Origin of the sequence: Varibaculum cambriense, from assembly GCF_022133705.1 — a bacterium.
GTDB lineage: Bacteria > Actinomycetota > Actinomycetes > Actinomycetales > Actinomycetaceae > Varibaculum > Varibaculum cambriense_A.
Genome location: NZ_JAKNHJ010000007.1, coordinates 1 through 57,671, shown reverse-complemented (window position 1 = coordinate 57,671; position 57,671 = coordinate 1). Strand labels below are relative to the sequence as shown.

General features: G+C 53.2%; 45 protein-coding genes and 4 tRNA genes (1 of these 49 running past the window's edge). 21 read left to right on the top strand and 28 right to left on the bottom strand.

Going from position 1 to position 57,671, the window contains the following annotated elements; all coding sequences use genetic code 11:
• From L0M99_RS04670 to L0M99_RS04660, 3 genes are all read left to right on the top strand, one after another.
• On the top strand, positions 1 to 864 hold the 3' portion of the coding sequence (locus L0M99_RS04670) for an FAD-binding and (Fe-S)-binding domain-containing protein (protein ID WP_024059880.1). The gene continues 2,226 nt to the left of window position 1, outside the view; 864 of the gene's 3,090 nt are visible here — the last part of the coding sequence; its start codon lies off the left edge, out of view; its stop codon occupies positions 862 to 864.
• Between the two features lie 98 nt (positions 865 to 962).
• Positions 963 to 2,204 (top strand): hypothetical protein, encoded by a 1,242-nt coding sequence (locus L0M99_RS04665; protein WP_024059879.1) that lies wholly within the window; start codon positions 963 to 965, stop codon positions 2,202 to 2,204.
• Between the two features lie 9 nt (positions 2,205 to 2,213).
• Positions 2,214 to 3,365 carry an alpha/beta hydrolase gene (locus tag L0M99_RS04660; RefSeq protein ID WP_024059878.1) on the top strand — a complete coding sequence of 384 codons (1,152 nt, stop codon included), beginning with the start codon at positions 2,214 to 2,216 and terminating at the stop codon, positions 3,363 to 3,365.
• Between the two features lie 196 nt (positions 3,366 to 3,561).
• Here L0M99_RS04660 and L0M99_RS04655 read toward each other — a convergent pair whose 3' ends face one another.
• Both L0M99_RS04655 and L0M99_RS04650 read right to left on the bottom strand, forming a co-directional pair.
• Positions 3,562 to 5,070 carry a cation:dicarboxylate symporter family transporter gene (locus L0M99_RS04655; RefSeq protein ID WP_024059877.1) on the bottom strand — a complete coding sequence of 503 codons (1,509 nt, stop codon included), beginning with the start codon at positions 5,068 to 5,070 and terminating at the stop codon, positions 3,562 to 3,564.
• Positions 5,071 to 5,474: 404 nt separating this feature from the next.
• Positions 5,475 to 6,971, bottom strand: a complete 1,497-nt coding sequence (locus tag L0M99_RS04650; RefSeq protein ID WP_238127921.1) for an ATP-binding protein — start codon at positions 6,969 to 6,971, stop codon at positions 5,475 to 5,477.
• 478 nt (positions 6,972 to 7,449) lie between these two features.
• Between L0M99_RS04650 and rplJ the strand changes: the two genes are divergently transcribed.
• The 5 genes from rplJ (at position 7,450) to L0M99_RS04625 (ending at position 13,961) form a co-directional block, all read left to right on the top strand.
• Complete coding sequence (gene rplJ, locus L0M99_RS04645) at positions 7,450 to 7,971, top strand: 50S ribosomal protein L10 (protein ID WP_024059875.1); 522 nt, start codon at positions 7,450 to 7,452, stop codon at positions 7,969 to 7,971.
• A gap of 64 nt (positions 7,972 to 8,035) precedes the next feature.
• On the top strand, positions 8,036 to 8,425 hold the full coding sequence (rplL, locus tag L0M99_RS04640; RefSeq protein WP_238127920.1) for a 50S ribosomal protein L7/L12: 390 nt from the start codon (positions 8,036 to 8,038) through the stop codon (positions 8,423 to 8,425).
• A gap of 100 nt (positions 8,426 to 8,525) precedes the next feature.
• Entirely contained in the window at positions 8,526 to 10,307 is a 1,782-nt protein-coding gene (locus L0M99_RS04635) for an ABC transporter ATP-binding protein (RefSeq protein WP_024059872.1), read from the top strand.
• Positions 10,304 to 12,199 carry an ABC transporter ATP-binding protein gene (locus L0M99_RS04630; protein ID WP_024059871.1) on the top strand — a complete coding sequence of 632 codons (1,896 nt, stop codon included), beginning with the start codon at positions 10,304 to 10,306 and terminating at the stop codon, positions 12,197 to 12,199. The genes L0M99_RS04635 and L0M99_RS04630 overlap by 4 nt, the downstream gene beginning before the upstream one ends.
• Before the next feature lie 577 nt (positions 12,200 to 12,776).
• Positions 12,777 to 13,961, top strand: coding sequence for an ATP-binding protein (locus tag L0M99_RS04625; protein ID WP_024059870.1), 1,185 nt, complete (start codon positions 12,777 to 12,779; stop codon positions 13,959 to 13,961).
• Between the two features lie 11 nt (positions 13,962 to 13,972).
• On the opposite strand, the gene L0M99_RS04620 is transcribed toward L0M99_RS04625, so the two are convergent.
• Genes L0M99_RS04620 through L0M99_RS04610 form a run of 3 tightly spaced genes read right to left on the bottom strand, consistent with a single transcriptional unit; the run spans position 13,973 to position 16,713 of the window.
• A complete protein-coding gene (locus L0M99_RS04620) occupies positions 13,973 to 14,818 on the bottom strand; it encodes an amino acid ABC transporter ATP-binding protein (RefSeq protein WP_024059869.1) in 846 nt (281 codons plus the stop codon).
• Positions 14,815 to 15,771 (bottom strand): amino acid ABC transporter permease, encoded by a 957-nt coding sequence (locus L0M99_RS04615; protein WP_024059868.1) that lies wholly within the window; start codon positions 15,769 to 15,771, stop codon positions 14,815 to 14,817. Before L0M99_RS04615 ends, L0M99_RS04620 begins: the two co-directional genes overlap by 4 nt.
• Positions 15,772 to 15,795: 24 nt before the next feature.
• Complete coding sequence (locus L0M99_RS04610) at positions 15,796 to 16,713, bottom strand: ABC transporter substrate-binding protein (RefSeq protein WP_238127919.1); 918 nt, start codon at positions 16,711 to 16,713, stop codon at positions 15,796 to 15,798.
• Between the two features lie 197 nt (positions 16,714 to 16,910).
• On the opposite strand from L0M99_RS04610, the gene L0M99_RS04605 reads away from it, so the two are divergent.
• The 5 genes from L0M99_RS04605 to rpmG all read left to right on the top strand — a co-directional run bounded on the left by L0M99_RS04605 (position 16,911) and on the right by rpmG (position 19,888).
• Complete coding sequence (locus tag L0M99_RS04605; RefSeq protein WP_238127918.1) at positions 16,911 to 19,205, top strand: hypothetical protein; 2,295 nt, start codon at positions 16,911 to 16,913, stop codon at positions 19,203 to 19,205.
• A 91-nt stretch (positions 19,206 to 19,296) separates the two neighbouring features.
• Positions 19,297 to 19,378: transfer RNA gene (locus tag L0M99_RS04600), tRNA-Tyr, on the top strand.
• A 94-nt stretch (positions 19,379 to 19,472) separates the two neighbouring features.
• Positions 19,473 to 19,545, top strand: a tRNA-Thr gene (locus L0M99_RS04595).
• A 29-nt stretch (positions 19,546 to 19,574) separates the two neighbouring features.
• Positions 19,575 to 19,648 (top strand) — tRNA-Met (locus tag L0M99_RS04590).
• A 69-nt stretch (positions 19,649 to 19,717) separates the two neighbouring features.
• Positions 19,718 to 19,888, top strand: coding sequence for a 50S ribosomal protein L33 (gene rpmG, locus L0M99_RS04585; RefSeq protein WP_024059865.1), 171 nt, complete (start codon positions 19,718 to 19,720; stop codon positions 19,886 to 19,888).
• 298 nt (positions 19,889 to 20,186) lie between these two features.
• On the opposite strand, the gene L0M99_RS04580 is transcribed toward rpmG, so the two are convergent.
• From L0M99_RS04580 to L0M99_RS04570, 3 genes are all read right to left on the bottom strand, one after another.
• Positions 20,187 to 20,987, bottom strand: a complete 801-nt coding sequence (locus L0M99_RS04580) for a sugar phosphate isomerase/epimerase family protein (RefSeq protein WP_238127917.1) — start codon at positions 20,985 to 20,987, stop codon at positions 20,187 to 20,189.
• 206 nt (positions 20,988 to 21,193) lie between these two features.
• Entirely contained in the window at positions 21,194 to 22,186 is a 993-nt protein-coding gene (gene iolG / locus L0M99_RS04575) for an inositol 2-dehydrogenase (protein ID WP_024059863.1), read from the bottom strand.
• 233 nt (positions 22,187 to 22,419) lie between these two features.
• Positions 22,420 to 22,689, bottom strand: a complete 270-nt coding sequence (locus L0M99_RS04570; RefSeq protein WP_238127916.1) for a cell division protein CrgA — start codon at positions 22,687 to 22,689, stop codon at positions 22,420 to 22,422.
• 152 nt (positions 22,690 to 22,841) lie between these two features.
• On the opposite strand from L0M99_RS04570, the gene L0M99_RS04565 reads away from it, so the two are divergent.
• Together L0M99_RS04565 and L0M99_RS04560 are read left to right on the top strand one after the other, a co-directional pair.
• Positions 22,842 to 23,594, top strand: a complete 753-nt coding sequence (locus tag L0M99_RS04565; protein ID WP_024059861.1) for a class E sortase — start codon at positions 22,842 to 22,844, stop codon at positions 23,592 to 23,594.
• Positions 23,582 to 23,776 carry a hypothetical protein gene (locus L0M99_RS04560; RefSeq protein ID WP_238127915.1) on the top strand — a complete coding sequence of 65 codons (195 nt, stop codon included), beginning with the start codon at positions 23,582 to 23,584 and terminating at the stop codon, positions 23,774 to 23,776. Before L0M99_RS04565 ends, L0M99_RS04560 begins: the two co-directional genes overlap by 13 nt.
• A gap of 65 nt (positions 23,777 to 23,841) precedes the next feature.
• On the opposite strand, the gene pknB is transcribed toward L0M99_RS04560, so the two are convergent.
• From pknB to L0M99_RS04525, 7 genes are all read right to left on the bottom strand, one after another.
• Positions 23,842 to 25,665, bottom strand: coding sequence for a Stk1 family PASTA domain-containing Ser/Thr kinase (gene pknB / locus L0M99_RS04555; RefSeq protein ID WP_238127914.1), 1,824 nt, complete (start codon positions 25,663 to 25,665; stop codon positions 23,842 to 23,844).
• Positions 25,641 to 27,578 (bottom strand): serine/threonine-protein kinase, encoded by a 1,938-nt coding sequence (locus tag L0M99_RS04550; protein ID WP_238127913.1) that lies wholly within the window; start codon positions 27,576 to 27,578, stop codon positions 25,641 to 25,643. The genes pknB and L0M99_RS04550 overlap by 25 nt, the downstream gene beginning before the upstream one ends.
• A complete protein-coding gene (locus tag L0M99_RS04545; protein WP_238127912.1) occupies positions 27,571 to 29,043 on the bottom strand; it encodes a penicillin-binding transpeptidase domain-containing protein in 1,473 nt (490 codons plus the stop codon). The genes L0M99_RS04550 and L0M99_RS04545 overlap by 8 nt, the downstream gene beginning before the upstream one ends.
• On the bottom strand, positions 29,027 to 30,601 hold the full coding sequence (locus L0M99_RS04540) for an FtsW/RodA/SpoVE family cell cycle protein (protein ID WP_238127911.1): 1,575 nt from the start codon (positions 30,599 to 30,601) through the stop codon (positions 29,027 to 29,029). The genes L0M99_RS04545 and L0M99_RS04540 overlap by 17 nt, the downstream gene beginning before the upstream one ends.
• Before the next feature lie 70 nt (positions 30,602 to 30,671).
• Positions 30,672 to 31,868, bottom strand: coding sequence for a PP2C family protein-serine/threonine phosphatase (locus L0M99_RS04535; protein ID WP_024059853.1), 1,197 nt, complete (start codon positions 31,866 to 31,868; stop codon positions 30,672 to 30,674).
• The gene (locus tag L0M99_RS04530; protein WP_024059852.1) at positions 31,865 to 32,356 is read right to left on the bottom strand and encodes an FHA domain-containing protein FhaB/FipA; all 492 of its coding nucleotides are present in this window, start codon (positions 32,354 to 32,356) and stop codon (positions 31,865 to 31,867) included. The genes L0M99_RS04535 and L0M99_RS04530 overlap by 4 nt, the downstream gene beginning before the upstream one ends.
• A 12-nt stretch (positions 32,357 to 32,368) precedes the next feature.
• Positions 32,369 to 33,064 carry an FhaA domain-containing protein gene (locus tag L0M99_RS04525; RefSeq protein ID WP_238127910.1) on the bottom strand — a complete coding sequence of 232 codons (696 nt, stop codon included), beginning with the start codon at positions 33,062 to 33,064 and terminating at the stop codon, positions 32,369 to 32,371.
• Between the two features lie 345 nt (positions 33,065 to 33,409).
• On the opposite strand from L0M99_RS04525, the gene L0M99_RS04520 reads away from it, so the two are divergent.
• Positions 33,410 to 33,495 (top strand) — tRNA-Leu (locus tag L0M99_RS04520).
• A gap of 1,064 nt (positions 33,496 to 34,559) precedes the next feature.
• Here L0M99_RS04520 and L0M99_RS04515 read toward each other — a convergent pair.
• The 12 genes from L0M99_RS04515 to L0M99_RS09990 all read right to left on the bottom strand — a co-directional run bounded on the left by L0M99_RS04515 (position 34,560) and on the right by L0M99_RS09990 (position 43,841).
• Complete coding sequence (locus tag L0M99_RS04515) at positions 34,560 to 34,811, bottom strand: hypothetical protein (RefSeq protein ID WP_024059850.1); 252 nt, start codon at positions 34,809 to 34,811, stop codon at positions 34,560 to 34,562.
• Positions 34,812 to 35,047: 236 nt separating this feature from the next.
• Complete coding sequence (locus L0M99_RS04510; protein WP_024059849.1) at positions 35,048 to 35,497, bottom strand: hypothetical protein; 450 nt, start codon at positions 35,495 to 35,497, stop codon at positions 35,048 to 35,050.
• Entirely contained in the window at positions 35,487 to 36,428 is a 942-nt protein-coding gene (locus L0M99_RS04505) for a bifunctional DNA primase/polymerase (protein WP_024059848.1), read from the bottom strand. Before L0M99_RS04505 ends, L0M99_RS04510 begins: the two co-directional genes overlap by 11 nt.
• A 3-nt stretch (positions 36,429 to 36,431) precedes the next feature.
• Positions 36,432 to 36,656 (bottom strand): helix-turn-helix domain-containing protein, encoded by a 225-nt coding sequence (locus L0M99_RS04500; RefSeq protein WP_024059847.1) that lies wholly within the window; start codon positions 36,654 to 36,656, stop codon positions 36,432 to 36,434.
• A gap of 235 nt (positions 36,657 to 36,891) precedes the next feature.
• Positions 36,892 to 37,440 (bottom strand): hypothetical protein, encoded by a 549-nt coding sequence (locus L0M99_RS04495; RefSeq protein ID WP_024059846.1) that lies wholly within the window; start codon positions 37,438 to 37,440, stop codon positions 36,892 to 36,894.
• Positions 37,437 to 38,687, bottom strand: a complete 1,251-nt coding sequence (locus L0M99_RS04490) for a tyrosine-type recombinase/integrase (RefSeq protein WP_024059845.1) — start codon at positions 38,685 to 38,687, stop codon at positions 37,437 to 37,439. Before L0M99_RS04490 ends, L0M99_RS04495 begins: the two co-directional genes overlap by 4 nt.
• A gap of 226 nt (positions 38,688 to 38,913) precedes the next feature.
• On the bottom strand, positions 38,914 to 39,408 hold the full coding sequence (locus L0M99_RS04485; RefSeq protein ID WP_238127909.1) for a PaaI family thioesterase: 495 nt from the start codon (positions 39,406 to 39,408) through the stop codon (positions 38,914 to 38,916).
• Positions 39,409 to 39,474: 66 nt separating this feature from the next.
• Positions 39,475 to 40,644 (bottom strand): ABC transporter permease, encoded by a 1,170-nt coding sequence (locus tag L0M99_RS04480; protein WP_238127908.1) that lies wholly within the window; start codon positions 40,642 to 40,644, stop codon positions 39,475 to 39,477.
• On the bottom strand, positions 40,631 to 41,374 hold the full coding sequence (locus L0M99_RS04475) for an ABC transporter ATP-binding protein (protein WP_238127907.1): 744 nt from the start codon (positions 41,372 to 41,374) through the stop codon (positions 40,631 to 40,633). The genes L0M99_RS04480 and L0M99_RS04475 overlap by 14 nt, the downstream gene beginning before the upstream one ends.
• Positions 41,375 to 42,568 (bottom strand): efflux RND transporter periplasmic adaptor subunit, encoded by a 1,194-nt coding sequence (locus L0M99_RS04470; protein WP_238127906.1) that lies wholly within the window; start codon positions 42,566 to 42,568, stop codon positions 41,375 to 41,377.
• Positions 42,569 to 42,600: 32 nt separating this feature from the next.
• Positions 42,601 to 43,512, bottom strand: a complete 912-nt coding sequence (locus L0M99_RS04465; protein WP_238127904.1) for a hypothetical protein — start codon at positions 43,510 to 43,512, stop codon at positions 42,601 to 42,603.
• Positions 43,513 to 43,532: 20 nt separating this feature from the next.
• Positions 43,533 to 43,841, bottom strand: a complete 309-nt coding sequence (locus L0M99_RS09990; RefSeq protein ID WP_425304306.1) for a peptidase inhibitor family I36 protein — start codon at positions 43,839 to 43,841, stop codon at positions 43,533 to 43,535.
• A gap of 257 nt (positions 43,842 to 44,098) precedes the next feature.
• On the opposite strand from L0M99_RS09990, the gene L0M99_RS04460 reads away from it, so the two are divergent.
• A complete protein-coding gene (locus L0M99_RS04460) occupies positions 44,099 to 45,547 on the top strand; it encodes a uracil-xanthine permease family protein (RefSeq protein ID WP_024059838.1) in 1,449 nt (482 codons plus the stop codon).
• Positions 45,548 to 45,550: 3 nt separating this feature from the next.
• Here the strand turns inward: L0M99_RS04460 and L0M99_RS04455 are convergent, their stop codons facing one another.
• The gene (locus tag L0M99_RS04455; RefSeq protein WP_238127903.1) at positions 45,551 to 46,213 is read right to left on the bottom strand and encodes a LytR C-terminal domain-containing protein; all 663 of its coding nucleotides are present in this window, start codon (positions 46,211 to 46,213) and stop codon (positions 45,551 to 45,553) included.
• Between the two features lie 106 nt (positions 46,214 to 46,319).
• Here L0M99_RS04455 and L0M99_RS04450 point away from each other — a divergent pair, with 106 nt between their 5' ends.
• The 4 genes from L0M99_RS04450 (at position 46,320) to L0M99_RS04435 (ending at position 57,615) form a co-directional block, all read left to right on the top strand.
• Positions 46,320 to 48,005 carry an ABC transporter ATP-binding protein/permease gene (locus tag L0M99_RS04450; protein ID WP_238127902.1) on the top strand — a complete coding sequence of 562 codons (1,686 nt, stop codon included), beginning with the start codon at positions 46,320 to 46,322 and terminating at the stop codon, positions 48,003 to 48,005.
• Positions 48,002 to 49,882: a thiol reductant ABC exporter subunit CydC gene (gene cydC / locus L0M99_RS04445; protein WP_238127901.1), complete on the top strand. Its 1,881-nt coding sequence runs from the start codon at positions 48,002 to 48,004 to the stop codon at positions 49,880 to 49,882. Before L0M99_RS04450 ends, cydC begins: the two co-directional genes overlap by 4 nt.
• A 317-nt stretch (positions 49,883 to 50,199) precedes the next feature.
• Positions 50,200 to 53,688 carry a DNA-directed RNA polymerase subunit beta gene (locus tag L0M99_RS04440; protein ID WP_238127900.1) on the top strand — a complete coding sequence of 1,163 codons (3,489 nt, stop codon included), beginning with the start codon at positions 50,200 to 50,202 and terminating at the stop codon, positions 53,686 to 53,688.
• Between the two features lie 27 nt (positions 53,689 to 53,715).
• The gene (locus L0M99_RS04435) at positions 53,716 to 57,615 is read left to right on the top strand and encodes a DNA-directed RNA polymerase subunit beta' (RefSeq protein ID WP_337954204.1); all 3,900 of its coding nucleotides are present in this window, start codon (positions 53,716 to 53,718) and stop codon (positions 57,613 to 57,615) included.
• Positions 57,616 to 57,671 lie beyond the last annotated feature (56 nt).

Sequence of the window (57,671 nt, the reverse complement as noted above, 5' to 3'; positions counted from 1 at the left end):
AGTCAATATCCGAACCAGCTACTTTGGCCGAAAGAATCAGCAGTCTCGCCCTGGCGGCAAAAGCAATCCCGCACGATCGAAGCTACAGTGCCTACCGAAGAAGCTAAAGCCGGAAAAAGAACTCGGCAGGTGGCGCTTTCGGCCTCTAAATCCGTGGTGATTTGGGCGGATTCTTTTTCCCGAGGACTAGATCAACGCGGAGTCAAATCCGCTATTCAGTTGCTGAGCAAGGCAGGATGGCAGGTGTTTTTGGCACCGCCAGATACTTGCTGTGGGCTGACTTGGATCACCACCGGGCAACTTAAAGGAGCCAGGCGACACCTCGAAAATTTATTGGCGCGACTGGCGCCGCCAGCTGCCAACGGTATCCCCATTGTGGGAATCGAGCCCTCATGTACGGCAGTGCTTCGCGATGACCTGTTAGAACTCCTCCCCGCAGATCCCCGCGCCCTAATGGTTAGGGAAGCAACCTTTACCCTCGCCGAATTCATTAATGCCAACTGTCCTGACCTGCGCTTACCTGATCTCACTGGGATGAAAGTAGTCGCCCAACCGCACTGTCACCACTATTCAGTGATGGGTTGGGAAGCTGATCGCGCCCTAATAGAGAAAACTGGCGCTAAGCTGGTGGAACTGCAAGGATGCTGCGGGATGGCCGGTAACTTCGGGATGGAAGCCTCGCACCGCCAGATGTCGTTGGCGGTAGCCGAGCACGCCCTCCTACCACAGCTAAAAGCCAACCCGGACGCGGTTTTCTTGGCGGATGGGTTTTCTTGCCGCACACAGGCCGAGACTTTGGCTGGCCGAGGAGGAGTGCATTTAGCGGAATTGCTGGCTAATCCGGATAGCTTCAGGGAAAAATAATCCTTAACAGCGCCATGGGCGCTAAAACCGGCGCCCTGGCGAATATCCGTGACACAATGGAGTAAACATCCTTAAGAAAAGCAGGGAGCGGTAAATCGATGGCACTTTTTGAACTGGAATCTGGTCGCCTAATACCGGCACAGTTTGGTACCCCGGTAGGGCATGGATTAGAGATGGATGTGCTCGAGTCCATTCGCTCGCAGGTGTTGGAGGTAATTGACCGCCCCCTTTTCCCAGTGGCTTGGGCGGGGGACAGTGGAGAATCGGGAACCGGCCCGCATTCGCTAACTGCTCTGGATGCTTCAGGGCAGGTAGTTTCGGTTGAAGTGCTTTCCCGTCTTGATCCGGTGAGCCTGGTGGCCGCAATTTCTCGTCTGGGGCAGGTTTCCGGGCAGGGATGGATGGATTTAGCCAGTCAATATCCGGGAGGAGTGCAAGCTTTTCAAACCGGTTGGGCAGAGTTCCGGGAAGCCATGCCGCCTACCACTCAACCGGGGCCGCGGTTATTCCTGGTAGTGGGGGAAATTGATGAGGGGTGTTACTCTGCGCTGGGGGTGCTGTTTGCTTCCGGAATTGAGATTCACCAAATTTCTGCCCGCCAGATGTCGAATGGCCGTCGTTTCTTAGAAGTGTCGCAGGTTACCTCCAGTTCTATTAATTATTCACGCCCGCAAATCGGAGGGCATCGAGCTCCGGCTCCCCAGATTTCTTGGCATGTAGATGAAGATTCTGCTCCACAGGAGGCACAAGTTTCTCCGGTACCGCCTGCACCTCCGGCGCCACCCGCTGCGAGCGAGGTTCCCGAGGAGGTACCGCCTGCTGACCCGGAAGCAGCAGCTATTGAAAATGAAGAGGCCGCTCAAACCGGGGAAAACATGGAACCTCAGGAGGATAATCCGGAGGAAGAAGCGGTTGCAGAGCCGGAAGCTCCGGCGGGAGAAGATGAGGATGTAGCTCCAGAATCTTTAGCCGAAACCGCAGAGGAGGCAGATGCTGCCGCCAGTCCTGCCGTACCGCAGCTGCTGCAAAAAGATGCTGAAGGATTGCGTTCTATTTCCTCGCTGGTTGGTCAAGATGCCGTCTTACTATGGTCGGATGATCGCGGACGGATATGCGAAGCTCTCTTGAAGGAAGAGGGCGTGATTGACCCGGGAGACGGGCAGCTCACCGATCAGGTGCAGGCAGTGTTTGAGCAGGTCGGGGGAAATAGCGACCTGGATGCCTGGGAGGCATTCCGGATTGGAAACCTGGACGGGCCCACTTTAGCGGAAGCCATTGCGGAAGTTAACGCAGAGATTGAACGCCATGCGTCTTCCCACGAGAAAAAACACGGTAACTAGGAGACGAAAATGGGGAAAAAGAATTCATCTGCCGCGTCTTTACCGACTCAGCCTCCGGCGGTACCCGCCCCGGTAGGTCGGTGGGTACCAGATATTTTAGGGCCGGGATTTGAGGCTCGTACTCTAGAGCTACCCCGCGATGATGAGGGCGAACTGTGTGCCACTTTGGTGCGTCACCGTCCCCAGGATGATCGCTGGGCAATCTCAAATACCCCCGAAGAGCCTACCTTTACCTGTCTGTTCATTCACGGTTGGAATGATTACTTTTTCCAACGGGAGCTGGCTCGCCATATTTCCTTAGCGGGCGGCGCATTTTACGCAATTGATCTGTGTAAATATGGACGATCATGGCGGAAATGGCAGACGTTTGGCTGGACCGAAGACCTGCTGTCTTATGATCTAGATATTTACGCCGCTCTCGAGGTCATGCGAGAAGAGCATCCAGGTTTGCCGTTAGTTATGGCCGGTCATTCTACCGGGGGTCTGACGGCGGCCTATTGGGTGAACCGGCACCGAGATCAAGTCGCAGGACTATTGCTTGATTCCCCCTGGATTGAAATGGCGGGGGGAACTTCCCAGCGTTTCGGGGCTCGCGCCCTCGCAGAAATATTCTCCCGGCGGGCAGCTAAGAAAGAGGTCCCGCTGCAGTCAGCTGACTCCGCTTATGTAGATTCTTTAATGGGGTGGGATCGAAAGGTTGACGGTACCCTGCCTAAACGCCTGGAACCCTGGCTGAAAGATCCCTCCCTGCAGGGGTGGCCTCTGGTTTCAAGTTGGAAAGGTGCCCCGGATGCGATAGTACGCTTTGGCTGGGTACGAGCGATTACTATCGCCCAAAAGCAGCTTTTAGCGGGGGAGGCCACCGAGGTACCGACCTATTTCCTGACTTCTACTGCTTCTTCTAGTGGAAAACGTAAACGGGAAATGATGTTCACCGATTCGGTGCTAAATGTGCACACCATGTGCGAGAATGCCTGGCGGTTATCCCGTCGCGTGACCTTGGAACGTTACCCTGGCAAACATGACTTATTCTTATCTTTCCCTGATGTGCGTCAAAAGGTGTGGTTCGGCGTTCACCGTTGGCTTGCCCAAGCCTTGCCGGGGCAAGCTCGTCCTATAAATGAAATTGGTGAGCCCGCCGCCCACGCCATCTGTCCCTAAAGTTATTACTTAGCCCATTATTCCGGGGAATTGAGCATATAAGTCAGCTCTCAGTTAGGCACTTCAGTTGAAAACTCAATGGGAGTCTCTTCTTCAGAGCCTAGCTGAGAGCTTGACTGGGATTCACCGCCCGAGGAGGATCCCCAATCTGAGCTTAATTTTTGCTCTCTGGGTGGCAGTGAAAGCGTTTTTCTATTTACTTATGGGCAGCGTCCTGCTCTTGGGAAGCCAACTTTTCGATCGCGGCCACATCTGGCTGCGGAGTATGCGGCAGATTGTTATTGATCTCTACCGAGGGGTTCTTTAGATCAATGTCGGTGTCGTCTTCCTGGGGGTTGTAAGGTATTTTCCCGTTTAACACATCGTGAACGCGCTGGCGATCAATGGTTTTTGTCCAGGTGGCCACCAATAGGGTAGCAACTGCGTTCCCGGTGAAGTTGGTGAGGGCGCGTGCCTCTGACATGAAGCGGTCAATACCGACGATCACTCCGACACCGTCTAGGAGTTCCGGACGGTGGGACTGTAGGCCGGCAGCTAAGGTAGCGATCCCGGCTCCAGAAACCCCAGCGGCGCCCTTCGAAGCAATCATCATGAAGATCAACAAGCCGATTTGTTCACCCAATCCCATGGGCTTGTTCATGGCGTCGGAGATAAAGATAGCCGACATAGTCAGGTAGATAGCGGTTCCGTCCAGGTTGAAAGAATAGCCGGTAGGAACCACAATCCCCACCGTGATTTTGTGAATCCCCAGGTGTTCCATTTTCCGCATTAGGTTTGGCAGCGCCGATTCGGAGGAGGAAGTCGCTACGATCAGCAGGTATTCTTTTGCCAGGTATTTCATTAGTTTAAAGATGTTGAAGCGAGTAAATATCGCTAGGACGGAACCTAATACCACGCAAATGAACAGGATACAGGTGATATAGAAGGCCACCATCAGTAGCAGCATTTGACCTACCGCTTTGGCTCCGGTCGAACCGACTACTCCGGCCATAGCGCCAAAAGCACCGATGGGAGCTAGCCATAGAACCATGTAGAGCACTTTGAAAACCAGTTTTTGGATGGCGGAGACAGCGCGCAAGATTCCGTCCCCGGTTTTGCCTAGGCTTTGTACGGCGAATCCTACTAAGAGGGCGATAAACAGAGTTTGCAGTACCGAGCCGGAGGTGAGAGAAGAGAAGAAGGTGTCGGGAATAATCGATTGGATGAAGCCAACGATCCCCTCGCCTTCTTGTTTGTTACCGGAAGTAAACTGGGCTGCGGCATCTTTGGTGGCTTCGATATTTAGGTTGCTACCGGGCTCGATTATGTTTCCTACTACTAAGCCGATGCCTAGAGCAAATGTGGACATAGTTAGGAAGTAGGCGAGAGCGATTCCGCCAGCTTTTCCTACCGAGGCTGCGGCGCGTACTGAGCCGATTCCGAGGACGATGGTGCAAAAGATGACGGGCACAATCATCATGGTGATGAGTCGGACGAAGGTAGTGCCGACAACCTTGAATTCTTTGGCTACATCGGGAGCGGCTATTCCGAAAACAATCCCGGCGATGACGGCAATGATCACACCGATGTATAGCCAGTGAGTGTTATCTTTCTTCGGCTTTTTACTTTCGGGTACATAAGGTTTGCTAGCGGTTAGCTCAGTGACCTGGGGGCTAGTTTTGGGAATTACTTCACCTGTATTCTTATTGCGTTTGCGCATACCCATAGAGGAACTCCTGTAATAATGATGGTTACAAAATCTGGGACTAAACGACTAGGAGGAAAATAAAAGTTTATCTTTCCAGCGAAGCGTGAAAGTAGGCTATAACCACTAAACTCTTGATGCAAAATCAATATTTTGCTTTTCCCCATATTTTGGCCGTAGGTCTTTTATCCTAGGCCGTGAAAGCCTGTTTATGAGGTTGCGCACATACTGGTTTTTCGGAGCTTCAATCTTGGGGTGAAGTTTATGTGAGCGGTTATGAAAATCAGATTGCGATAGTCGGCAGGGTAGCGTGATTGCTGCCCCGGCGACTGAACTCTCCACTAAGCTCTCAACTCAACTCTCATATAGTTGAGAGTTAAGTTGAGAGCTTGAGTTGAGAGCTTGAATGGGGTGAGATCCTCCCCTTAATCTTCTTTGCTTAATAACCGATATCGTTGTTTAGGGCTGGTTGCCGGTTCGGTGCGGGCAATAGTTTCGGATTTGACCAGCGAATTTATAATCGCTCTGGTACCGCCTACGCTGATGCCAGCTGCGGCTGCCAGTTCTCTACTGCTAGCGGTCTTGTGGGTGCGCAGGTAGTCCAATATGCGCCCTCTTGAGGAAGTACCGGCTGCTGCTCCGCGTTCGGCAAGGGTCATTTGGCGGCGTTCAAAAGTTAGGCTGAAACTGTCTAGCCTATCTACCGGACGTGGTGGTGGCAGCATGTCCTGCTCTAACTGAGAGAGAATCTCCTGGTAGCCACTACCGCGGTTTTCGGCAACGAAGCCACCGTCCTCGTAAGGGGTTACTTCTAAAAGGCGTGATAAGAATTGGTTTCGAGCGGAAGATAGCCCCGGTTTTCCCAAAGAATCTAGCGTGACCGTGCCGAATAGTCCCCCGGGGTTTAATACTTCCAGGCGATCTGCATACAGGTTTAGCTGTACCTGGGTTCCGCGCGCTACCGGGGAATAATCTCTGTGCATCAGCGCATTAGTTAGCGCCTCTCGTACTGCGACTAAAGGATAATCGACGAGGTCGCGCCGGAATGCTCCCTGGATGACTCCTCCGATGCGCATATTTTTTGCCACCACTTCCACTCCGTCCGCAACCAGTGCGGGGATAGATCCCACCAGAGTTCCCGAATCAAGATGTCGCTGCCCTGAAGGCGCTGCCGCTTTGGTAGACCCGGGATAAACCGCGTAAGTAACGGTTAAGCGGGGAAAATACTGTTGCGGGTAAATGCCTAAAGCCAGCAAACCTGCCAAAGTGGGGTGGAGCTTTTTATCTGTCCCCATTCCAACAATCTTGAGTTGCTTCATTGCATCTTCGTCAGCAAGTTTGCCAAAAATCCGAGGATGAGCTTCCCGTTCTCGACGTAACACGGCTGCTGTGCTCTGAGAATCCAAATCGTCCAGACTGCTCTCGGTGATGACTTCACTGTCCCAACTAGGTTGAGCTTTATTTTCTTGAAGCCGGTCAATTTCGTATGCAGACAGCCGGCGGTCACCATCGCCGGTACGAATAAATGAACCGCCGTAAATGTGTTTGCTGGTTACGTAGCAGGGTTTATCGCGTGGCTGCAGGGCGGGAACAGTTGCTACCACCAGTTGTTTACCGGAATAAGGTAGTAAGTTTATTTCCGCTCTCACTGGGGGAGTTAGTTTTTCGTTGCAAGCTCCTGCGAGCGCGTCATAGATTGCTTTCGCTTTGAACTGAGGGCTGTAAGCGAAGTTGTTCTGTTCTTGTAATCCCAGAATAATAATCCCGCCAGCGCCATTACTGAACGCAGAAAGGGTTTCAAGAATGGATTTGGGGAGTCCGCCAGCAGCCTCTTTAACTTCCACCTGTTGGGTGTCTTGACCGCCGAGGCGAATTTCCTCTATGAGTATGTCCAGCTCATCGCGATTTATTGGTGCCTGCACGAAAGCTATTTTACTAACTCTCAACTAAGCTCTCAACTTAACTCTCATATAGTTGAGAGCTTAGTTGAGAGTTGAGTTGAGAGCTTGAATGGGTTGAGGTTTGCGGGGGTGGGTTACGTAAGCGCTACCTGTGGCTAAGCGGTGCTGTCTCGTAAACCAATCGGCTACTCGTTAAATAACCCACAAAAGGGCATATCCTGCCCTTCTGCTTTGACCTGCCGGGAAAGGGGCTGTTAAATTGGCTATTGCCCAAGATCGCCGGTGCCCACACCAGTGGGTTTAAGTTCCAGATCGGAAGCCTGTGTAGGTTGAACGATGCGTAACGTATCGAAAATAGTTGCGCGCCCTCGTAAAAGAGGACGTCCTTCCCCTTCGGGAGGGCAGCAGCTAGGATCGGTAGGTTTATTTTCGCCCCGTGCAATCTGCACGGGGTTTTCTTGTTCTGGCCCCCGGCACGGATAAACGGAAGGAGGGCCTAATGGCGAAAGCTGATAAGCAAGCCATGATCGCTCAGCTGGAAGAAAAAATCAGCTCCGCATCGGCCCTGCTGCTCACCGAATACCGCGGGTTGACCGTGGCTCAGATGACTGAGCTGCGCAAAAACCTGGCAGGAACGGCTACATATTCCGTCACGAAGAACACGCTGGCCCGGATTGCCGCCAAGAACCAGGGAATTGACTTCCTGGACGAGGAGCTAACCGGCCCGACCGCAATCGCGTTCGTAACCGGAGAGGCCGTGGATGCGGCCAAAGTGCTGCGCGACTTCGCCAAGGATAACGAGCAGTTGGTTATTAGAGGCGGTGTCCTCGACGGGAATTTCTTGTCTGCAGATGAAGTCAAGAAACTCGCTGAACTGGACAATCGCGAAACTACGCTGGCCAAACTGGCCGGAGCAATGGAAGGCAAACTGGTACAGGCTGCCTTTATGTTCAAGGCGCCCGCCTCCAAGGCGGTTCGCACCGTGGACGCCCTGCGCGAAAAGCAGGAAAAAGCGGCTTAGTAAGGCCGCATAGATCGACAAGAAAAAATCTGCCTCGCGTGGGCAAAAAGAAAGGAATGCCAATATGGCTAAGCTCAGCAAAGAAGAGCTAATTGATGCTTTCAAAGAAATGACTCTGTTGGAACTGTCCGAGTTCGTTAAGGAATTCGAGGACGTCTTCGATGTAGAGGCCGCAGCTCCCGCTGCTGTCGCTGTTGCTGCCCCCGGTGCTGCCGGTGGCGAAGAAGCAGCCGAAGAAAAGACCGAATTCGACGTAGTGCTTGAAGGCGCTGGCGACAAGAAGATCGCTGTAATCAAGGCTCTGCGCGCCCTGCAGCCCGGACTGGCTCTGAAAGAAGCCAAGGAGAAGGTTGACTCCGCTCCGACCACCATCCTGGAAGGCGCTTCCAAGGAAGACGCTGAAAAGGCCAAGGCTGATCTGGAAGGCGCGGGTGCTTCTGTCACTCTGAAGTAAGGCTAGTTAGTCTCTTACTTTTAAAGGCGGTGCGGGGAGATTTTCCCCGCACCGCCCTTTTATAAAGAAGCTAATCTTAACAAGAGGGAGGTGCTAGATAATGACCGTAGTGCGGCACCTAGGTAAAAAAGAATGGCTGCTCAGCGCGCTGGCGATTATCACCATTATTTGCCAGGTTTTCTTAGATTTGCGCCTGATTGATTTCATGCAAACCATCACCGAAATGATTGTGAAACCAGGTGCTACCGTCAGCGGGGTGCTATCGGAAGGCGCAAAAATGCTCGGCTGCGCCGCCGGATCCATGGTAGTAGCCATAGTCACCGGTTATTGCATGGCCATGATTGGCGCCACCGTTGCCCGCAACCTACGGCAAGCAGTGTTTACAAAAGCGATTTCCCTCCCGCAAGCAGACTTTGACCGTTTCGGCGCGCCCTCGCTAATTACCCGCTCCACCAACGATGTCACTCAGTTGCAAATGTTTGTGGTGATGGGGTGTCAAATGATGGTGAAAGCCCCCATCCTCGCCATCTGGGCAATCATAAAAATCGCCGGGAAGAACCTGACTTGGACCGCCGCCACCGGGGTGGCGGCGCTAATACTGCTGGTCATGATTTTCATCATTTGGCGAATCGTGATGCCGCGGATGATGCGGATGCAGCGGATCACTGACGACCTGAACCGAGTAACCCGCGAACATATGGAGGGGGTGCGGGTTATCCGTGCCTACGGCTCCCACGATTTCCACGAGCAGCGTTTTGAAGCCACCAACACCGAACTAACCAACACGCACCTAATCGTATCCGGCACTTTCTCCTTCATGATGCCGGTGATGAACACGGTGATATCCGGGCTTAACCTGGCGATCTATGTTCTGGGTGCTTTCATGATTAACGCGGCTGCCGGCCCGGAAAAAATAACCTTGTTTTCGCAGATGATTGTATTTTCGGGGTACGCCACCCAGGCGATTGGCGGATTCTTGATGATGGCAATGGTATTCGTATTTGCTCCCCGAGCAATCGTTGCAAATCGCCGTATCCGGGAGGTGCTCGATTGCGAACCTTCCCTAGTTGACTCGGCAGCTACCGGCGATAGATCCGCCCACGTCCTCGGGAAAGAAACCTGCCCAGACCGGCAGGAACCGGCGATTGAGTTTAGAGACGTTTCGTTCCGTTACCCCGGAGCCGAAGACGACGCCCTCCACCAGATAAATCTAAAGATTGCTCGCGGACAGACCGTAGCCCTTATTGGAGCCACCGGCAGCGGAAAAACCTCACTGGTGAACCTAATTCCTCGGGTTTATGATCCCCGAGAAGGACAGGTTTTGATTAACGGCAAAGACGTGCGGGAATTTCCTTTGCTAGATCTGCGCAACCAAATCGCATATTCACCTCAAAAAATCACGCTATTCACCGGCACTATCGCTTCCAATATTGCTTTCGGAAAAGGGCCGAAAAACATTACCCCCACCGATATTGTTGAGGCCGGTGACATCGCTGCCTGTGATTTTATTGCCGATAAAGAGGGCGAGTTCGCGGCGGAAGTAGCCCCAGGGGGCAGTAACTTTTCCGGCGGGCAAAAACAACGGATGTCGATTGCCCGGACAGTGGCTAGAGACGCGCAAATCTTGATTTTTGATGACACTTTTAGCGCCCTCGACTATGCCACCGACCGGGACGTTCGCGGGCAATTATCGACGAAAGCAAGCGGCAAAACCCAGATCATTGTGGCGCAGCGGATCGCAACTGTGCGAGAAGCTGACCAGATCCTAGTGATCGATCACGGCAAGATCGTGGAGCGGGGAACTCATCAGTCGCTATTGGCTTCCTCAAAGATTTATCGAGAAATTGCGCTGTCCCAACTCTCTGAGGAGGAGTTGGCATGAAAGACGTAGAAATGAGCAGGTGGGAGCGGCGAGTCGAGTCGGCGCGGCGCGGCCTAGAACCAGTCGCAGAAAAAATGTCACCAGTACGCGCGGGAGGACGCCACGGCGGGAACGTTTATGAGAAAGCGGGGAAAGGACAGTTCTCCCAATCGGTGCGCGGTCTTGCCCAATTTTTAGGACGCTACCGGGTAGCTATCCTGGTAGCGGTAGTTTTGGCAATTGCCGGATCGCTTTTGACTGCGGTCACGCCGATGTTCCTAGGGTTGATAACCGATGAAATTGCCGCCGGATTGCGTAGCAGTATCGATATGGACAGGATCTTTTCCCTGTTGCGGATGGCTACCCTCGTCCTCGCCTTAGGGTTCTGCTTTAACCTGGGGCAATCGCTGATTATGGTGATGGTTACCCAACGCACCGGGCAGCGGATGCGCTCTGCGATTGACCGGAAAATCGATCGCCTGCCGCTGTCTTTCTTCGACAAAACCAGTCACGGCGACACTATGAGCCGGGTAACCAACGATATTGACACCCTGGTGCAAACCTTGCATTCGGCAATCACCACTATCATTACCGGAGTAGTCACCCTGGTGGGAGCCGCATTTATGATGCTCTACACCGAGTGGCGGATGGCACTAGCCGGTATGGGGGTAACCCTATTGGGGTTCGTCCTCAACGCGGTGATTATGGTGTTCTCCCAGCGTTTCTTTATCCGCCGGCAGTCCTATCTGGGCAGCCTAAACGGGCATATCGAAGAGTCCCTATCCGGGCAAGGAATCATCAATATCTATAACGCGGGATCCGCCACCACTGCCGAGTTTAACCGTCGTAACCAGCGACTATTTAATGCGACTTGGCGCGCCGATTTCCTCTCCCAGCTGATGATGCCCGTCATGGGGTTTGTGGGAAATCTCGGTTACGTGGTGGTATGCGTACTCGGTGCAGTCCTGGTGGTGAAAGGCCATGTCACTATCGGCGTAATCGCCGCCTTCATGCTCTATATCCGAGTTTTCACCCAGCCGCTATCGAACCTAGCTTCTGCCGCGGCTTCCTTCCAATCAGCAGCCGCTGCCGGAGGGCGCGTTTTTGAAATTCTGGAAGAGGACGAGCTACCGGACGAATCTGAAAAACCAGCGCTGACCGGCAAAATAACCCAGGGCGAGGTCGAGTTTCGGGATATCCGCTTCTCCTATCAGAGGGGTAAAGAAATCATTCACGGCTTCTCTGCCCTAGTAAAACCGGGACAAAACGTAGCGATAGTGGGGCCGACCGGAGCCGGCAAAACCACCCTGGTAAACCTGTTAATGCGCTTTTATGAACTGGACAGTGGGGAAATCCTATTGGACGGAACCCCGCTATCTGCAATGCGCCGCGAGGACGTGGATTCACAGTTCGCGATGGTGCTCCAAGACAGCTGGATGTTCCAAGGAACCTTGCGGGAAAACCTGGTTTATTCTCGGCAGGACGTATCCGGGGAACGCCTGGAGCAGGTGATAAAAGCAGTCGGGCTCAGTGACTTGGTTGCGCAGCTGCCTCACGGTCTCGATAGCGAGATTCGGGAAGATTCTGCCCTCTCTAGCGGGCAACGCCAATTGGTGACTATTGCTCGTGCCATGCTTGCCGATAAGCCCTTGCTGATTCTCGATGAGGCTACGTCCTCGGTCGATACCCGCACGGAGCAGCTAATTCAGCGAGCAGTAGCCAAAGCTACGGCGGGACGTACCTCGTTCGTGATTGCCCATCGCCTGTCTACTATCCGTGACAGTGACGTGATATTCGTGATGGAACATGGCGATATTGTCGAGTTCGGTACCCATGAACAGTTACTCGCCACCAAAGGTGCGTATGCCCGCCTCTACAACGCACAGTTCACCAAAGGTGACATTGATGCGTGATTGAATCGCGCAGGGCAGGGGCTGGCTCGGCAAAAGCACTCCGGGGACCCCGTGACCTGCTTCGCAGGTCAAGCCCCTCTCGTATCTTTTGCCGGCCGCGCCCCCGTCGCCCCGCCCAAAAACTCGAAAAATGTTGAGGCATTTTCCGAGTTTTACGCCCGCCTAGCCGACTCGGGGAAACCTAGTTTCAGCGCTTTCATCCCCCCATTGATGTCTGTGTTTTGGTCTTATTACTGGCGAGTGATCTTTAGGCTCCTGTTGCTTTTAGGCGTGGAGGGTAGATTTTATCCGAGTGGGTGCGGTGGGCATAAGAATTCGGAAAACGTCGCTACGTTTTCCGAATTCTTGGGCAGGAGGAAAAATCTACCCTCCGTGCCTAGCAGTATCGGGTCTACAATCATCAAATTTCGCCAATTCCATCAGCGAAATAGCGCCAAAACCATCAGTCAAATCGTGCCAATTCCACCAGTGAAATGGCGCCAAAACCACCAGTATGAGCTATACTTGCAGGGTGCAGTACTTTCAAAGACTTAGCGACCATCAGCTTCAGAGTGCGTTGGAATCAAGTGGAGCGGTTTTGATAGAAGGACCAAAATGGTGCGGAAAAACTACTAGTGCGGTTCACCATGCTGCCAGCGCCCTCTATATGGCTAACCCTCGTGATCTGGAACAGAATTTAGTGGCGGCAGATCTCGACCCTACTGCTCTTTTAGCGGGGGAAACGCCACGTCTTTTGGACGAATGGCAGGTAGCTCCGCAGCTTTGGGACGCGGTTCGTTTTGCGGTTGATGAAAGGCAAGCGGTTGGTCAATTCATCCTGACGGGTTCGGCCACTCCAGTTGAGCGGTCTAAAATGCTGCATTCTGGGATTGGGCGGATCGCAAGGATGCGGATGCGTACTATGAGCCTGTTTGAATCAGAGTGCCCCCAAGAATATGTCTCTATAAGTGACTTGTTCTCGGGAAAGAAAATTCCGGTTCTTAAAAATAACTATTCACTAGAGCAGGTTACCGAGTTGCTATGCCGTGGCGGCTGGCCGGGGGCGGCGACCCATACCGGAATGGATAATCGGCAGGCAATAAATTACCTGGATGCTTTAATAGCAGAAGAAATTCCCCTCAACAGTGGAAATGAGCGTAATCCTGACAAGATGCGCGCTTTCTTGCGCAGCTACGCCCGACATAGCGCCACCTCCGCCACACTGGTTAATATCGCACAAGATACTGATATTAGCGAAACTACGGCTCGGGAATATTTGAACGCATTACAGCAGTTGTTTGTGATTGAAGAACTGCCAGCCTGGAACCCTAATCTCAGATCAAAAGCTGCGATTAGAACTACCGCGGTTAGGCATTTCGTAGATCCCTCTTTGGCGGCAGCAGCTATGGGTGCGGGCAGTGGGGTACTGCTGCGTGACCTGCGCACCCTAGGTTTACTGTTTGAGACCATGTGTATTAGAGACTTACGTGCCTTCGCCAGTGCGTTAGATGCGCAGCTATATCATTTCCGCGACAAAAGCGGGAATGAATGCGATGCAGTTATGGTGCAACGGGATGGACGTTATGGGTTGATAGAGATAAAGCTAGGAGGGGAAGACTTAGTTAGCCAAGGGGCTGATTCTCTAAGTAAGCTCTCCGGTCTTATCGATACTACGAAAATGCCTGCCCCCTGCTTCCGTATGGTGCTAACCGCCAACAGTACCTACTCTCTGGTGCGTCCAGACGGAGTTCTGGTGGTTCCGCTACCTCTGTTGGGATTATAAGGGCGGGAAACCTAAAGCACTTTGGAGAAGAAGTCTTGGGTGCGAGGATTCTGGGGGTGGTTAATTACCTGGTCAGGGGTGCCCTGCTCCAAGATTTTGCCTTCATCCATAAACACTACGTGGTCAGCAACTTCCCGGGCGAAACCAATCTCGTGGGTAACCACAATCATGGTCATCCCTCCGCTTGCCAAATCCTGCATGACTGACAGTACTTCCCCTACTAGCTCGGGATCGAGGGCGGAAGTGGGCTCGTCAAACAGCATCAGTTCTGGCTCCATGGCGAGGGCGCGGGCAATCGCGACCCGCTGCTGCTGCCCACCCGAAAGCTGAGCCGGGTAATGGTCAGCGCGATCTGCCAGCCCAACCCGCGCTAACAACTCTAGAGCCTGAGCTTGCGCCTTCTCTTTGCCGATTCCTTTCACCTGGGTAGGCGCTTCCATCACGTTTTCTAGTGCCGTCTTATGGGGGAACAGGTTAAAACGCTGGAATACCATGCCCACTTGGGAACGTTGGCGCGCGATTTCCTGATCGGTCAAGCGGCGCAGCACGGTTCCCTGCTCGGTAAGTGAACCGCGGCGGCGATCCAAATACGCGCGGAAAGGATTTTTCGAGGGCGCGCCCTCTTCCATCCCTAATAGTTCTCCGTTGAGGTAAACGCGTCCTCCAGACACCTGTTCTAACTCGTTTACGCAGCGCAGTAGGGTAGATTTGCCCGAGCCGGACGGGCCTAGCAGCACGCACACTTCACCGGTAGCTACCTGCAAACTTACATCCCGCAGTACGTGGAGATTCCCGAAAAACTTGTGGACGTGCTGCATATCCACCATCAGGGGTTGATTTTCTGTTTGTGAGGTCATGGGGTGTACTCCAAGAAAGGATCGTCTTTGGTGGTGCCGGATTCGGTCATGGCGCGCATTTTACGGGATCCGGCGGATTTCTTATCTCCACCGGTACGTTCATCGAAACCCCGACCGAAGTAACTTTCGATATGGCTTTGAATTACCATCAAAATCGAAGTAATTGTCAAATACCAGATAGCTGCCACCAGCAGTAAGGGGATCGGCAAGAATAGGCGCTGCCCAATGGTTTGGGTGGCGAAAGTAATCTCCAAAGTAAACGGCACAGCCAAGACCAAGGAAGTGGTCTTCAGCATGGAAATGGTTTCGTTGCCAGTAGGCGGAATGATTACCCGCATGGCTTGGGGCAGAATAATCCGCCGCAGAATCTGACTGCGTCGCATTCCGAGGGCGCGGGCGGCCTCTTCCTGCCCGGAATCTACCGCATTCAAACCGGAACGCACGATTTCTGCCAAATACGCGCCCTCGTTAAGTCCTAACCCTAAAATCGCTGCTACCGCTGGGCTAATTACCGTGTTGGTATCAAAAGTCAGCAACTCTGGGCCGAAAGGAACCCCTAGTGACAGGGTGGAATAGAGGGTGGGCAGCATTCCCCAAAATAGTAGCTGCGTGTAGATAGGGGTTCCGCGGAAGAACCAAATATAGGTCCAGGAAACCCCTTTCATAATCGGGTTAGGGGATTGGCGCATAATCGCCATAGTCACCGCGAGGATCACCCCGATAAGCATGGAAACTACGGTCAAAATCAGCGTCCACATGATGCCGCGCAGCACCGTGGGGTGGAAGATGTAGGTGGCTACCTGATCCCAACGGAACTTTTCATTACTGACCAGGCCATGCACCAGCATGGCGGCCAGAATCAGTACTACAACCGCACTAACCAGGCGGCCCGGCGAAAACACCGGGCGCGGCCTGGTCAGCATGGCGCCATCTTTCAATTTTTGGCTATTCATATTTAAAGGTTATGTCCTAGGGAGTTACTCGGAAACTTTTGGATTAATCTCAGCTTTTTCGAGAATGAAGCTATCGGCACCGTAAAGGGCGAAGATTTTCTCCAAAGTTCCGTCATCCATTAGTTTTTGTAGAGCTGCCTGTACCGCTTTCGCCAGTTGCTCGTTATCTTTATTAACCACTACGCCATGCTGGGCGGTTTCGAAAGCTTTACCGACAATTTCCAGTTCGCCGCCACTCATCTTGACTGCGTATCCCACGACTGGCGAGTCGGCGAGTACCGCGTCATATTGACCCCCGGTAACCTTGGGGACAATCTCAGTCTGCATTTTGTGTTCTTTTACGGTGACTGCAGGTTTTCCATCCGCCTCACACTGTTTAGAAATCTCTTTAATGGTTTCCTGTTGGGCAGTGCCGGTCTGCACCCCCACGGTTTTGCCGCAAGGGTTCTTCGGGTCGAACTTCTTGGGGTTGCCTTTAGCTACTCCGTAAGAGAATCCGAGTTCCGCATACGAAACCATTTGAGTCTCGGCTTCCCGCTCCTTGGTGATGCTGAAACCGGAAACTCCGATGTCATATTTGGTTCCAATTTGCGGAATCAGGGAGTCGAATTCACCGTGAGCAGTGGTGCCGTCTTTTAGTCCCATCACTTTGGCAATGGCTTTGACCATGTCAACGTCGTAGCCGGTAGGGGTCTTATTGTCGGCTTTCATGTATTCGGCGGGGGCGTAGTCTACCGAAGCCCCGTTCTTGAGAACTCCGGCTTTCTTGATCTCTGCCGGCACCAGTTTTTCTACTGCGGGATCGGCTTTAATAGTTGATACGTCAAAGCCTTTTTCACCCGGATCGTCCGTGGAGCCGGTTGCCTCACTACCGGAGCTGCAAGCCGCTAATCCTAGCGAGGTGAGGGAAATGGCGGCGAGCGCCGCAAGTGTGCGTTTCATGATATCTCCAATCAGTAGGTCTGTAGAAAGTATGCATTGTTACGAATAATTATGCAAAATCCTGCGGGAGGTCTGTGGTGGGTATCTCTTTGCGGCTGATTCTTGACTGCAATATTGCGGGTGCCTCAAGGCCTAAATTTCTTCGACGGGCAACGCTCTGCGTGCTCATCGCAGCAAAACCCCGATATGCTGGGGGCGTGAACAAACACTGCTCCCGCAGGTCTGGGCGGGTCATCTCCCTATTGTTGATTGTCTTGGTGGTGACCCTGATCTACCCTCTTAACGCACAGGCGCGCGAACATCCTCGCGTCCTCGTCCTTATTTCCTCCGGTTTATCGTGGTCAGACGTAGATCCGGCAGAAAAAGAGGGTAAGGAATTCTTGGACACCCTAGGAACAGCTAGGGTAGCCAACTTGACGCGCCATAACGCGGCTAAAACTACCTGTCCCTTAGATGGGTATCTAACTTTATCGACCGGCATGCGAGTAACCCCCACTAACGCCCGTGCCCAGGGGCATTGCCCCGAAATTCCTGCTTTTGATGACGGTGTTTTCTCCGCAGTTGAGCTAAAAGAATGGCAAAAAGATGCCGCTCGGCAAAACGAACAAGCCGTTCCCGGGACATTAGGGGAAAGTCTTGCAGAACAGGGTAAAAAAGTGGTGGCTATCGGTCCGGGAGCCAGCGTGGCCGCTATGGATAATGCTGGAAAGGTAGCTAACTATCGTCCGCAAGCAACTAGCGAGGGGCTTACTTCCCAGGTAAAAGCGACTTTGGAGGACGCCGAAGTCACTATTGTCGATGTCGGAGCGGTGAGCCCGAATAGCGCTATTAAAGTTTCCTCCACTTCGTTAAACGCCACTCCCGCCGATGGGTTACCGGGAGCAGATAGAACGGACAAACCCCGCAGTAAACAGGTCTTAGCCTCTCTTACTGCCGCCCTGAAAGCCGCTCAAGATGCAGATCTGGTTTTTGGTTTAGATGTTGCCGATCATTCCGCCACGCCCCATTTAGGGATGGCGTTTACCCGCGCACCCGGGGAAAAGCCGGGAATAATTCGTTCCTCCTCTACTCGACAGTTGGGGTTAGTCTCTACCGTTGACTTCACCAGTCGCATCCTCGACGCCACCGGTGCTGATGCTCCTGAATATCTAGTGGGAGGAACCTTTAGCGCCGCGCGCGACTATGGAATAGCCGGCAATTTAGACTGGCTGCGCAACCAAGCGCTGCGTTCCGATCAGGCAAGTATTCTACAAGCGCGCTTTATCGTGCTAACCGGGATTATTTTATTAGCAGCGTTGGGGCTTTTGCTATTTTTGCTGCGGCGGGAATATTTGGGGTTCTCTAGGCGCTCCCGCAAGGTAATCGTGCTGTTGTGTCTGAGCGCCAGCTTACTGGGGCCGGCCAGTTTCCTGGCGGCTAATATTCCGGCGGGTATCTTGGGGGGAACTGGCGGGAACTTTACTGGTAACGCCCTACAAATGTCGGTTCCCCTCCTTACCGTGCAATTTTTCTTGTTACTGATTGCTATCGCCGCGATTTTGGCGGCGTTTTGTCTAGCCGCCGGAAAGGTTGTTGCCGGGCGCTGGTCCGGGCTGGAATTTTCAGCTCCGGTACTGGTTGCTGCAACTCTCGTGCTGATCTGGTTGCTGGTTAGCTTGTTAACGGGATCCCCAGATCAAATCTCTGCTATGTTCTCTTCTGCCGCCACTGCTGCTACTCGTTTCTACGGCCTTAATAACAATAAGTATTCTTTCTTATTCGCCGCGGTCTTAGCCCTAGAATGCCTGGTTTTAGCACCCGCAGCGGCCAGGTTCCCGCAGCGGCGCCACCGCTACTTTATCTACGGTTTCACTCTTCTGGCAGTAGCCGTAATCCTAGATGGTTTCCCCTGGCTAGGAGCCGATGTAGGCGGGCCACTAGCGATGGTCCTCGGGGTAGGGATTACTTTGAACTGGGTGCTAGGTAAAAAGGTGGAGCCAGGAAAAGTAATTGCGCTGATAGTCGCCGCGTTTATTGCCTCGAGCTTATTTGTATTGGTAGACAAGCTAGCTAGTCCCCCTGCCCGCACTCACTTTGGGCGTTTTATTTCCGAGGTCGCGAACGGAGGCGGCGGAATTATTGTGAAGCGTAAAGCCGAAGCCATGATAAATACCTTCGGCGGCCCCCTCACCTTCACAGTTTTGCTAATCCTGGGCGCAGGGGTAACTATCTGGTACCTCATTAAACGCAAACGAGGCGTCAGCGCAGACGCAAGTCGTCCCCACGCGCGGTTGGGTGGAGGCTTGTCGGCCTTGAATCGCATTCCGGGGGCAGGTTATTTTGCTAAAGGAGTGTTGCTTACCTCCATACTGGCGGCACTAACCAATGATTCTGGGGCTCTGATCCTAGTTTGCGCGGGATTATTTACCCTTCCGGCTCTCGATGCCATGCTGATCTTAAGTGCCAAGGAAAAGTCGCAACTGCAAAAAACCGAGAAGCTAGAGGCTAAATAATCAAAATTCGGTGAAGTCGGTAACTTTCCTTACTAGAGTTTTTGTATGCCTAACTCCGTTTGATAGTCTTTTGGGGTGCCTGAGTGCACGAGGCGGGTTACCCAAGCGGCCAAAGGGATCTGACTGTAAATCAGCCGGCGTAGCCTTCGGGGGTTCGAATCCCTCACCCGCCACGGTGCTAGGTTTTCGGACTTAGCGGCAATAAGGTAAACTGCTAGCTGGCAGGACAGAGTAAAATCTATTTAACCAGCAGGTATGTTTGCTGTTGCCCCGATAGCTCAGTAGGCAGAGCGTCTCCATGGTAAGGAGAAGGTCCAGGGTTCAAATCCCTGTCGGGGCTCTAGGGTTTGTTTTCACAGATCCTCAAGCGGCGGGGTAGCTCAGTTGGTGAGAGCGCACGACTCATAATCGTGAGGTCGCGGGTTCGAACCCCGCCCTCGCTACTTTTCAATTTCGGTTGAAAATAGGTAATGCCGCTAATCGGGCGGCCCGAGACATAGAGGTAAATAAGAATGGCCAGCAAGTCGTCCGACGTACGTCCTAAGATCACTCTGGCGTGCAGCGAATGCAAAGAGCGTAACTACATCACCAAGAAGAACCGCCGGAATAATCCGGATCGTCTGGAACTGATGAAGTACTGCCCGCGTTGCCGTAAGTCGACTTCGCACAAAGAGACTCGCTAAGCGCGGGATCGTTTAGCTAGCTGCTCTCGGTTCCTGCGGCTTTATCGCGTATCTGTGCTCTCTATGCCAGATCATTATCTTGGAATAGTGGCAGATGGACAGGGAAGTCGGCGGAATAACCAGCTAGAAATGAAGATAACCGCATAAAGTTTAGGCATAATTCCAAACGTATAGGCTTAATAGTAAATGGTTGGGGGTCGCTTAGCAGCGACCCCCAACCATTTACTATTTCAGTTCGGCGCTAGGGGTTGGGGTAATCCCGCGATTGGGATTACCCCAACCCCTAGTAGTTAGCTCCCTAGCCAGCCAGTTTTTGCAGCGCCTGCAAAGACTTTTGGGCATTGGCTTTCGGGCCGCCACCGGCCGGAGGTTCCTCATCAATCATGATGTCTTGTTCCAGCACGTAGTAGCCGTCAAACCCGGCTTTGTCCAGTTCAGAAACAATGGTACCGAAATCAATGTCGCCCTCTCCGATGGGGGCAAACATGCCGGCCTTAACACCTTGCGACCAGGTGATTTCGCCAGGCAGCAACTTGTCAGTCATTTCCTTGTGTACATCTTTGGCGTGCACGATCACCGTGCGACCCGGGTATTCCTTAACGATTGCCACTGGATCACAGCCACCACAAATCATATGTCCGGTATCCAGGCATAGGGCTACCTTGGATTCATCCAGCATCTTGCGGATCTCGGAGTCATTTTGTATCATGGTTCCCCAGTGCGGATGCACGCAGGCTTTTACCCCGGCTTCTGCACAAACATCGCTGATCCGATCCAAGTTCCCGAACAGAGTCTTCCATCCTTCGTCATCAAGTACCGGGCGATCATCGTAACCGTCACGGCCGGAATCAGCTGCCAGAATCAGGTACTCGCCACCGGCAACTTTAAAGGCTTCAAGCTCTTTCTTGACCGCCGGAATCGGGTCAATTTCGGGGTCATGCATAATCGCCAGGAAGAAAGCCCCCACCGGCTTTAAATCGTATTTGCTAACTTCTTCGGCGCGAGCGGCGGCCTCAATCGGCAACCAGCCCTGGGGGCCGAACTCAGTAGCGGATAAACCGATTTCCTTCATCTCGGTCAACACACGCTCAGGGCTCATCTGGTATCCCCAGCCTGGAACCTCACATACACCCCAAGAAATAGGAGCTCCCGCAATCTTCATATTATCCTCCATTGGTATTTATACAGGTAAATAGGGTTTGTTCTACCTGTTTGCTATTTTGTCTATTTTTATTGCTGTCTGATAAGACGCTCCTGGTTATCGGCGCGTCTTCCTTAATATGTATTGGATCCCTGCCCGGTAGCCTATTCGCCAACCTTCACCGGGCGTTGCTCGCGAGCGGACTTTTCCGCTGCTTCTGCTAGCAGCAAAGCCTGCGCACCATCCTCGATAGAGGGGGTAGGCCTGCCACCTTCCTTAACTATGGAAATAAACTGGTTTAGCTCAGCCGCATAGGCGTCGGCGTAGCGAGTTAGGAAGAAATCCAGGTACGGTTCGCGGGACAGAGAATAGCTGTCTTTAGAAAGCGAGACCGTGGTAGGACGCTGGTTATCGGCGTTTAGTTGTCCATCATGGCCGGTTACCTCTAGGCGCTGATCGTAACCAGTGGCACAATGACGATTATTGATAATGGTGGCTACTGCTCCCGACTTGGCGGTTAGCACAATCACCGCGGCGTCATAGTCGTTGCAAGCCGCGATTTCGGGATCTAGGTTCTGCGGGATGGTAGTGACGGTGTCAATGTCTCCCAGCAAGAAACGAGCCATATCGAAATCATGGATAGTCATATCTTTGAAGATTCCCCCGGAAACTTTAATGTAGTCCGCCGGAGGAGCCGCCGGGTCGCGCGAAATAATGGTTACTTGCTCAATTTCACCGATCTCGCCCTTATCCATCAGCTCTTTTACCCGTGCAAAAGAGGGGTCAAAACGGCGGTTGAAGCCCATCATCACCGTGGGATCTAGCCCCTTGAGCGCCTCGCGCAGTTCTTCAACTTTCGCGGTTTCCATGGCAACGGGTTTTTCGCACAGCGCAGCTTTACCGGATTTAGCAGCAGCGATGATATGAGGAACGTGCAGCGGAGTGGGAGAACCGATGATCACGGCATCAATATCGGGGTTATCCCAAATTTCTTTTTCGTCGGTTACTCCGCGTCCCCCGTATTCTTTAGCGAGTTCGTCAGCCGCTTCTTGGCGGATATCAAAAACTACTTCTAGAGAAGCATCGGGGTTGGCCGCTAGGGTTTTTGCGTGAACGTGCCCGATTCGTCCGGCACCCAGTAATCCAAATTTCAACATAAAACAACTCTGTTCTCTGCAGGGGAGTAACTAGCTCCCATTCCTTTGTCCTTACAATAAACAAGAATAAAGGAATAAAACACGAATGTAAATACATAAACAAAAATATTTCGGTAAAACCGATAACCATTTTGCTATGTATAGCGGCACCCCGTCGCGCTTTCGGAGATACAGGTAGCCGCATCAGATAGGAGGACGCGCACGTCCTCCTAGGGAAAAACTCAAATAAAACGCTACTTCCAGCGCAGTAGCATTAAAAAGCCTCCGAAAGCCACGCCCAGACCCAAGGCTAGATTCCAGTTACCGGCATTGGGGATGGGGTAGGAACCCGAAGAAATGTAGTAAATAACCACCAGTACCAGGCCGACCAGCATTAACGCTACCGAAAGCGGTGCCCACCAACTGGGGGAAGGCTTCATATCAGCAGCCCAAGACTTATTTAATTCCTCTGGCTGTTGTTCGCGGTGGGGCTTAGCGCCTTTACGCTTACGAGACTCCGGCACGAGGTGACCTCCAAAAGTAGGGTTTTAGTAGCTAGGTTCATTCTAGTGTTATTGGCGCTGCAGACCTAGTTAGATTCGTTTTCCGGTAAATTAATCTAGGATGATACCAGGACATCAGGTCCCGAACCCACAGTAAGCGAACTCGGAAGAATATGAGTAGGAAAACCAAGCAAGCGCGGTCAACGACCAATAACCGTCGGCACCGTTTTGATCCCATTGCAGCTTTCGGCGAGCTGCTAATTATCACGGGATTACTGGCCGGGCTCTTCGCGTTCTGGGACGTTTTTGTCACCGACTGGCAGGTTGCCAGTTATAACCAGAAAGCTTTAACCTCGTTCCAACAGGCCAATAAGTCCTGTCCCAATCGTATTTCGAAGGACGAACGCACTAGCGCCCCTCCCAGCGGGGGAATCAAGCAAGAGAATGAAACCCTAGGGGCGCTGCATGTTCCAAAATGGAACTATATGGTGGTTCCAGTTAAAGAAGGAACTACGCAAACCATTTTGAATACCGGGGCTGCCGGACACTATGAAACGACCGCGCTGCCAGGACAAATCGGAAACTTCTCGGTTGCCGCCCACCGTCGTTCCTTTGGATCTAACTTCCGCCGGATCGATGTGTTAAAACCCGGGGACACCGTGGTGATGGAGACCGCAAATGAGTGGCTAATCTATAAGGTCAGAGACCATAAGATTGTGCTCCCCACCCAATCGGATGTGATCTTACCGGTGCCAGAAAAACCGGGGGAGCAGCCCAGCGAACGATTAATGACTATGACCACCTGCAACCCGGAGTATGGCAACTGGGAGCGTTATATCGTGCATCTAACTTTCAATCACTGGGTGCCCAGAGATAGCGGTATCCCTAAGGAACTGGCAGAAGGAGGCAACGCATGTGCGGGCTAATCTGGGATCTACTGCCCGGCCCGAGGTGGCTGAAATTCCTACAGGTAGTGCTGATAATCGCCCTCATCATTATGGCCTGCTTTTGGTGGCTATTCCCCTGGATCTCCCAGACCCTGGATCTAACCGGTACCACCGTGGGTAGCCCCCAAGGATACAGCACTAGCCAGGCAAGCTGGTTATAAGCTGGCAACACAGCACCTGCCGCTAACTGGGTATACTCGCAGCTAGCGGCCAGGGGATGGCGAACCTAAGGGGTAGAACTGCTCGCGGAAGGCTCCGAGCTGGCATTATCTCCCGTTGGCGAGGTAGACGGGGAAGACGAAGGGCCTGGTGAGGGCGCAGGCGGCGTCTTCGCCACTTTAACCGTGACCGAGCTGCCTACCTTAACCCGTCCCGAAGGATCCACCGCAATGATTTGCCCATTGGGAGCCGCAGTGGTTTCTTCAGTGACCGTATTCGTCTGCAAACCTAAATCAGCTAGGTACTTCAGTCCCTGCTCTTGAGATTTACCCACTACCTGCCCGGAATCGATCGATACGTAACCGGAAGCAAGTACCAGAATAATTTCTTCATCCTTGCTGGCAGAAGAGCCCGCTTCCGGAGTGGTGCGAATAACCCGATCGGCTGCAACTTTGGAATCGTCCTCGTATTTGACCGAGCCGACCTGCAAACCCGCATCCTCTAAGGTCTTCCGAGCTGCATCTTGGGTTTGTCCCGAAACATCGGGGACAGTAATTTCGGCAGCACCTGAAGACAGCTGGATAGTCACCGTTGAACCTGGATCCACCATCGATCCCGGTTTAGGATCGGTAGCTGCGACTTTACCTTTGTCTACGGTTTCAGAAGCGATAGCTTGCCCCTGCTTCATAACCAAACCCAGGTCTTTTAAGCTGCGTTGCGCCTCGATAGCGCTCATTCCGATAATGTTCTCGGGAATGGCCACTTGTTCGGGTTCCTGGTTCTTATTGGAAGCGATCAGCCACCAAACCACCGCGATGAGGGCGATTGCCACTAATATCCCAATGACTACTGCCCAAATAGTTTTTCTCTTCTTTTTCTTTTGGGCAATCTCCTTTTCCTCGTCCTCGTTATCCGGATCCTCTCCCAGAACCTGTGACCACTGGGCGGGAGCATAGGAAGTGTGGGGGGCAGCAATGCCTTCGGTCGGCGTGGTAACTGGTAGTGGTGGCAGCATCGGGGCAGAAATAGCAGCTCCGGCGGCCGCCCGCACCATATCCGAACGCATAGAAGCCGCATCCTGATAGCGTTCCTCGGGTCGCTTAGCCAGTGACTTCATCACCATGCGGTCAAGTTCGGGGCTAATATCGGCGGCAATAGCAGAAGGCAGCGGCGGCATTTCTGCCACATGCTGGTAGGCAACCGAAACTGCGGAATCTCCTTTGAAAGGTGCCCGTCCAGTCAGCAGTTCAAATAACATGCAACCGCAAGAGTACAGGTCAGAGCGGGTATCTACAGTTTCACCACGTGCCTGCTCGGGGGATAGGTATTGCGCGGTTCCCACCACCGCATCGGTACTGGTCATGGTCTGTCCCGAGTCTTCTAAGGCACGGGCAATCCCAAAATCCATAACCTTGATTTTTCCGCTATTGGTAAGCATCACGTTGCCGGGCTTAATATCCCGGTGTACCAGGCCGCGTTTATGGGAATACTCAAGGGCATTGAGTACCCCCGACATGATTTCGACGGCCTCGTTAATCGGTACCGGTTGGCCATCAGTAAGGAGTTGGTGCACCGTGTGTCCTTCTACCAGCTCCATGACGATATAGGGAACGTGCACCTCGGTGCCGTCAGGGGCAGTCACCACCTGTTCGCCAGTGTCATAGACCTGCACGATGTTTTCATGATTTAGGGAAGCAGACGCCAAGGCCTCGCGCCGAAAACGCGTCAGGAATACCGTGTCCTTCGCCAGGTCTATACGCAGCATTTTTATCGCTACCACCCGCGAGAGCAGGGTGTCGTAGGCCTGGTGTACTTCCGCCATTCCCCCTCTGCCGATGAGGGAACGGATTTCGTAGCGTCCTCCGCCTATGCGGTATGGAGATTCTGCCATGGGTCTTCCTTTTGTTCCGAAACTACCAATATTACAGCTTTTTGTTTAGGGATCACCGGTGCGGGGGCAGCGGAATAAACCAGGCTAGCCCCCAGGCTTAAAGCGGTTACCAGCATCCACAAAATCAGGGTTACTAATACCAGATATAGCGGAGAACGAGGCGTGGCGTTTCCATGTCTAGCTCTGGAAACATCTTGGTTCCACCATTTCCGGCTCAAGAAGGGCGCTTTTTCGTAGGGGCGACGTAATCTAGCTACCTGCGCCGCTAAGGGGTCAACCGGTCTTATGCCTATCTGGGATTCTAGCCTGCGACTCCAAGCCGCTAAAGGTGCCGTTAGGGAGGGAGCAGGGGCTGGTGCCGCTGGCGAAGGTAGCTTGGCATAACGAGGGGGCGCACTCGTTTTACGCCAGTTAAGCGCTTGCGGCAAGGAACGCAGACGTTCTAATTGCGAGCGGGGCCGGGAAGCAGAAACTGGAGGTATCAGCGCCGCGAACTCGCGAGGACGTTCGCGCAGGCGCACTCGTTGTTGCCAGGATTTCTCGGGCAAAGGCACCGAATCCGGTAGGATCTGGGGAGCCGGAACCGTCCCTCCGGAAAGATAGAGCATGGGGGAGCCATCTTCTTCTCTAGGAGCGCTAGCGGCGGGTCGAGGCTGCCAGGTGGCGTCTTTCGCGGTCGCGGCAGCTGCTGCCGGCTCATCAATATCGGGCGAGGGCGGCCGTTGCCGGGAAGTAAGGCTCTCCTTACCGGAGGTGCTGGCAGGTAAAGGTGTGTGTACTGCCTGATCTAGTTGCGCTATTTCTTCCAGATCCTCTTGCAGATTTTCTAGATCGGCAGGTTCGGCAGCTATCTGATCTGCCGCTTTGTCTGCCACCTCTGCGGATTCTGCAGGTTCTGCTAGATTGGCGGCTAGCTCCCCGGCCTCAGGAACGCTGGCTTCCGCAATGGGGGCAGCTAGCGAGTCGCCTGCGGAATTAAGCGCCTGTTGCACTTCCTCTAAACGTTGCATTAAGGCATCTGCACTGGCCAGACGTTTTTGAGGTTCTTTTTCAAGCAGCTCCATCACCAGTTCACGCAAACTGGGAGCCACAGAATCAGGCAGGGCAGGCACCGGTTTGTTGACATGGGCGAAAGCAATATCTACCGGTTTGTCACCGCTGAAGGGGCGCTTGCCGGCTAGAGCTTCATACGCGATAACCCCCAGGGCATAGAGGTCACCTGCGGGAGTAGCTGGCTGTCCCATCGCTTGTTCAGGCGGCAGATACTGCGCGGTACCCATAACCATCCCCGCCTGTGTTAAGTTAACTTGCCCCGGAGCCTTAGAAATCCCGAAATCGGTTAGTTTTACTTCTCCCGTAGGAGTAACCATAATGTTGCCTGGTTTAATATCCCGGTGGACAATGCCGGCACCATGTACTGCACTGAGAGCATCAGCGGTCTGGTACAAAACTGATAACAGGAAATCAGTCTCTAAAATGTGTTCCTGATCCAGGATTTCGGTTAGTGAAACCCCATCGACCAGTTCCATACTGATCCAGCCCAGACCGGCGTCCTCTCCTGAGGCGTGTACCTCCGCTAAGTTCGGGTGATGAACCCGAGAAGCGTTATAGGCTTCAATCTGCAACCGGGACAGGAAAAGCTTTTTGCCCGCCAGTTCCGGGCGGAGAATTTTAAGCGCCAGCCTTTCGCCAGTTTTTTCATCCAGCGTCTGCCAAACCTCTCCCATACCGCCGATCGCAAGACGAGAAAGCAGCAGGTAACGCTCCGAAATCTTCATCCCCACTTTTAAGGAAGCAACCGCTTTTTGCGCGTTGGTGGCTTGTCCAGTAGCAGTCGCTGCCGGTTCCAAAGGAGTTGACATTTCGGCTTCCCCGGCGCGCGGCGGGACAGGTAATACGTGACTATCAGTCATGATTCATCGCCGCCTGTACCACTTGTTTTGCTACCGGTCCGGCAACCGGTCCGCCGTGAGGGGTGGGGTTGGAGTTATCGCCCTCAATTACTACCGCGAAAGCCAGAGGCAGATTAGGGGTATCTGCCCAGCCCACATACCAGGCATCGGTTTTATTGCCACCGGTTTGGGCAGTTCCCGTTTTAGCGCCCATCTCTACCCCGGCAACCCGGCCAGTTTCGCCGGTTCCCTCGGTAACGGTGGCGATCATCATCTGTCTAAGCTGCGCGGCGACCTCTTTAGAGATCGGTTTTCCGAGTTTGCCCCCGGAACGATAAGTTCTGGTGGCTTTCCCATCTGATCCCAACTCGGCAGCCACCAGGAAGGGACGCATCTGAGTTCCCTGATTGGCTACCGCTGCAGCTACGGTAGCCATCATTAGCGGTGAAGTGCGCACCTCGTATTGCCCGATCGCACTCATCATAGTGGAAGCTATCCCCGGATCGGAGGAAGGGAAATAAGATTTTTGGACTGGCAGCGGAATCTTTAAATCAGTCTTGGGATTGAATCCAAAAGCCTCGGTTTTGTCTTTTAATGCCTGATACCCCAAGTCTTGACCGATCTTAGCGAAAGGCGTGTTACAAGAATACGCAAAGGCATAGGTGAAAGTGGGATGGCCATTTCCGCATCTCGTGGATTCAATATTGGAAATCTTTGCTCGCGAGCCGGGCAGTGGCACCGAGACGGGAGCATCCACGGCGTCCTCAGGCTTGCGGATTTGCTGTTCTAGGGCGGCAGCAGCAGTAATGATTTTAAAAGCCGAACCGGGAGGATATTCTCCGCGCAAAGCCCGATCTAGCATGGGTTTTGATGGGTCTGCCTGTAGCTGCTTCAAGGTCTGTTGTGACTGTTTTTCACTGCCGGTCGCTAAAGAGCTGGGATTAAATCGCGGGGTAGTAACCGCTGCGAGGATTGCCCCACTTTGATAGTTAAGGGCAACTACCGCACCTTTATGATTGCCGAGTGCCTGCGCGGCGGCCTGTTGAATCTGCGGATCAATAGTAAGGAGAATCCCTCCACCTTTTTGATTCTCGCCAGCTGCATATTTTAGTAACTGGGATAAGGCCTGGCTGGAGGCTTCTCCCATTAGTACCGAGTTCTGCAGCCGTTCCATCCCGGTAGCGTTACCTCCCGGGGAAAGATAACCGGTCAGGTTTGAGTACAGCGGTGCCTGCTCGGAGTAAACCCGGTGGTAGCGCTTGCGGTAACCGGTAGAGTCTTTCGTGGGCTCTGAAGCCGCAATCGCGTTTTCGCCCACCATAATGGGGCCACGTTCAATATATTTGGAACGGTAAAAGGCGCGAGAATTGCGCCCATCGGCGTTCAAAGAATCGGCGCCCAGGAATTGGATATAGGTGCACGCCACCATCAACGATAAAAACATGACAAAAACTACGAAGAAAAGCCGTTTAATCTGTGGATTCATGACGTTCACCTCCCGGAACTGGTCGCGCAGGAAAAGCGGCATCAGGGGCTGCCGGGCTGGAAAGCGACTGCACCGATGAGGCACGTTTCGCTGGCTGTCCGCTGGGATGGGAAGTAGCGGGGGAGGCTTGGTTAGTGCGGCTAGCAGTCTTAGCCTCCAGCGAGGCAGAGCGTTTCTCTTGCTGGCGAGCAATGATTGCTTCTAGTTCGGCGGTATCGATAACTCCGCTCTCGGTTCTAACCGGCTGGCGCGCCTCGCTAGATAGGCGCAGCAGCAAGGCCAAGATCACCCAGTTGGCGACCAGTGAAGATCCACCCGCGGCCACAAAAGGCAAGGTGAGTCCGGTAGAGGGGATTACTCGGGTTAATCCTCCGACTACCACGAACACTTGGAATCCGATGGTGAAAGCAAACCCGGTAGCCAAAAGCTTTCCAAAGCTGTCACGCACGATCAAGGCAGTACGCAGCCCGCGTTCTACGAAAATAAGATACAGCGTGAGCAGAGCAAGGGAGCCGGTTAGACCCAGTTCTTCCCCGAGGGAAGCAAAAATAAAGTCCGAGTTCGCGAAGGGGGTTAGGGAGGGCGAACCTTGCGCCCAACCGGTACCGAGAATACCGCCGTCAGCCATCCCAAATAGCCCGGAGACTAACTGTCCCGATCCCCCGATGGGGCGGGAATAGATTTCTGGATCGAGGGCGTGCAGCCAGACATCAATGCGCGCTTGCACATGCGAAAACAGACGAGAAGCTAAGAACACTGCGGGCGCGAACAGGATCGCTCCGATTAGCAGCCAGGAAGTTTGATTGGTGGCCACATATAGCATGGCTACGAATAAACCGAAGATTAGCAGGGAAGTACCCAAGTCCCGCTCGAATACCAAAATCAAAATGGAGGCTGCCCACACCACCAGGAGGGGACCGAGATCCCGCAGGCGCGGCAGGCGCATTCCCAGCAGCGATTTTCCGCCTTGGATTAAGGCTTCCCGCCGGGTAGTTAAATATCCGGCAAAGAAAATCGCTAAACAAATCTTGGCTACCTCGGAGGGCTGGATGGAAAACCCGATATTAATCCAGATGCGAGCACCATTGATACTACGTCCGATGAACGGCGCTAAGGGCAGCAGTAACAGTACAATTGCCAGCAGCATCGACAGATAAGTGTAGTTACGCAGCTTGCGGTAGTCACGAACTACTGCCAGCGTAATCACCATCAAAACTACGCCTATCAGGGTAAATAATGCTTGTTTGAATCCAATATACAGGATCGAATCTGGGCCATATGCCAAATCTAGGCGGTAAATCATCACCAGCCCGATACCATTTAAAGCCAAAACTGCAGGTAAAAGTACTGGGTCAGCGTAGGGCGCGAGGAAACGAACCGCTAGATGAGTGGCGAGGGCGAAGGCTCCCAGTACGCACATATGCAATACGAAGGAAGTGGGCAGTGCCCCAGTGCGGTTAACATTAATCGAGAAATACCCCAAGAAACACATCGCCAGGGCGATCACTATTAGCAATAGTTCCGCCAGCCGGCCAGTAGGGTGTTTTATCTTTGGCACCAGTACATTACCCCCTTCCTATATCTGCTCTCTCATCTTGGTGGTTCGAATTCTTGATGCTTATGGTTAGTTAGGAGTTACTAGCTGAGCTTGATGAGGAAGGTTCAGCGCTTGAAGATGCTTCCGATTCTTGCGTGGTTTCCTCTGCGGTAGTAGCCGGGGATTTAGTTTCGGAAATCGAAGTTGACGTGGGCGGCGGGGTGGGGTTGGGGCGTTCCGACATTCCGTACCACACAGCAGTGGCAAATAGGGCTAGCAGGACGATCAGTCCCACAATCACGCCGATGATTCTTCCCCAGCGATATTTGGGGGCAGAGTCTTCCTCAGTTAAAGATTCCGTCGGTATTGCCGCCCGCGCCTGACTAAAAGAATCGTCCTCATCCTCGTCCTCGTTATCTGTTTGATCTTGAATGGCAGGATCGGATGCGTCCTGGTCGTCTCTGACCGCTTCGTCGCCGGGGTTTTCTGTTTGTTGGCTACGGAGCTCAGCCAGCCGGTCGGTAGCGGCCGCCCCCACTATTTGAGGTTCTTTATCTTGCGGATCCTCAACAATATCGGCAACCACGCAAGTGATATTGTCCGGTCCGCCCGCTTTTAGCGCCAGTTCTACTAGAGTTTCACAGGCCTGTTGCGGAGTTTTGCTCCGGTAAAGAATCTTGCCAATGGTGGGGCCAGAAACAAAGCCGCATAGTCCGTCAGAGCAAAGCAACCAGCGGTCACCTATTGTGAAGTCGGGTTGGGATTCGTCAAGATTCACGTCCTCTTGGGAATCTCCCAGCACTCGCAATAGCACGGAGCGCTGAGGATGATTCTCAGCCTGTTCAGGGGTTAGCTGTCCCGTATCTACCAGGTATTGCACGAAAGAATGATCATTGGTCATTTGCCGCAATTCTCCGCCGCGCAAACGGTAGGCACGCGAATCCCCAATATGGGTCATAGTGATAGCGTTTTGGCTGCGACGAATCGCGATACAAGTAGTGCCCAGGCCGGCTAATGCCGGATCTTGGGTGGAGCGTTCGCACAGTTCCTGGTGTGCCTGGGCTATTGCTTCCCGCAGGCTTTCGAGAGCCTCCTCGGGGGTATCTGCTTCGGTGTCGAGGGAACGTAAATGATCAATCGCAATCGAGGAGGCAATATCGCCCCCGGCAGGCCCACCCATCCCATCTGCTAATACCAGCAGGTTAGGTCCGGCGTAACCGGAATCCTGGTTAGATTGGCGGATCTTGCCGATATCAGACAGGGCGGCATAGTTGAATCCGATGCTCATCTAGTTAGCTCCATTGTTGTTTGTCCAATCCGCACTACCATTCCCGGCTCTAAAAGCTGAGCACTGGTGAGACGGTTGTTGCCAAGGTACGTTCCGTTCGTTGAGTTTAAGTCCTCGATAAACCATTGCCCGTCACGGTAATAGATGCGGGCATGTCGATTGGAGGCGTAAGAATCCTGCAGAGGCACCGTACAGTCCCCGGAGCGCCCTAAAAGGATTGGTTGTCCATCCAGTTTTAACCGATTGCCGGCTAAGGCACCCCCCGTGAAAGCTAAGTAGCGAGGGCGACCCCCACGTTTGCTTTTACGAGGTTTAGATTTTTCAGGTTGCCGGCTAGCTTTCCGGGAGCGACTGGTTGGGGTTTTTGCGGAGGCGGTGGCGGCCAGGGAAATATCGCGGCGTAACACTACCGCTAATCCGATAACTAGCAGCCACAATAGGGCTACGAAACCGAATCGTAAAATAGTGTATAAAAGTCCAACTGCCACGATTATCGCCTACTATTCATCCGCGCTTGAAGTCCAAAATAGCAGGTGGGTGCGGCCGATCGTTAGTTCGTTACCGTCTAAGAGAGTGGCGGCACTGATGCGATGTCCTTCCACATAGGATCCGTTAGTCGATCCCAGATCGGTGGCGATTACCCCTTGGGGAGTAATCCGCAGTTCTAGGTGACGTCGGGATACTCCCGGATCGTGGACTACGATATCGGCTTCCGATCCGCGACCGATCACCGTGACCGGCTCGGTCAGTAGCCACTGTTGACCCTCAATATCAATGATCGGATGGGAGGGGCTGGCGCCGGCGGTAGTTACCGGTGCGGCCGGCCCGCGGCGGATCGAGTTATCGATTTTCAGCTCCCCTAGCGGGTGGTCACCGGCAGAGAATACTACTTCTACCGGCCCGACAAACACGTAGCTTTGTTCGGTGGCATACGCGGTAGCGTCTTGGGCGAGTTCTTGCGAAAGCACCTGCGAGTTAGCCGCCATCACCGATTCGTAGTCTTTTTGGTTGAGCAACACCTGGTATTCGTTCGGTACCACCACCCGGCCGTCACTCAAAGTGGCGCGGGAGTTATCCATGCTCTCACGTATAGCCGTTTTTACATCCACGGCTTTAATCGAGCTGGCGAACATCTTCGAAAAAGGGGCGTTTACCCCTAAAGAAACGGCTTTTTCGAAGCGGTCAACCACTCCCATATTTTCGTCCTCTCCTGTAAATCGTAGAATCTACGGTCAGTGCCTGCGGCTCGCTGTTATAAGCAGCCGGACATTGCCGGTGCTAACTGCGCGCAGTAGACATACCTAAGTTCAAGGTTAATCGAAAATTCGCTAATAAGTATTATCCCAGGGTTAATAGGGCGAATTTATAGCAACTTATTAGGGGCTAGCAGCTACTGACAGTCGGTAGATTCTTGCTTAGTATAGGAAAAACAGAATTATTACTTGTGAAACGTAACGCCTTTTGCTCCTGGGCTTGCTCCCGCCTTTGGTTTCGGGGTAGATTTCTATTCGTTGGTTAACGCGTCTGAGCGTTAAACCCGAGCGCAAGTGGCGGAATTGGTAGACGCGCACGGTTCAGGTCCGTGTGCCCTTTACCGGGCATGGGGGTTCAAGTCCCCCCTTGCGCACCGAAAAATAAGGCTCTGACCAGCAAGAACGCAAGGGTCAAAATAAAAATTGTCTCCGCGTTGTCAGAACGTTGTCAGATGAAAACAGTTAGCTAACTATTTTCAGGCTCGCGGATCGCTCGCGGGCGGGTTAAGGGGGGTCTATTTCGTTCCCTCCCTAGCGTGGATCGCGCGGGCTTGTTCTTGCTACTGCCACCGCTGGCGGGTCGCTCGCGGATACGTTTTTCTAAAATCTCCAGACCTGTACAAAATAAAATCAACAGCACTCCCAGGTGCGCGCGAGATACCCCGGGGGCGGGGTCTCCCCTCCCTGCTTGGTGGTTACAACGTAAAACAGACCAAGGGGCGAAAAATAAAAAATGCCGGGGGGATAAATCGCTAAACTGTCGGTGCGCACAACACCAAGGGGGCGGGGTGTGGTAGCCCGCGAGCGCAAAATAAAGCGGGTTTCAGTAAGCGACAGGGGTGGGCGCGTATATCGTGTTTTAACGGTTTTAGCGTGGTTCTAGTACCTGGGTAGCGGGAAGGGCTGTTAGTGGCTTCTAGCATGCCTAGGACACGCGAGAGACGGGGGCGTGAAACGCTACCCCATAGCTAGGGCGTGGGGTGGCGGTTTACCACCTCACCACTTACCCCGTTAAGGGGGGTGGCAAAATGCCGCCACCTTTAAAACTTTGGTTCTACGCGCGCGCGTGCGCGCGGGCGCGCGATAGGGGGGGGGCTATCTTGCCGGGGGGTGAAACAGCACCACCCGAACAGTGAGCCGGGCGGGTTCCGGGTAGTGATTAAAACGCCCTCTATGCCATGCCAAGTGGTACGGTCGCGGTTATCTCGATTAAAGCCGGAATGTCTGACGCGTTGCGTTCTTGACGGTGCAAGGCTTGCGTGTTGAGTTGTTCGCGAGCGTCCCTTAATGGGCGTTGATTATTATTTTACCGCAACCGCGTTAGCGGCGCGGGGGGCTGTGGATAACTTGCGGTTAGGTTTCCTTTCTTGCCGGGTAGCCGTGCGCACCCGCAACAGGGAAAGCACCCTAAGCAAGTACGCACAGCCACCAATCAGGACTAAAAGCTATAAGCGGCGGCAACAGTTTCTAGCCAGTCTTTCCCTTCATCCTCTGGTGTGCGCATTCGGGGCGCACCCTCAAACCCGCGATAAGCATCTAGTTTGGTTTGCGCTTTCAAAATCGCGTCAGACACGCGCGGATCAGCCTGGGACTTGAATAGCTCTTGCAGACCGTCTAGCACAGTTTCAAGGCGTTCAATCTCGCGCGCCGTGTAAGCCTCATAATCCAGTGTTTCGTTTTCATCGTTCATTATCTTTATCCTTTCTAAAATCTCGCTCGCGAACACCCGCGAGTGATAACTAACGGTGATAGCCCTAAAGGGGGCTATCTTTCCTAATTGCCTATTCCTAGTAATCCCTTAGTAAGCGCTTAGTAATCGCTTACGCTTTGCCCTGTTCACAAGGTGTTAGCGCCTTCTTAAATCACTTACTAAGCTCTTACTAAGCTGTTACTAATCGCTTAGTAATCGCTTACGGTTTGCGCTGGTCAGATTTCACGGTTTTCGCCTCTCTGCCGCTGCCTATGCCGGGCTTGATTACGGGCGTTATATTGCCGCCTTCGCTCTCTTTCGGCATATAGGGTTTGCGCTGACCAGTCCAGCCGGTAGCCGTCCTCGTTATCCAACTGTTCAAGATCGCCGGCTTTAAGTAGTTCGCTAACCGCGTCTTGTCTGAAACGTTTAATAAGGTAGTCGGTAGGGTCAAGCCATTGTTCCGGAACATAACCGTCCAAATCATTATCAAGGCACATTGCCGTTAAATAATGCCGCAACATATAGGCGGGCGGGGTTAATAGGCCAGACGCGCCGCGCAATAGATCGCCGGTATTCTGTCGCAAATCTAACCGCGAGTGAGCCGCTGACCGTTCATAAATAAGCGGTTCAAACTCGGGCGGGGCGATAATCTGGTTCTTGCGCCTTCTCTGGTTAGGCTGCATGGTGTCCCCCAATCCGGCGGCGGGCTGAATGAATCGTGTTATCTACTTCCCACGCGGTTAAGCCAGTAGCTAACGCGGCCTGTCGCAAGCCTTGCCAGTCCGTAGCCGCGCCGGTTAGATCGTTTTGCTGCATACGACACGCCGCCCAAAAAAGGGCATTATTCCTCGTTCCCTGCCTTGCTTGCGCAACGGTTGCCAGCAGACCGCTAACCATGTTCGCACCCGCTATCGGGTTAAAGCCCGCGCGGCTAACACGCTTGCCGGGTAAGGGTTGCGGGCGCGGGGGGCGCTCTATCAGTTTCCCTAACGCTTGCGGGTACGGCGGCGGGGTGAAAAACTCGTTACCCTCCCAACGGTACGGCTTGCCGGTTTCAGGATGAAGCGATGGCGGCGCGACACAGAAACCGCCATGCGTTTTAACGTCCACACCGGGCAAGGCTGTTCCGTCATCGCAAATAACCTGACCAAATAGCGGGGTAAACCCTTCCAGGCGCGCCGGGCGTTGATAATACAGGTGACACCCGCCATCACCGCGCCCGCTAACCACGATAGGACACCGGGTAAGTTTTCCCCCGATAGCAGCCTCTAGCGCTTCGAGTGTGCCACCGTTGCGCGGGTCAATATCAATAACCGCTATGTGAGGCGGTACGGCTAGCCCAATGAGCGCGCGCGGCCATTCCTTCCACCATTGCCGGATTAACTCCGGGTTTCCGCTGGCAGATTTCGCGCCATGCGTTAGCTCTAGCGCCCGCGAGTAATAAGGCGCTTTAGCGGGTTTCCCTGCCTGTTTGCCGTCTTGTTCTAGGCATGGCAACACTTGCCAGCCGCAAGCGGCATAACGCAACGCGGCTGATAGAATCGGGTTAGGGTTGGTTAGCTCGTTTTCCCCCGGTTGTTTCCTATATGGCCGGGGGGTTTCGTTTAGCCTCATGGGTTACGCCGCCCCCTTACCTTTAACGGGGTTAATATTCGGCTGCAACCACTCGATTAGCGCGGCGGTTTCAATACGGACAACGCGGCCACGTCTCACAGCCGGTAAACCGTCACGGTAAACCCAATGACGCGCCGTGTTAGTAGCAACGCCTGCAAATCGCGCGGCCTCCTTAATCGACAGGTAGCGCGGTAACTGTTCCTCTTGGTGGTTATATTCTGTTCGCATAGCTTTCCCTTTTCTGGTTAGCTGTGCATTTCCCGCCGGGGTATGAAAAAGGCGGTCAATGCACGATTAAGTACACTGACCACCTGCAAGTAAATTTTAATCTCGGTCTGAGCCTCTCAGAAAGACATGATGTTAAACAGTCATGCCAATTCTTGCCGCGATGGTGAACGGGCGTTCTCTCCAAGATCGCGATAATAACCGGTCTTAGCAAGTCCAGTATATACCAGAAAGAACGCTAATGCGTTCCGTGCTGTTCTTTTAACTTGTTTGTCATTGCGTCAGATAGTATTTCCAACCTTTCAGCGGATATGTAACGGCTTTTACCAATCTGGCTATCTAACCATTCGGCAACATCGTTAAACAACAGAAAAAAATAAGTGGTGTCGCACACTGGGCACGTCAAAATAACTTTACCGGGTAGGTAGTTCATCACTAGACCGGAATTGCGTTGATGTTCTGCATGCCAAAGGGCTTTATAAGTTTTATCAATAACATCATTACTAAACTTAGCTTTATTTTTTTCTTGTTCTTCGTGGATGCGTTTCAGCTGTCTAAGGGGGCGGGTGCTCTTTGTTCCAACCGTTTTAAGTTTCCAGTATGAGCGAACTTTTAGCGAGCAACTGATAACGCCATCTATGCTAAAAGGGATATTGTCAGGCTTTCCAGACCTGACCGGTTCAATATATGCAAGCGGGGTTCTTACCCCGCCTTTTTGGTTTCGGTGTGCTTCATCGCGCCGGCCACACCAGACTTTAAGCACTCGCGGCTTCTCGTTTTCGCTCATGCGCTTAGCCCTTTCTGGGTTGGTAACTTTAGCACGTTATCGCGTCCGCTCGCGGCGGTTGTGAAGGCGTCCCCTAAACCGTTTAGCGCTTTCGCGGTCTGCTCTTGGAAAGCGTGAGTATAACGCCTGGTTATTGAGCTTTCGGCGTGTCCTAGAATCGCTTGAACAGTAACCGCCGGTATCCCGGCTTCTGCCAGCAGACTAGCGGCGCTGTGTCTCAGGTCGTGGCTCGTGCGTGGCTCTATCCCTAGCCGTTTACACGCCCGGCGCATGGCTTGCCCTATGCCGGTTGTATCGCGGGGGCGTTCTGGATCACGCGGGGAAGGAAACAATAAACCATCTTTACCAAACGCCGCGAAAGCCTCCAAGTGTCGTTTTATTTCGCTTTCCAAGGCGGGCGGTATCGGTAGCACTCGGAAAGATGTTGCAGTTTTCGGGGCGGCGTCCGCGTCTAAGGTCTTACCAACGCCGGTAGTTGCCCTGTCCACGGTCAATAACTGTTTATCCCAATCGAAAGATGATCGGGTTAGCCCTCTAAGTTCGCCAGCGCGTAAACCTAGCAGACCGCCTAGCAATATCCACAAACGCAAGCATGGCGGGGTTATCTTGTCCGCGAGCGCTATTAGTTCGTTCATGGTTAGCGGGGCGGCTTCGTGTCGCTGGGACTTGGTGGCATGGATTTTCTTGCCGGATTTTCTTAGCCGGTAGATCGGGCGCTCTGCTGGGTTCTTTTCGATTACCTCAAAATCTTTAACCGCTTCGTTCATCATGGCGTTAAACAACTCTAGCGGGCGTTTATAGCCCGGGCGGGTCAGGTCGAAAGTGTTAAGCCAGGCGGTCACTTGTTGCGGGGTGATCGCCTTAATAGGTTTATCCCCCCAATAGGGTTTAATCCAGTGGTTGTAGTTGCTTAGTTCTTTTCGATATGTTTCGGTTGAGTGTCGGTCTTTGCGAGCCGCAAGCGATAATTCTGCGAACTCTCCAAAGGTTAGCGCGTCTGCTTCTGCTAGGCGGGCGGCTTCTTCTGCTTCTTCCGCGAGCTGTTCCGGGCTTTTCCAGTTTCCAGAATCAATAGCGGCTTTTTCTTTTGCGAGCCAGCTAACCGCCGCTTCTTTAACCGCGAACGTTTGAGGGGCTGTGATCCGCGCGGCGCGCGTCTCTATCCCCTGCATATCGGGGCGTTGGTAATCAGCGCGATAACGTCCAGATTTTAACCGTAGTATGCGCCCAAAATGTGACGTTGCCATGTTTCCCCCTTGTTTCGGCTCGCGTTTTCGTTGTCAGAACGTTGTCAGAACGTTGTCAGATGAAACGTAGTTAAATGATATCAAATGCGTTTAGGTGAAGTCTAGCAACCAGCGGAAACAATACGTTCACCAGCGCAAATAGAGGGGCTTATCGCTGGTAGGGGCTTATTTTTTATTTTTCCAGGTCAGGCGATTAAGGGGCTTTCAAGTCCCCCCTTGCGCACCGTTAGTCATCTACAAAGGCGCAGGTGTGGGTGCCGGAGGCAGTGAGCTTCCCGTCCTCGGAAAAAATCTTTAAGAAATAAGTCGCGAGGGTGCGCCCGCTTTGCGCTAAAGTCGCCACGCAATAGACCCGCCCCCCGATAGCCGGACGATGGTGGGTGACAAAGATATTTGACCCCACCGCATGTTTGCCTTCCGGAGCCGCATAGTTGGCAGCCAAAGACCCGGTGGTTTCCCCCAACACTGCATTCGCTCCGCCATGGAGTACGCCCAGGGTCTGGCGGTTACCCTCTACCGGCATGGAGCAAACCATTAAATCCGCGCCTAAGTGGTGAAAACGGATCCCCATCGCCTCAATAAGCTGTGCCTTGGCCGAGGGGCACTTGTCGGAAACATCCGGCAGAGACAGCAAGAACCGCGAGGTTTGTTCCGGGTCGCTCAAATCCGGCAAAGCAATCGGGTCGTCAACTTCATCGCGGTAAACCAGTTTTTTTTGCATACCCCCATACTATTGCTGGCGGCAGAGGGTAAATGGCTAGATTGCTATTTCAGAGGCTCCAGGTCTTTAGTGTCTTAAGGCGGCTGCTGGAGGAATTTTAGCAGCACGTAAGGCAGGAACCAGGGATGAGAGTATTCCGATGATCATTCCTCCGGGAATCAATAGCACCGGTATTAGCGGGTACATTACTGGCGTCCACCCTTGTAGCTTGACTAACACTAACAGTGAAACTAAGCCGAGAAGTACTCCAAAAAAAGCGCCGATGCCCCCAAGAAACACTCCTTCGATAATAAACTGGCACGCAATGTGACGCGGACGTGCCCCAAGAGAACGACGCAACCCTATTTCTGTAGTGCGTTCAATAACCGAGGTTAGCGTAGTTGTCATAATTCCTATTGCGCCCACTACTAGGGAAAGGATAGAAACCCCGATTGCCATTGTGTTTAATGAAGTTGTTACTTTACCTCGGAGTTCTTCGGTACTTGGTGGCATTCTGACTGCGACTAGCTCCGAATGCCTGGCAGATACTGCATACGGAAGCGCAGCTGCCACTTTTTTAGTGGCACCTAACTCGGTTTCAACCACGCCAGCAAGTCCCTCTCCAGCTTGATATGACACATCACTGCCGTCTAGATTCTTAGAAATAATTACCGCTGAACTTGCACCCGCGGCCTGGCCGGTGGAGGACAAGACCCCAAACACTGGAATAGATTTGCCATCGCAAATAATTCTTGTGGTGCCGTCAGTTGTGGTCATATCCAAGTTGTTAGCAGCAGTCGGCCCTAACAAGGCGACCGGCCCTGGAATTCTCTCGATGCTTTTATCGAAAAATCTCCCGCTTTTTACTTTCATGCCACTGGCTTGTAAAAACCCGGGATCAGCCACGATTATAGGAGTGGTTTGAGTCTCGCCGGGGTGAGTGTGGCAATCGGCTTGGGGTGCGCTGCTGTAACGTCCTGCTGCTTTTACCCCCTGCATTTTCGTTACCCTGTCAGTGAAGTTTTTATCTAGTATTTGCTCAGCATCTTCACGGGCAGTAACGGTTATGGTAGTCGCCGTACGCTCATCGAAAGTTGCGTTTATGTCGGCACTGGCGGAGAGAGACCAACCTAAGGTGACAAGAAAAACTAGAATCCCCACGGTTATCCCAAACGCGGTCATGACGGAGCGCATTTTTCTGCCCCAGATGGCACCAAGAGATTGCTGTAGTAGCAGTCCCCAATTAACTCTTGTCATAATTGACCTGCTCCACGTTTCCGTCTACGACCAAGTAACCTTGGCTGAACTGGGCGCGCACTTCTGGCTCATGCGTGACCACTACCAGAGCGCATCCACTGCTCTGTTGTACCTGCAATAAGAGTTCAATAGTTTTTTGAGAATTATCTTGATCGAGATTCCCCGTGGGTTCATCAGCTAACAGTAGACTGGGTGACCTAGTTAAGGTTCGAGCAATGGCTACCCGTTGTTTTTCACCCCCAGATAAGGTGCTAATACGAGCGGTTGCTCGATGTTCTAGCCCCACTGCCGATAAACAAAAGAGTGTTTTTTCTTTTCGTATGTCCCTTCCGAGATTACTGTAGGTAAAACCCAACTCGATATTTTGTATTACATTCAGGTAAGGAATTAAACCGAAATCCTGAAAAATAAAACCAATATGATCAGCCCGTAATTGATCAATTTGTGCTGGTTTTAGTTTGCTGCAATCCTTCCCTTGTATCTTTAACGTGCCTTCGTAGTTGGGGTCTAATAACCCCAGGATGTTTAGGAGAGTTGATTTTCCCGCCCCAGAAGGACCGGTAATTACTACTGATTCCCCTTTTTTTATTTTTAGATTCACATTTTTTAAGGCATAAACAGTAGAATTCCCTGTCCCGAAGGTACGGTTTAAGTTATGCATTTCTAGGATAGGGGGCTCATTAGTCGGAGGGGCTATATCAAAGGTATTATCCTGAGCGTTAGAGTCCACTTATTTATCTCCCAGCAAGACAATTTCTCCAGTTTTTACTGCTCCTTTAATGGCTACGGCTCCATCGCCACTTTCGATAATTTCAACATAAGTTTTCTGGGTAGAGTCTCCGGTCTTCTTTTGCACATAAGTCCCTTTGTTATCCTCTCGGATTGCTGCCTCGGGCACAGTGAACGGATAAGTAGTGTTAGAACCGATGGTTACGCTCCATTGACAAGTAGTTAGGGCGTTATTTGGGGGATTATTTAAGGGGATCCGCAAAGTGTATGTTGGTTCTGAGCTTTGTTCTTCATCACTATCATTGGAGTCGGGAGAGTTGGGGATTGCGGGTAATGTGGTCTCGTTATTCCATTGACCAGACTCCAGCTTTATTGGTAAGCCTTCACGCAGCTTCAGTATCTGTTTTGCGTCTAATTTCAGGATTGCTAAGGGGGCGCCTACCCCGATTTTCACACTAGATTTCTCACCCAGATAGCTACCCAAATCAGGCAGCGCGGTAATAGTGGAATTGGCAGGTATATAGGCGACTTCACTGCGGGGGATAACTAATGAATCATCTGAGCCAGTTTCGTTGTCAGTGCTTTTGGCATCTGATTCCGGCTGGGATTTATTATCAGAGGTATCCTGACTGCTATTTCGCTTATTCGGGTTCTGAGCCGGAGCATAACCGTTGTTTCGATAGAGCCTCGCGACGAGCTGGGCAGTGTATTTACCTAGATGTCCATCTGCTGCAACCGAATAGCCACAGCTCTTCAAAGCTTTTTGCAGCTGGGTGACATCCTTGCCGCTGTCGCCGATATGGAGGTCGCGGTAGGCAGGTATTAATCCGTTTAACGCTAAAAGGGGACGCCCTGATATTTCTAGCAAAGCATGACAGTAGGGAACAGGTTTTCCAGCGCTGACTGGCAACGCCGAGATCACCCCTACTTCGTCCTCGCTGCTAACTGAAAGAGGAATTTCTCTTTCGCTAGAGGACGAAATGTTAGCTGTTCCTGTTAGCGTGCGAGATAGTTTTCCAGCTTCTACTTTCGCGGTAGCGACCGGGTGAGCACTAGAGATAGGACGCGCCTTGGAGGGGGATAAGAAACTCAGCGTCAGAAGTAAAACAAAACCCAGACATATAGCTGCTCCAGTAGCAGTAAAAATGACTGTTTTCCATGCAACTCGGCGTTTACCGCGGCTCAAGAATTTCAAGTTATAGCATCCTATGTGGTGGGACGAAAATATTAGTTTTCTCCGGAAATATTTTTACTCTTTTTTAGGCTATCTTGGCGTAGTTCTTGCCACTCCGTGATTAGCCCTGGTTTCTTCGCTAATATCTTATGTACCGCTAGTGCCTCCGCTTTGGAAACTTTTTCAAGATACCTGGTGCTTGTCATACAGCGAGAAGCGGCCTGAGCTGCCTTTATTTCTTCTATACCGGGATTTGGTGCCGGCCAGGACATGTCGGGAGCCTCATCCCCCTTCGGGCTAGACAGGGAAGAGGGGGATAAAAACTGAGTGTATCCCTCGTTTTTCATGCATTTATTCCAAGCTGCTGCAGCTTTGTATTTCGTTGTGGAGATTGCGTCTGCGGCTTGTACAGAAATGTTGGTAGCTTCCTGCTCAAGTTCGACCATGCGTTTATATTTTGGAAGTACCGCCTTCATTGCTTCGTTCACGCATCCTGAAGGGTTTTTACTGTTTTCGTCTCCGTAGAGCGCCCGATCTTCGGGAGACGAAATTTTATCGTCTGGAGCTTTAGCATCCTGGTCGTACCATCCTGGGGCGGCGACGCCGTATTTTACCGCGTCTTCTTCTGAGACGTATTCATAAACATTTTCAATTGCCTTTTCGTTCATTGAAATCAAATCCAATGATGGGGAATTGGCGTCTGTGGGCGTATAGGAAAATCCTTGCTTCTGCATACAAGATGTAACTGCCGCATAATATGCGTTACGCAACTGGTTAGTTTCTGCCTGTGGGGGATAGAGAATAGCGTTGGTCTCGCTTAGATAAATGTGGCTATTTACAGCAGATTTACTAGGAGTCCACTCGGCGCTATCATCAACCGGTTGTGAAGCGCACGCCGTCATAAAGCTAACCAGTGAAATTCCGCAGAGTATTTGTAAGAATTTCAGCCTCTTTTTGGTTCTCATACGAATCCTTCAATTCTAGATTAAATCTTAAAATCCCAGTGTGAGCGGCAGGCTTTCCAGTTTATGCGATCCCAATTGCGAAAACCTCTTTGAGAGGGGGTGTAGGAGGTAATTCTATATCCCCTGCCATTCCTTTCGCTCGTAAACTTGGTTCCCATTTTCCGATAGTTAAAATAGACTGAGTGGATCTGATGGGTGTGATTCGCAGATGAGGAATATTTGAACTTCGTACCGGTCCCGTTAATTCCGTTCCACATACAAACGTAGCCAGAAGAGCAAGAAGGAGCTGCCTGTGCAGCTGGGGCACAAACTATTCCCGATATCAACATGGCGGTGGCGGCTAGTGCTCCGGACAGTCTTTTGAAAGTGGACATAATAGGAATCTCCTAACTTGGTTGACGATGAATCAATACGCTAACTAGATAACTATAAAACTAAACTTTTTTGTTTTTCAATGGTTTTGAGGGCGAATTTTGGGCTAACTTTTCTTAAGTACCCTCAGAGGAATAAAGTTAAGTTCTGACCGTAAAACTCAAGTAGACCCTAGCCCGCAAAAGGGCAGAGTCTCCTAGCTGATAGGGACGAAATGTCTAATAACGATCAGAATCCCCAACCAATCTCTCCCCAACAATCCCCGAAGAAACCGCTTCTAGGTTTGTGGAAACTTCACGGTGATGGCCGCTCGATTGGCCCGGGTGAAGTGGTAATGCCTCGCGAGCGGCTCTCCTGGCCGCGCACCATCGGTATCGGAACCCAACACGTAGTCGCCATGTTCGGAGCAACCTTCCTGGTGCCCTTGCTGACTGGCTTTCCCCCCAACACCACCTTGTTCTTCACCGCGATCGGAACCTTGCTCTTTGCGCTGGTAACCGCCGGTAAACTGCCTTCCTATTTGGGGTCGTCCTTTGCTTTGATCGCCCCGATTACCGCGGTATCTGCCCAGTACGGACAGTCGGCGGCGCTCGGCGGAGTCATCAGCGTCGGGGTTACTTTGGCGCTGATCGGGGTAATCGTTCATTTTGCGGGCACCGTCTGGATTGACCGCATCATGCCGCCTACCGTAACCGGATGTATTGTGGCTCTGATCGGTTTTAACCTGGCCCCGGCGGCCTGGAACTGGTTTAAAGAGGGCGCGGTTACGGCAGTCATTACCGTCACCTCGATCGTGCTGATTACCGTCCTGTTCAAAGGCATCATTGGCCGCCTGTCCATCCTGATTGGCGTGGGCGTGGGCTACGTAGCAGCGGTAATCCAGCATGAAGTAGATTTCAAAGCCATCGGCGAGGCCGCCTGGATTGGGCTCCCCGAATTCCACAGCCCTTCGTTTGAACCTTCTACCTTGGGGCTATTTATCCCGGTAGTGCTGGTGTTGATTGCTGAAAACGTAGGTCACGTGAAATCGGTATCCGCCATGACCGGGGAAAACCTTGACCACCTGACCGGGCGCGCCCTCTTTGCTGACGGGGTTTCCACCGTATTTGCCGGTTGCGGCGGTGGTAGCGCTACCACTACCTATGCGGAAAATATTGGGGTAATGGCCGCTACCCGCGTCTACTCCACTGCCGCCTATATTGTGGCTGCTTTCGTGGCGCTGGCCCTCTCCATGTTCCCCAAGTTTGGGGCAGCCATCGCCACGATTCCTCCCGGGGTGCTCGGCGGGGCGGCTACTGTTCTTTACGGCATGATTGGGATGTTGGGCGTGCGCATCTGGGTGCAAAATAAAGTTGATTTCGCCGATCCGGTAAATCTCAATACCGCCGCGGTCGCCATGATTATCGCTATCGCCGACTACACCTGGCAGATCGGTTCCCTGACCTTCAACGGCATTGCCTTGGGTTCGGCCGCAGCTATCGTGGTGTACCACGTGATGCGGGGTATTTCGAAGGCGCGCGGTACCTTCCTCGAGCAGGCCTCTCCCGCTTCTGTCCCGGCAGGTACAGATCTAGAGTCCCGCTCCTATGAAAAACGAGTCGCGCACCTGTCAGAAACCCTAAATACAACAACAGGCGAGGAATCGGGCAAGCAGCAGGCTTAGATCCTAGGCGATTTGCACTAGTTTGCAGCCTTCCATCTTGTCAAGATCGTTATGCGCCTCTTCCTTAAATTCTTCGGGGCTAACCATATCGGTGTAGCGAGAACCAATAGTCACGGTCACATCCGAAGTAGGACGAGGATCTAGAATAACCTCTGCATCCTCAAAGGCGCGTGCCAAAGTGTAGGCCACGTTAACCCCGGTGGGGCCAGTAACGATCCGAATATTGCCTTCATAGGAACCGGAACTGATATTTCCAGTATCTTTAACCGGAACTCCGCGTTCTTTAAGCCCCTTGGCAACTTTGCCGGCTAGGCCAGAAACATCGGTGCCATTGACCACATGGATCTCCATTTTGTCTAAGGGAACCGCTTTTTCCGAGGTCGGGCAGGGAACGTCTCCCGCCTGGGCGTATTGGGGAGCCTGCTTAAAGTCGTTGAAGAAGGGGAAGGGTAAAATCCCGAACCCAATCAAGATGGATAGCACCAGCAGTCCGGCCATCACCGAACCGATAACGGTGAAAACCATAGTTTCGCGTTGTTGACGGCGCCGCACGTAGCGCTGATGGGGGGTAAGGTCTGCCAGCGGGTCTACGTTTTCAGGATTTGCTGCCAGATCTGATTGCTGCGGGTCCCCACCGCTGTTGGGGCTCACCTGGGTTTGATTCATGCTTGTTACTTTACCTCCCTTAGCGTTCAGGCACGGTTGGCGGGTACGTTTTAGACGCTAAAACTAGTAAAGTAAAGCCAAGAAAACCACTGAGCTAGAGGATCATATGGCGAAAAAACTGTCACTTTCCCGTCCGGCGGGGACAGTAGCGATTATCGCTAGTGTGATTCTCACCTTGATCTCGGTGGCATTGGCGGCCGGTTTCATGGTTTTGCTAGGTTACGCCCTGTCGCACGCATTTTCCGGGAAGAGCCTTTCGGGTATGTTGGGCGGGCTCATCTTTGTAGCTGTGATGCTGGGGGGATGTGAAGCAACCCGGGTTAGTATCGAGCAACACTCAATTTATAAAGAACAGCAGGCTCTCCAGTCTAGATTGCTGCGAAATTATTTCCGGCAGGGACCGGGGGTATTGGCTTCCCGGAGTGCCGGATCCCTAATCGATATGATGACCTCCGGTACGGAGAAAATTCAGCGCTACCGCCAGGCTTTCCTAGGTTCCATGATCGGGGCGATGGTGAGTCCGCTACTGGTGCTTTCGATCATGGCCTTGTTGGTCGACCCTTGGTGTGCCTTGGTGTTACTGGGGTTTGTGCCGCTAGTGCCGGCAATTATTTTTGGTTTTTCGAAACTAACCCGGAAAGTTTCGAGCAGCTCCCGGCGGCGGCGTAATCAGCTCGCGGCCTCCTACCTGGATGCGCTTTCAGGTTTAGAAACCTTGACGCTACTGGGAGCCGCTGACTCAAAAGGTCAGCAACTAGCCCAGATAGGGGAAGAAAACCGGCTTTCCACTATGCGATTGCTGGCCGCAAATCAACTAATCTTGCTGGTCATCGACCTGGGATTCAATCTTTTGCTCCTTACCACCGGGTTTGCGCTCACCCTGTGGAAGGTAATCAACGGTGCATGGGGCAGCGATATTACGGTGATCGCTCCGGTGGTTTCCATGTTGGGGTTAACTTTGCTGCTCCTAGAGCCGATGAACAAAATCGGATCCTTCTTCTACGTGGGAATGGCGGGAATGGCGAATCAACGTCTAGTACGCGCCTTTTTGACTGGCAAAGCCCCCTCCCAGGGTCAAGGCGGGGACGCCAGCTCCGATAAAACACCGGTAACGCCGCACCAGTCTGATTCTTTCCTCTCGCTACAGGATCTGACATTTGCTTATTCCGAGGGCGATCCCGTCCTCCAAAACCTGGATCTAGAAATAAAACCAGGAGAATGGGTGGCAATTTGCGGCCCTTCCGGAGCCGGAAAATCCACCCTGATTGAAGTGCTTAAAGGTAACCTTTTACCCAGACAAGGTACCTATTATCTACAGGGACGCGCCCTCGACGCTGATAGTAGCGCCTGGTTTGCTGACCAATCGGCGCTAGTCCAACAGCACACCTGGATTTTCACCGGAACCATCCGCTCCAATCTGATGATGGTAGCTCCCCGCGCCAGTGAAGACCGCCTTTGGGAGTGCCTGGAAACAGTGCGCCTGGCCGCAGAAGTTCGCGCTTTCGTGCAAGGACTAGATACCCCGGTAGGCGAGGACGGCTATGCCCTATCGGGAGGACAAGCCCAGCGCTTATCTTTAGCCCGGGCACTATTGTCCCAGCGCCAGTTACTACTGCTGGATGAGCCAACTTCACAGATAGATTTAGAGTCCGAGGCGGCGATTACCCAGGCACTCGCGGAAGTCGCGAAAGAAAAAACTATCGTGCTGCTCACCCATCGTGCCAGTGCTCTGGAGTTTGCTGACCGGGTGCTGTACCTCCAAGATGGCGTTTTAAAGGAGATAGTGCGGTGAAGAAACTACCGGAGCTGATAAAGTACCTGCGCCCTGCTAAAGAAGACGGTGAAACCCCGCGTCCACCGGAAAAAACCAGGGAGGACGCTAGTGCGCCGGAAGTGGGAACCCGCCAATTGATCAACTGGCTATTGCAGCTGGCTCGCCCCGTGCTTAAACCCCTATATTTATCGGCGGTGGCGCGCCTGCTAGATCAGGCTTTCGGTATCGCGCTGATTACTTTTGGGGTTTACCGTATCGGCGCGGCAGTCGTACAAATCACTGGCGGCACCGCCTTGAGTTCGGCTTACCTGTGGGTGAGCGTAGGGGTGATGGCGGTTTTAGCGTTACTGAAAGCAGTCTTCCGTTACCTAGAACAGTTCGCCGGACACTATGTGGCCTTTAAAGCGCTAGAGATTTTGCGGCAAGAAATGTTTAAGCGCCTGGTGCCGCAATCTCCGGCTTGTATGGTGGGGGCTAAAAGCGGGGATTTGCTGACGCGGATCACCGCCGATATTGATCGTATTGAAGTGTTTTTTGCGCACACCTTGGTTCCTGCCTTTAGCGCTCTGGTTATCCCCCTCGCGGTCTCGATGCTGGCCGGATTTTTGGTTTCTCCCCTTAGCGGCGTTTTATTATTCCTGGTTTACCTGGTGACTTTGTTGTGCTTAATGCTGCTAGGGGGCGGGGAAGGCAACCGGGCTGCGGATGCAGTGGGGAAAGCTCAGGGGCAAGTTGCCCAATCGGTGACCGACTCGGTAAACGGGATTAGCGAGGTAACCGGCTACGGTTTGCAGCGGGCGCGCATTACTCAACTTGAGCGCTATATGTCGATTGTGGGAGCCGGCGCGCGCCCTTTGACTTCGCTGCAGGCTTTGCGCCGGGCTTTGACCCAAAGCGGAATGTACCTCGCAGCGCTGGCGGTCATCTGGGTGGGAATGCCTTCGCCAGCCGATTTGACCGCGATTCCGGCCGCTCTGGCCGCCACCTTTGCGGTAATGCGTTCTTGGGAAGTATGCCGCGGGGTGGAAGATTTTTCTACCCACCTGGATAACACCTTCGCTGCCGCCCGCCGGGTTTGGCAGGTCGCGAACTCGGCTCCGCAGGTAGCTAGCGGCGGAAAGAACCCGCCCGCGCAGCCTTTCCCGATTATTTTCGAGGACGTGTCGTTTACCTATCCCCAAAGCGGAAAGCAAGCATCCTCCCGGCAAACCCTGCAGGATGTTTCCTTTACTATTCCCGCCGGTTCCTGGACTGCTATCTGTGGCGCTACTGGGAGCGGAAAATCCACCCTGGCGAGGTTGCTGCTGCGCTACTGGGATGTTGATAGCGGGCAGATCTTGCTGGGAGATTGCCCGTTGCCGCAGCTAGATCCGCAGGCTATTCGCCGCGCGATTCCTCTGGTTACCCAGCGGATTCATATTTTCTCGGCCTCGATTGCCGATAATTTGCGGCTCGGTAAACCCGATGCCAGTGAGGAACAGCTCTGGCAGGTATTGAAAATCGTAGAACTCGACCAGGTGGTTGCAGCTTTACCTGCAGGTTTAAATACTCGCGTAGGCAGATACGGCGGGGCACTGTCTGGGGGACAGCGGCAAAGGCTCTCTTTAGCGAGGGCGTTTCTTAACGATTCTCCGGTCTTAGTATTAGACGAGTTCACCGCGCATTTGGAGCCCGCGCTAGCAGCGCGGATCCGCCACCGGGTACGCGAGGAGCGTCCGCAGGCCACCATTATTGAAATCACCCATACCTTGCAGCAGGTTGAGGAAGCCGACCAGGTGTTGGTGCTTTCTGGGGGAAGGCTGGCGGAGCAAGGAGATCCGGAGCATTTGCTCGCGCAAGCCGGGGAACTGGCGAAGCTATTTGCCCACGAAAAGGAAGCAGCGTTTACCTTGTAGACCGGCTCTCCAAAAAGGGGACGAACGCGCTGCCAGAGAACCCACGCGGAACCTCAAAAATAGTATTTTTCTCCCGCTTGGCCCGATAGCAGCCCAAAATGGAAAAAAGCTGTGAAAATGCGCACGTCCTCGCCTGACATGTGGCATAATGAGCGCTTTCAAACTAGCATTAATACTTGCGTTTGCCGTAGCCCGATGTGGTCTGGTCTGTTGATTCGCCCTAAAAATGCGCAAGGCGATCGGAAGAACAACCAGCGCCTGGAAGGGGCCGGAAACCAGAAATTCGCGCGAAGTTACGTCGTCCGAAAGGAATCCTTTTGGCTGCTGAAACCGCATCCGCCAATAAGCCCTCTCGCCTGTCGTTTGCAAAACTGCAGGAAGTTATGGCTCCTCCGAATCTGCTTGACATTCAAAGGAAATCTTTTGAATGGCTCTTAGGCACCCCCCAGTGGCGCGAGAGTGCAGAAGAAAAAGCACAAGCGACCCATCGCACCGATCCGGTGTTGTCGGGGTTAGAGGAAGTTTTTGAAGAAATTTCCCCGATCCAAGACTTCGCTGGCTCCATGTCGCTGTCGTTTTCCGACCCCAAGTTTGAGCCCCCCAAGTATTCCATCGAAGAATGCAAAGCCAAGGATTACACCTATGCGGCTCCCATCTTCGTGACCGCGGAATACATGAATGAAAACACTGGCGAAATTAAATCGCAGACCGTGTTTATGGGGGATTTCCCGCTGATGACTCCGCGGGCAACCTTCATTATTAACGGTACCGAGCGGGTAGTGGTCTCTCAGCTGGTGCGCTCGCCCGGTGTCTACTTTGAAAAAGTAGCCGATAAAACCTCCGATAAGGATATTTACGGCTGCAAGTTCATTCCCTCCCGCGGGGCTTGGCTAGAACTAGAGATCGACAAACGGGAAAACGTAGGCATCCGTATTGACCGGCGCCGTAAACAGTCCGGCACCATTTTCCTGCGTGCCCTGGGGATGACGGCGGAAGAAATTCGCGAAGAGTTCAAAGACTATCCGATCATGCTTTCCACCTTGGAAAAAGATTCGGACAACATTCAGTCCACCGATGATGCCCGGGCAGATATTTACCGCAAAATCCGCCCCGGAGAGCCGGCTAGCGCAGAAGCCGGTCGTAACCTGATTGAAGGTTTCTACTTCAACCCCAAGCGCTATGACCTGGCCAAAGTTGGCCGCTACAAGGTCAACCGGAAACTGGGGCTTACCAGTGATATCCACGCCTCTACTTTGACGCTCGACGATATTATCGCTGGTTTCAAATACCTATTGGCGCTGCAAAAAGGCGACCAGACGGTGTCAGCCACCAACGAGGACGGCGAAATCATTGATGTGCGGGTAGAAACCGACGATATCGACCATTTCGGTAACCGCCGGATTCGCGCAGTTGGCGAACTAATCCAAGCCCAGATTCGTACCGGGCTTTCCCGGATGGAACGCGTGGTACGCGAACGCATGACCACTCAGGACGCGGAGGCTATCACTCCGCAGTCGCTGATTAATATCCGTCCGGTAGTGGCCGCGATCAAAGAGTTCTTTGGTACTTCGCAGCTGTCCCAGTTCATGGATCAAAACAACCCGCTTTCGGGGCTAACCCACAAGCGGCGCCTGTCCGCGCTAGGTCCGGGCGGTCTTTCTCGTGACCGGGCGGGCATGGAAGTTCGTGACGTGCACCCGTCCCACTATGGCCGGATGTGTCCGATCGAATCTCCGGAAGGCCCGAACATTGGTTTGATCGGCTCGCTGGCAACTTATGCTCGCTTAAACTCCTTCGGTTTCATTGAAACCCCCTATCGGGTAGTTAAAGACGGGAAAGTAACCGACGAAGTTCACTACCTGAGCGCGGATGAAGAGGCCGGCTACAATATCGCCCAGGCTTCGGCTCCGCTAAATGATGACGGTTCTTTTGCTGAAGAGCTGGTACTGTGCCGGATCGCTGGGGAAGACCCCCAGGAAATGCACCGCGACGAAGTAGACTTCATGGACGTTTCAGCGCGGCAAATGACTTCAGTCGCCGCCGCCCTGATTCCGTTCCTGGAACACGATGACGCCAACCGCGCCCTCATGGGGGCTAACATGCAGCGCCAAGCAGTTCCGTTGCTGACCACCGAGGCTCCGCTAGTGGGTACCGGTATGGAACGGCGCACCGCTATGGACGCGGGCGAAGCCATCGTTAGTGACCATGCCGGGGTAGTCGTAGAAGCCGATGCGGCGCATGTACAGCTCATGTGCGATGACGGCTCCTACTTCACCTATAACCTAGACAAGTTCCACCGCTCCAACCCCGGTAACTGCTATAACCAGCATGTTCGGGTGGCTGCCGGTGACCGGGTAGAGGTCGGCGATCTCATCGCTGACGGCCCGGCAACTGATCATGGCGAACTGGCCTTGGGTAAGAACCTGCTGGTTGCCTACATGTCTTGGGAAGGCCTCAACTACGAGGACGCGATTATTCTTTCCCGCCGGGTAGTCCAAGACGACGTGCTCACTTCGATCCATATCGAAGAACACGAAATCGATGCCCGCGAAACCAAGCTGGGGCTAGAAGAAATCACTCGCGATATTCCTAATATTTCCGAGGACGCCCTATCTGACCTGGACGAGCGCGGTATCATCCGCATCGGTGCCGAGGTACAGGCTGGCGATATTTTGGTCGGGAAAGTAACCCCGAAGGGTGAAACCGAGCTGACCAGTGAAGAGCGCCTACTGCGCGCCATCTTCGGTGAGAAAGCCCGCGAGGTGCGGGATACTTCACTGCGCGTGCCGCACGGCGAAACCGGGATTGTAATCGGGGTTCGCGAGTTTAACGATGAAGACGACGAACTACCTCCCGGGGTAAAACACATGGTGCGCGTCTATGTCGCGCAGCGCCGTAAGATCACCATTGGCGATAAAATGGCTGGTCGTCACGGTAATAAAGGTGTGGTTTCCAAGATTCTGCCGATCGAAGATATGCCTTTCTTAGAGGACGGCACTCCGGTTGACATTATTTTGAACCCCATGGGTGTGCCTGGTCGTATGAACATCGGTCAGGTTCTGGAGTTCCACTTGGGCTGGATTGCTCACCAGGGTTGGGATACTTCCCTGCTGGCAGAAGAAGGCGCCAAGTGGATTGAGAAACTCCCCAAGGAAGGGCTGTCGGCTCCTGCCGGTCAAAAGGTGGCCACCCCGGTATTCGACGGTGTGGAAGAGGACGTGCTGACCGGTCTGCTCAGTTGCACCCGCCCGAACGCGGATGGGGATCGCCTCATCAACGAAGACGGTAAAGCGCAACTATTTGATGGACGCAGCGGTGAACCGTTCCCCTACCCGATTTCGGTGGGCTACAAGTACATGCTGAAGCTGCACCACCTGGTAGACGACAAGATTCACGCTCGTTCCACCGGGCCTTACTCGATGATTACGCAGCAGCCTTTGGGCGGTAAAGCCCAGTTCGGCGGCCAGCGTTTCGGCGAGATGGAAGTTTGGGCGATGGAGGCCTACGGCGCCGCCTATTCGCTACAGGAACTGCTCACCGTGAAATCGGATGATATTACCGGCCGCGTGAAGGTCTATGAGGCGATTGTTAAGGGCGAGGATATTCCGCAGCCTGGCATTCCGGAATCGTTCCGCGTCCTCATACAAGAAATGCGCTCCCTCTGCCTGAATGTGGAGGCCTTAGACGCCGAAGATAATGTGGTGTCCCTGGCTGAAGACGATGACGGTGCTGAGCGTGCCAGCGAAGAGTTGGGGATCAATATTGGCTCGCGGCCAAACCCCAATGTTTCTTTGGAAGAAATCTAGGCAGCAGGGAAGAGAAGGTAAGAGTCGATTATGGATGCAAATAAATTCGATCAACTACATATCGGCATGGCGACCGCCGAGGGCGTGGCTGAATGGTCATTCGGGGAAGTCAAGAAGCCGGAAACTATTAACTACCGCACCCTGAAGCCCGAAAAGGATGGCCTGTTCTGTGAACGCATTTTCGGTCCTACCCGGGATTGGGAATGTGCCTGCGGTAAATACAAGCGGGTGCGCTATAAGGGCATCGTTTGTGAACGCTGTGGGGTAGAGGTTACTCGCTCTAAGGTGCGCCGCGAACGCATGGGTCATATTGAGTTGGCTGCCCCGGTTACCCACATTTGGTATTTCAAGGGCGTGCCCTCCCGTTTGGGGTACCTGCTGGATCTAGCGCCGAAAGACCTGGAGAAGGTCATTTATTTCGCCGCCTATATGATTACTGAGGTCGACGAGGACGCGCGTCACCAGGATCTACCGAATCTAGAAAACGAGCTCAGCCTGGAAAAACAGCGTTTGACTGAACGCTTTGAGGCACAGATTATGGCTCGCCAGGAAAAACTGGAGAAGGATTTGGCGGCCTTAGAAGCTAAAGATGCTAAGAACTCTGAAAAGGAAAAGATCCGTAAAGCCGCCGATAAAGAGGTCACTCAGATGCGGCGCAAACTGGATCGCGAGCTGACCCGCCGGGACGAGGTCTTCACCCGCTTCAAAGAACTGCAGGTAGGTGACCTAGAGGGCGACGAGCGGCTTTACCGCGACTTGGAGATGCGCTATGGCATTTACTTCAAGGGCGATAAGGGCGCGCAAGCAGTCCAAAAGCGCTTGCAGGACTTTGACTTAGAGGCCGAGGCTGAAAAGCTGAAAGAGGAAGTGGAGACCGGAACCGGTCAGCGCAAGACTCGCGCCCTGAAACGACTGAAAGTGGTTTCTGCTTTCTTACAGACCGGGAATAAACCGGATTCGATGGTGCTAGATCGCATCCCGGTGATTCCTCCGGATCTGCGCCCGATGGTGCAGCTAGACGGGGGCCGGTTTGCGACCTCTGACCTGAACGATCTGTACCGCCGGGTTATTAACCGCAATAACCGCCTAAAGCGTCTGCTGGATTTGGGTGCTCCCCAGATCATCGTGAATAACGAAAAGCGGATGCTGCAGGAATCGGTGGATGCCCTGTTCGATAATGGTCGCCGCGGACGTCCGGTGACTGGCCCGGGTAACCGCGCGCTGAAGTCCCTGTCCGATATGCTCAAGGGCAAGCAGGGACGTTTCCGTCAGAACCTACTGGGTAAGCGGGTTGACTACTCGGGTCGCTCGGTGATCGTGGTAGGCCCGCAGCTCAGGCTGCACCAGTGCGGTCTGCCTAAGCAGATGGCTTTGGAGCTGTTCAAGCCGTTCGTAATGAAACGGCTGGTAGAGCGGCAGGAAGCCCAGAACGTTAAGGCCGCGAAGCGAATGGTGGAACGCCAGCGTCCGCAGGTGTGGGACGTACTCGATGAGGTAATCACCGAACATCCGGTGTTGCTAAACCGTGCACCTACTTTGCACCGTCTCGGTATTCAGGCTTTCGAACCGATCCTGATTGAGGGTAAAGCTATCCAGTTGCACCCGCTAGCTTGTGGCGCGTTCAACGCGGACTTCGATGGTGACCAGATGGCTGTTCACCTGCCGCTGGGCGCAGAAGCGCAAGCGGAGGCACGGATTTTGATGCTGTCTTCGAATAACATTTTGAAGCCGGCTGATGGCCGCCCGGTTACTATGCCTTCGCAGGACATGGTGATTGGTATTTACCACTTGACTTCGGATCCCGATCCGTCGCTACCGGTTCCGACCGACGAGGACGGAAACCCGGTTACCCCCAAGTTCTCTTCGCTGGGTGAAGCCATTATGGCTTATGGCCAGAATCGCCTGGATATTAACGCCAAGGCGCTGATCCGTTTTGAGCCGGGCACAGTCCCGCCCAAGGATTGGCAGGCTCCGGAAGGCTTCGAAGAGGGCGATCCGGTAGAGTTTGAAACCTCCATTGGGCGTTGCTTCTTTAACGAGGCACTGCCGGTTTCTTACCCGTTCGTAAACGAGCTGGTTGATAAGAAGGGACTGTCCCGGATTGTCAACACTTTGGCTGAGCGTTACGACAAAGGTAATGTGGCAGCTTCTTTGGATGCTTTGAAAGAGACCGGTTTCCACTGGGCAACCTGGTCGGGTACTACTATCGGTTTCGCTGACGTGGTAGAACCACCAGTTAAGGCGAAGATTCTAGCCGAGTATGACGAAAAGGCTACCCAGGTTCAAGAGGACGCCGATCTCGGTTTGATTACCGCCCAGGATCGCTACAACGAACTGGTGGATTTGTGGACCGAATGTACGGCTAAAGTTGCCGAGGCAATGCGGGAGAACTTCCCGGCTCGTAACCAGGTCAACCGGATGGTTTCTTCTGGTGCTCGTGGTAACTGGGATCAGATCCGGCAGATTTCGGGTATGCGTGGCCTGGTGGCTGACCCGAAGCAGAAGCTGATTGAGCAGCCGATTAAATCGAACTACCGTTCCGGTCTGTCGGTGCTCGAATACTTCATTGCTACTCACGGTGCTCGTAAAGGTTTGGCCGATACCGCGTTGCGTACGGCGGACTCGGGTTATTTGACCCGTCGTCTGGTGGACGTTTCGCAGGACGTTATTGTGCGCGAACAAGACTGTGGTACTCGCCGCGGCCTGGTACTGCCCATTGGTAACGTCGGTGAAAACGGCCAGGTTTACAAGATGGATATCGTAGAGACCACCGCCTATGGACGTACCTTGTCTAAGGACGTTACCGATAAGGACGGCAACTTGGTGTTTGCTAAAGGTACCGATGTGGGTGACGCCGAGATTGACGTTTTGATCGAGGCGGGAGTCACCGAGATTCCGGTGCGTTCCGTTTTGACCTGCGAGTCCGAAGCCGGCACTTGTGCGTCTTGTTACGGACGTTCACTGGCTACCGGTAAACGGGTTGATATTGGCGAGGCTGTGGGGATTATCGCTGCCCAGTCGATTGGGGAGCCCGGTACCCAGCTGACGATGCGTACCTTCCACACCGGTGGTGCCGCGGGTGCCGCGGATATTACTCAGGGTTTGCCGCGTGTACAGGAGCTATTCGAGGCTCGTACCCCCAAGGGTGAAGCTTTGATTACCGAAGCTGCCGGGCGCGTCAAGGTAGTTGACGAACCGGGTGAACCGCGCCATTTGGTAGTGGTGCGTGATGATGGTCAAGATGATCTGATTATTGACGCTCCGCGCCGGATGAAGCTGATTATTTCTGATGGTGACCATGTAGAGGTAGGCGAGCAGCTGACTGAGGGTCGCTTGGATCCGAAGAAGGTGCTGCGGATTTTGGGCGTTAATTCCACCCAAAAACAGCTGGTCAACGAGGTGCAAGAGGTTTACCGTTCGCAGGGCGTAGATATTCACTCCAAGCATATTGAAGTGATTGTGCGCCAGATGTTGCGGCGGGTGACCGTGCTGAAGTCGGGCGACACTGACCTGTTGCCGGGTACTTTGGTGGATTCGATTCGCTTCCGCTCGATTAACCGCAAGGTAGTTTCCGAGGGCGGAGAGCCAGCTGCGGCTCGTCCGGAACTGATGGGGATTACCAAGGCTTCGCTGGCTACCGATTCTTGGTTGTCGGCAGCTTCCTTCCAGGAGACTACGAAGGTGCTAACTGATGCCGCGATGGCGGCGAAGAAGGATCCGCTGGTAGGCCTGAAGGAGAACGTGATTATCGGTAAGCTGATTCCGGCTGGTACCGGTCTGTCGATGTTCCGTGATGCCAGTGTGGAGCCTACTGAGGAAGCGATGGCCAAGATGGGTTGGTCTGCTGATGACTTTAAGATTCCCGATATTGATGACGACTTTTTGGCGGGCATTAATTTCGAAGACTCTTTTGGTCTGAATCTCTAATCTAAATAGTTGAGTTCCTTCCGGGGGCTTGCCTGGCTAAACTAGCCAGGCAAGCC

Bases quoted from the DNA above. Each gene is read 5' to 3' on its own strand.
- L0M99_RS04500 (WP_024059847.1), bottom strand. From the start codon at position 36,656: ATGCGAACAGAATATAACCACCAAGAGGAACAGTTACCGCGCTACCTG.
- rplL (WP_238127920.1), top strand. From the start codon at position 8,036: ATGGCTAAGCTCAGCAAAGAAGAGCTAATTGATGCTTTCAAAGAAATG.
- L0M99_RS04615 (WP_024059868.1), bottom strand. From the start codon at position 15,771: ATGAATAGCCAAAAATTGAAAGATGGCGCCATGCTGACCAGGCCGCGC.
- L0M99_RS04660 (WP_024059878.1), top strand. From the start codon at position 2,214: ATGGGGAAAAAGAATTCATCTGCCGCGTCTTTACCGACTCAGCCTCCG.
- L0M99_RS04560 (WP_238127915.1), top strand. From the start codon at position 23,582: ATGTGCGGGCTAATCTGGGATCTACTGCCCGGCCCGAGGTGGCTGAAA.
- rplJ (WP_024059875.1), top strand. From the start codon at position 7,450: ATGGCGAAAGCTGATAAGCAAGCCATGATCGCTCAGCTGGAAGAAAAA.
- rpmG (WP_024059865.1), top strand. From the start codon at position 19,718: ATGGCCAGCAAGTCGTCCGACGTACGTCCTAAGATCACTCTGGCGTGC.
- L0M99_RS09990 (WP_425304306.1), bottom strand. From the start codon at position 43,841: ATGTTGATATCGGGAATAGTTTGTGCCCCAGCTGCACAGGCAGCTCCT.
- L0M99_RS04580 (WP_238127917.1), bottom strand. From the start codon at position 20,987: ATGAGCCCTGAGCGTGTGTTGACCGAGATGAAGGAAATCGGTTTATCC.
- L0M99_RS04535 (WP_024059853.1), bottom strand. From the start codon at position 31,868: ATGAGCATCGGATTCAACTATGCCGCCCTGTCTGATATCGGCAAGATC.
- L0M99_RS04655 (WP_024059877.1), bottom strand. From the start codon at position 5,070: ATGGGTATGCGCAAACGCAATAAGAATACAGGTGAAGTAATTCCCAAA.
- L0M99_RS04495 (WP_024059846.1), bottom strand. From the start codon at position 37,440: ATGAGCGAAAACGAGAAGCCGCGAGTGCTTAAAGTCTGGTGTGGCCGG.
- L0M99_RS04450 (WP_238127902.1), top strand. From the start codon at position 46,320: ATGGCGAAAAAACTGTCACTTTCCCGTCCGGCGGGGACAGTAGCGATT.
- L0M99_RS04610 (WP_238127919.1), bottom strand. From the start codon at position 16,713: ATGAAACGCACACTTGCGGCGCTCGCCGCCATTTCCCTCACCTCGCTA.
- L0M99_RS04545 (WP_238127912.1), bottom strand. From the start codon at position 29,043: ATGAATCCACAGATTAAACGGCTTTTCTTCGTAGTTTTTGTCATGTTT.
- pknB (WP_238127914.1), bottom strand. From the start codon at position 25,665: ATGGCAGAATCTCCATACCGCATAGGCGGAGGACGCTACGAAATCCGT.
- L0M99_RS04620 (WP_024059869.1), bottom strand. From the start codon at position 14,818: ATGACCTCACAAACAGAAAATCAACCCCTGATGGTGGATATGCAGCAC.
- L0M99_RS04480 (WP_238127908.1), bottom strand. From the start codon at position 40,644: ATGACAAGAGTTAATTGGGGACTGCTACTACAGCAATCTCTTGGTGCC.
- L0M99_RS04550 (WP_238127913.1), bottom strand. From the start codon at position 27,578: ATGACTGATAGTCACGTATTACCTGTCCCGCCGCGCGCCGGGGAAGCC.
- L0M99_RS04510 (WP_024059849.1), bottom strand. From the start codon at position 35,497: ATGCAGCCTAACCAGAGAAGGCGCAAGAACCAGATTATCGCCCCGCCC.
- L0M99_RS04515 (WP_024059850.1), bottom strand. From the start codon at position 34,811: ATGAACGATGAAAACGAAACACTGGATTATGAGGCTTACACGGCGCGC.
- L0M99_RS04460 (WP_024059838.1), top strand. From the start codon at position 44,099: ATGTCTAATAACGATCAGAATCCCCAACCAATCTCTCCCCAACAATCC.
- L0M99_RS04635 (WP_024059872.1), top strand. From the start codon at position 8,526: ATGACCGTAGTGCGGCACCTAGGTAAAAAAGAATGGCTGCTCAGCGCG.
- L0M99_RS04565 (WP_024059861.1), top strand. From the start codon at position 22,842: ATGAGTAGGAAAACCAAGCAAGCGCGGTCAACGACCAATAACCGTCGG.
- L0M99_RS04485 (WP_238127909.1), bottom strand. From the start codon at position 39,408: ATGCAAAAAAAACTGGTTTACCGCGATGAAGTTGACGACCCGATTGCT.
- L0M99_RS04525 (WP_238127910.1), bottom strand. From the start codon at position 33,064: ATGGGAGTGGTTGACCGCTTCGAAAAAGCCGTTTCTTTAGGGGTAAAC.
- L0M99_RS04505 (WP_024059848.1), bottom strand. From the start codon at position 36,428: ATGAGGCTAAACGAAACCCCCCGGCCATATAGGAAACAACCGGGGGAA.
- L0M99_RS04465 (WP_238127904.1), bottom strand. From the start codon at position 43,512: ATGAGAACCAAAAAGAGGCTGAAATTCTTACAAATACTCTGCGGAATT.
- L0M99_RS04490 (WP_024059845.1), bottom strand. From the start codon at position 38,687: ATGGCAACGTCACATTTTGGGCGCATACTACGGTTAAAATCTGGACGT.
- L0M99_RS04665 (WP_024059879.1), top strand. From the start codon at position 963: ATGGCACTTTTTGAACTGGAATCTGGTCGCCTAATACCGGCACAGTTT.
- iolG (WP_024059863.1), bottom strand. From the start codon at position 22,186: ATGTTGAAATTTGGATTACTGGGTGCCGGACGAATCGGGCACGTTCAC.
- L0M99_RS04630 (WP_024059871.1), top strand. From the start codon at position 10,304: ATGAAAGACGTAGAAATGAGCAGGTGGGAGCGGCGAGTCGAGTCGGCG.
- L0M99_RS04455 (WP_238127903.1), bottom strand. From the start codon at position 46,213: ATGAATCAAACCCAGGTGAGCCCCAACAGCGGTGGGGACCCGCAGCAA.